The sequence below is a fragment of the Streptosporangium fragile genome (assembly GCF_039534445.1).
In the GTDB taxonomy this organism is placed as follows: Bacteria; Actinomycetota; Actinomycetes; order Streptosporangiales; family Streptosporangiaceae; genus Streptosporangium; species Streptosporangium fragile.
In genome coordinates this window covers 29,513-87,183 of the sequence record NZ_BAAAVI010000027.1, presented here as the reverse complement: position 1 = coordinate 87,183, position 57,671 = coordinate 29,513, and the positions used below count along the sequence as shown (strand labels likewise).

The 57,671-nt window shown below is 72.8% G+C and carries 48 protein-coding genes and 2 pseudogenes; 23 read left to right on the top strand and 27 right to left on the bottom strand.

Going from position 1 to position 57,671, the window contains the following annotated elements:
- Positions 1-116: 116 nt before the first annotated feature.
- Both ABD841_RS19700 and ABD841_RS19695 read left to right on the top strand, forming a co-directional pair.
- On the top strand, positions 117-779 hold the full coding sequence (locus tag ABD841_RS19700) for a response regulator (RefSeq protein ID WP_344973583.1): 663 nt from the start codon (positions 117-119) through the stop codon (positions 777-779).
- Between the two features lie 42 nt (positions 780-821).
- Complete coding sequence (locus ABD841_RS19695) at positions 822-1,925, top strand: DUF5925 domain-containing protein (protein ID WP_344973580.1); 1,104 nt, start codon at positions 822-824, stop codon at positions 1,923-1,925.
- Positions 1,926-1,979: 54 nt separating this feature from the next.
- On the opposite strand, the gene ABD841_RS19690 is transcribed toward ABD841_RS19695, so the two are convergent.
- Positions 1,980-3,305, bottom strand: a complete 1,326-nt coding sequence (locus ABD841_RS19690; protein ID WP_344973577.1) for an SWIM zinc finger family protein — start codon at positions 3,303-3,305, stop codon at positions 1,980-1,982.
- 1,074 nt (positions 3,306-4,379) lie between these two features.
- On the opposite strand from ABD841_RS19690, the gene ABD841_RS19685 reads away from it, so the two are divergent.
- From ABD841_RS19685 to ABD841_RS19670, 4 genes are all read left to right on the top strand, one after another.
- Entirely contained in the window at positions 4,380-4,745 is a 366-nt protein-coding gene (locus ABD841_RS19685) for a histone-like nucleoid-structuring protein Lsr2 (RefSeq protein WP_344973574.1), read from the top strand.
- Between the two features lie 225 nt (positions 4,746-4,970).
- Entirely contained in the window at positions 4,971-6,239 is a 1,269-nt protein-coding gene (locus tag ABD841_RS19680) for a M20/M25/M40 family metallo-hydrolase (RefSeq protein WP_344973571.1), read from the top strand.
- A gap of 650 nt (positions 6,240-6,889) precedes the next feature.
- Complete coding sequence (locus ABD841_RS19675; RefSeq protein ID WP_344973569.1) at positions 6,890-8,218, top strand: lipopolysaccharide biosynthesis protein; 1,329 nt, start codon at positions 6,890-6,892, stop codon at positions 8,216-8,218.
- Between the two features lie 122 nt (positions 8,219-8,340).
- On the top strand, positions 8,341-9,480 hold the full coding sequence (locus ABD841_RS19670) for a DegT/DnrJ/EryC1/StrS family aminotransferase (RefSeq protein ID WP_344973566.1): 1,140 nt from the start codon (positions 8,341-8,343) through the stop codon (positions 9,478-9,480).
- A 102-nt stretch (positions 9,481-9,582) separates the two neighbouring features.
- Here ABD841_RS19670 and ABD841_RS19665 read toward each other — a convergent pair whose 3' ends face one another.
- From ABD841_RS19665 to ABD841_RS19650, 4 genes are all read right to left on the bottom strand, one after another.
- Positions 9,583-10,530, bottom strand: coding sequence for a sugar kinase (locus ABD841_RS19665; protein ID WP_344973563.1), 948 nt, complete (start codon positions 10,528-10,530; stop codon positions 9,583-9,585).
- Entirely contained in the window at positions 10,527-11,279 is a 753-nt protein-coding gene (locus ABD841_RS19660; protein WP_344973561.1) for an SDR family NAD(P)-dependent oxidoreductase, read from the bottom strand. The genes ABD841_RS19665 and ABD841_RS19660 overlap by 4 nt, the downstream gene beginning before the upstream one ends.
- Complete coding sequence (locus ABD841_RS19655; protein WP_344973557.1) at positions 11,276-12,154, bottom strand: dihydrodipicolinate synthase family protein; 879 nt, start codon at positions 12,152-12,154, stop codon at positions 11,276-11,278. The genes ABD841_RS19660 and ABD841_RS19655 overlap by 4 nt, the downstream gene beginning before the upstream one ends.
- 204 nt (positions 12,155-12,358) lie before the next feature.
- Positions 12,359-13,525 carry a mandelate racemase/muconate lactonizing enzyme family protein gene (locus tag ABD841_RS19650; RefSeq protein WP_344973555.1) on the bottom strand — a complete coding sequence of 389 codons (1,167 nt, stop codon included), beginning with the start codon at positions 13,523-13,525 and terminating at the stop codon, positions 12,359-12,361.
- A 71-nt stretch (positions 13,526-13,596) separates the two neighbouring features.
- On the opposite strand from ABD841_RS19650, the gene ABD841_RS19645 reads away from it, so the two are divergent.
- From ABD841_RS19645 to ABD841_RS19615, 7 genes are all read left to right on the top strand, one after another.
- Complete coding sequence (locus ABD841_RS19645; RefSeq protein ID WP_344973552.1) at positions 13,597-14,400, top strand: IclR family transcriptional regulator; 804 nt, start codon at positions 13,597-13,599, stop codon at positions 14,398-14,400.
- Complete coding sequence (locus ABD841_RS19640; RefSeq protein ID WP_344973549.1) at positions 14,397-15,314, top strand: carbohydrate ABC transporter permease; 918 nt, start codon at positions 14,397-14,399, stop codon at positions 15,312-15,314. The genes ABD841_RS19645 and ABD841_RS19640 overlap by 4 nt, the downstream gene beginning before the upstream one ends.
- Entirely contained in the window at positions 15,311-16,204 is an 894-nt protein-coding gene (locus ABD841_RS19635; protein WP_344973546.1) for a carbohydrate ABC transporter permease, read from the top strand. The genes ABD841_RS19640 and ABD841_RS19635 overlap by 4 nt, the downstream gene beginning before the upstream one ends.
- A 27-nt stretch (positions 16,205-16,231) precedes the next feature.
- The gene (locus ABD841_RS19630; protein ID WP_344973543.1) at positions 16,232-17,515 is read left to right on the top strand and encodes an ABC transporter substrate-binding protein; all 1,284 of its coding nucleotides are present in this window, start codon (positions 16,232-16,234) and stop codon (positions 17,513-17,515) included.
- Between the two features lie 119 nt (positions 17,516-17,634).
- A complete protein-coding gene (locus tag ABD841_RS19625; protein ID WP_344973540.1) occupies positions 17,635-19,992 on the top strand; it encodes a golvesin C-terminal-like domain-containing protein in 2,358 nt (785 codons plus the stop codon).
- A gap of 305 nt (positions 19,993-20,297) precedes the next feature.
- The gene (locus ABD841_RS19620; protein ID WP_344973537.1) at positions 20,298-20,918 is read left to right on the top strand and encodes a bifunctional 4-hydroxy-2-oxoglutarate aldolase/2-dehydro-3-deoxy-phosphogluconate aldolase; all 621 of its coding nucleotides are present in this window, start codon (positions 20,298-20,300) and stop codon (positions 20,916-20,918) included.
- A gap of 208 nt (positions 20,919-21,126) precedes the next feature.
- Positions 21,127-23,049: a BNR-4 repeat-containing protein gene (locus ABD841_RS19615; RefSeq protein WP_344973534.1), complete on the top strand. Its 1,923-nt coding sequence runs from the start codon at positions 21,127-21,129 to the stop codon at positions 23,047-23,049.
- A gap of 70 nt (positions 23,050-23,119) precedes the next feature.
- Here the strand turns inward: ABD841_RS19615 and ABD841_RS40875 are convergent.
- The 6 genes and pseudogenes from ABD841_RS40875 to ABD841_RS19590 all read right to left on the bottom strand — a co-directional run.
- Positions 23,120-23,725: pseudogene (locus ABD841_RS40875) on the bottom strand (RNA polymerase subunit sigma); the annotation flags it as partial.
- 144 nt (positions 23,726-23,869) lie between these two features.
- Positions 23,870-25,009, bottom strand: a pseudogene (locus ABD841_RS40870) (RNA polymerase sigma factor); the annotation flags it as partial.
- A 148-nt stretch (positions 25,010-25,157) separates the two neighbouring features.
- A complete protein-coding gene (locus tag ABD841_RS19605; protein WP_344973528.1) occupies positions 25,158-25,481 on the bottom strand; it encodes a YciI family protein in 324 nt (107 codons plus the stop codon).
- A 187-nt stretch (positions 25,482-25,668) separates the two neighbouring features.
- Positions 25,669-26,559 (bottom strand): ABC transporter permease, encoded by an 891-nt coding sequence (locus ABD841_RS19600; protein ID WP_344973525.1) that lies wholly within the window; start codon positions 26,557-26,559, stop codon positions 25,669-25,671.
- Positions 26,552-27,475: an ABC transporter permease gene (locus tag ABD841_RS19595; RefSeq protein ID WP_344973522.1), complete on the bottom strand. Its 924-nt coding sequence runs from the start codon at positions 27,473-27,475 to the stop codon at positions 26,552-26,554. The genes ABD841_RS19600 and ABD841_RS19595 overlap by 8 nt, the downstream gene beginning before the upstream one ends.
- A 128-nt stretch (positions 27,476-27,603) precedes the next feature.
- Positions 27,604-29,205 carry a peptide ABC transporter substrate-binding protein gene (locus ABD841_RS19590; RefSeq protein ID WP_344973645.1) on the bottom strand — a complete coding sequence of 534 codons (1,602 nt, stop codon included), beginning with the start codon at positions 29,203-29,205 and terminating at the stop codon, positions 27,604-27,606.
- A gap of 132 nt (positions 29,206-29,337) precedes the next feature.
- Here ABD841_RS19590 and ABD841_RS19585 point away from each other — a divergent pair, with 132 nt between their 5' ends.
- Positions 29,338-30,315, top strand: coding sequence for a helix-turn-helix transcriptional regulator (locus ABD841_RS19585; protein WP_344973519.1), 978 nt, complete (start codon positions 29,338-29,340; stop codon positions 30,313-30,315).
- Between the two features lie 172 nt (positions 30,316-30,487).
- Here ABD841_RS19585 and ABD841_RS19580 read toward each other — a convergent pair whose 3' ends face one another.
- The 7 genes from ABD841_RS19580 to ABD841_RS19550 all read right to left on the bottom strand — a co-directional run bounded on the left by ABD841_RS19580 (position 30,488) and on the right by ABD841_RS19550 (position 36,458).
- Positions 30,488-30,928, bottom strand: coding sequence for an ATP-binding protein (locus ABD841_RS19580; protein ID WP_344973516.1), 441 nt, complete (start codon positions 30,926-30,928; stop codon positions 30,488-30,490).
- A gap of 163 nt (positions 30,929-31,091) precedes the next feature.
- Entirely contained in the window at positions 31,092-31,904 is an 813-nt protein-coding gene (locus ABD841_RS19575; protein WP_344973513.1) for a DUF1206 domain-containing protein, read from the bottom strand.
- A gap of 37 nt (positions 31,905-31,941) precedes the next feature.
- Complete coding sequence (locus tag ABD841_RS19570; RefSeq protein ID WP_344973510.1) at positions 31,942-32,874, bottom strand: Ppx/GppA family phosphatase; 933 nt, start codon at positions 32,872-32,874, stop codon at positions 31,942-31,944.
- Between the two features lie 30 nt (positions 32,875-32,904).
- Positions 32,905-33,540 carry a class I SAM-dependent methyltransferase gene (locus tag ABD841_RS19565; RefSeq protein ID WP_344973507.1) on the bottom strand — a complete coding sequence of 212 codons (636 nt, stop codon included), beginning with the start codon at positions 33,538-33,540 and terminating at the stop codon, positions 32,905-32,907.
- 188 nt (positions 33,541-33,728) lie between these two features.
- On the bottom strand, positions 33,729-34,100 hold the full coding sequence (locus ABD841_RS19560) for a winged helix-turn-helix transcriptional regulator (protein WP_344973504.1): 372 nt from the start codon (positions 34,098-34,100) through the stop codon (positions 33,729-33,731).
- Between the two features lie 334 nt (positions 34,101-34,434).
- Entirely contained in the window at positions 34,435-35,094 is a 660-nt protein-coding gene (locus ABD841_RS19555) for a response regulator (RefSeq protein ID WP_344973501.1), read from the bottom strand.
- Positions 35,091-36,458 (bottom strand): sensor histidine kinase, encoded by a 1,368-nt coding sequence (locus ABD841_RS19550; protein ID WP_344973498.1) that lies wholly within the window; start codon positions 36,456-36,458, stop codon positions 35,091-35,093. The genes ABD841_RS19555 and ABD841_RS19550 overlap by 4 nt, the downstream gene beginning before the upstream one ends.
- Positions 36,459-36,630: 172 nt before the next feature.
- Here ABD841_RS19550 and ABD841_RS19545 point away from each other — a divergent pair, with 172 nt between their 5' ends.
- The 3 genes from ABD841_RS19545 to ABD841_RS19535 all read left to right on the top strand — a co-directional run bounded on the left by ABD841_RS19545 (position 36,631) and on the right by ABD841_RS19535 (position 41,541).
- Positions 36,631-39,714: an efflux RND transporter permease subunit gene (locus ABD841_RS19545; protein WP_344973495.1), complete on the top strand. Its 3,084-nt coding sequence runs from the start codon at positions 36,631-36,633 to the stop codon at positions 39,712-39,714.
- Positions 39,715-39,846: 132 nt separating this feature from the next.
- Complete coding sequence (locus ABD841_RS19540) at positions 39,847-40,659, top strand: SDR family NAD(P)-dependent oxidoreductase (RefSeq protein ID WP_344973492.1); 813 nt, start codon at positions 39,847-39,849, stop codon at positions 40,657-40,659.
- A 399-nt stretch (positions 40,660-41,058) separates the two neighbouring features.
- On the top strand, positions 41,059-41,541 hold the full coding sequence (locus tag ABD841_RS19535) for a Pycsar system effector family protein (protein WP_344973489.1): 483 nt from the start codon (positions 41,059-41,061) through the stop codon (positions 41,539-41,541).
- A gap of 86 nt (positions 41,542-41,627) precedes the next feature.
- Here the strand turns inward: ABD841_RS19535 and ABD841_RS19530 are convergent, their stop codons facing one another.
- The 5 genes from ABD841_RS19530 to ABD841_RS19510 form a co-directional block, all read right to left on the bottom strand.
- The gene (locus tag ABD841_RS19530) at positions 41,628-42,497 is read right to left on the bottom strand and encodes a bile acid:sodium symporter (protein WP_344973486.1); all 870 of its coding nucleotides are present in this window, start codon (positions 42,495-42,497) and stop codon (positions 41,628-41,630) included.
- A gap of 25 nt (positions 42,498-42,522) precedes the next feature.
- Positions 42,523-43,854: a Dyp-type peroxidase gene (locus ABD841_RS19525; protein ID WP_344973483.1), complete on the bottom strand. Its 1,332-nt coding sequence runs from the start codon at positions 43,852-43,854 to the stop codon at positions 42,523-42,525.
- Positions 43,855-43,898: 44 nt separating this feature from the next.
- Positions 43,899-44,927 (bottom strand): hypothetical protein, encoded by a 1,029-nt coding sequence (locus ABD841_RS19520; protein ID WP_344973480.1) that lies wholly within the window; start codon positions 44,925-44,927, stop codon positions 43,899-43,901.
- Between the two features lie 44 nt (positions 44,928-44,971).
- A complete protein-coding gene (locus ABD841_RS19515) occupies positions 44,972-45,505 on the bottom strand; it encodes a hypothetical protein (protein ID WP_344973477.1) in 534 nt (177 codons plus the stop codon).
- A gap of 210 nt (positions 45,506-45,715) precedes the next feature.
- Positions 45,716-46,309, bottom strand: coding sequence for a TetR/AcrR family transcriptional regulator (locus tag ABD841_RS19510; protein ID WP_344973474.1), 594 nt, complete (start codon positions 46,307-46,309; stop codon positions 45,716-45,718).
- Positions 46,310-46,376: 67 nt separating this feature from the next.
- Between ABD841_RS19510 and ureA the strand changes: the two genes are divergently transcribed.
- From ureA to ABD841_RS19490, 4 genes are all read left to right on the top strand, one after another.
- Positions 46,377-47,198 carry an urease subunit gamma gene (gene ureA / locus ABD841_RS19505; RefSeq protein WP_344973471.1) on the top strand — a complete coding sequence of 274 codons (822 nt, stop codon included), beginning with the start codon at positions 46,377-46,379 and terminating at the stop codon, positions 47,196-47,198.
- Positions 47,195-48,844: an urease subunit alpha gene (locus ABD841_RS19500; RefSeq protein ID WP_344973468.1), complete on the top strand. Its 1,650-nt coding sequence runs from the start codon at positions 47,195-47,197 to the stop codon at positions 48,842-48,844. The genes ureA and ABD841_RS19500 overlap by 4 nt, the downstream gene beginning before the upstream one ends.
- Positions 48,845-48,924: 80 nt before the next feature.
- Complete coding sequence (locus ABD841_RS19495) at positions 48,925-49,911, top strand: agmatine deiminase family protein (protein ID WP_344973642.1); 987 nt, start codon at positions 48,925-48,927, stop codon at positions 49,909-49,911.
- A gap of 325 nt (positions 49,912-50,236) precedes the next feature.
- Entirely contained in the window at positions 50,237-52,075 is a 1,839-nt protein-coding gene (locus ABD841_RS19490) for a tetratricopeptide repeat protein (protein ID WP_344973465.1), read from the top strand.
- A gap of 426 nt (positions 52,076-52,501) precedes the next feature.
- Here the strand turns inward: ABD841_RS19490 and ABD841_RS19485 are convergent, their stop codons facing one another.
- On the bottom strand, positions 52,502-53,560 hold the full coding sequence (locus ABD841_RS19485; RefSeq protein WP_344973462.1) for a phosphotransferase enzyme family protein: 1,059 nt from the start codon (positions 53,558-53,560) through the stop codon (positions 52,502-52,504).
- Positions 53,561-53,678: 118 nt separating this feature from the next.
- Positions 53,679-54,548: a class I SAM-dependent DNA methyltransferase gene (locus ABD841_RS19480; RefSeq protein ID WP_344973459.1), complete on the bottom strand. Its 870-nt coding sequence runs from the start codon at positions 54,546-54,548 to the stop codon at positions 53,679-53,681.
- Between the two features lie 260 nt (positions 54,549-54,808).
- Between ABD841_RS19480 and ABD841_RS19475 the strand changes: the two genes are divergently transcribed.
- Positions 54,809-55,213, top strand: a complete 405-nt coding sequence (locus ABD841_RS19475) for a GlcG/HbpS family heme-binding protein (protein ID WP_344973456.1) — start codon at positions 54,809-54,811, stop codon at positions 55,211-55,213.
- Positions 55,214-55,333: 120 nt separating this feature from the next.
- Here ABD841_RS19475 and rbsK read toward each other — a convergent pair whose 3' ends face one another.
- Together rbsK and ABD841_RS19465 are read right to left on the bottom strand one after the other, a co-directional pair.
- Positions 55,334-56,230 (bottom strand): ribokinase, encoded by an 897-nt coding sequence (rbsK, locus tag ABD841_RS19470; protein WP_344973453.1) that lies wholly within the window; start codon positions 56,228-56,230, stop codon positions 55,334-55,336.
- A gap of 251 nt (positions 56,231-56,481) precedes the next feature.
- Entirely contained in the window at positions 56,482-56,865 is a 384-nt protein-coding gene (locus ABD841_RS19465; protein ID WP_344973450.1) for a spore germination protein GerW family protein, read from the bottom strand.
- A 532-nt stretch (positions 56,866-57,397) separates the two neighbouring features.
- Here ABD841_RS19465 and ABD841_RS19460 point away from each other — a divergent pair.
- Positions 57,398-57,671 (top strand): FG-GAP repeat domain-containing protein (locus ABD841_RS19460; protein ID WP_344973447.1); only part of this gene is annotated, 274 nt, incomplete at its 3' end.

Sequence of the window (57,671 nt, the reverse complement as noted above, 5' to 3'; positions counted from 1 at the left end):
GGCATGCGCGAACGCGCCGCCGCGTACGGCGGGACCCTGGACGCCGGCCCCCTCCCCGGTGGCGGCTGGCGGGTCTCCGCCGCCCTCGGCCTGGGCGCCGTCGGAAGCGATGCCCCGTGACGATCCGCGTCCTGCTCGTCGACGACGAGCCGCTGCTGCGCATGGCGTTCACCATGGTCCTCGACGCCCAGCCGGACATGGAGGCGGTCGGCGAGGCCGGGGACGGCGCCGAGGCCGTGCGGCTCGCCCGGCGGCTCCGCCCCGACGTCGTCCTGATGGACGTACGCATGCCCGGTACCGACGGGATCGAGGCGACCGGCCGGATCATCCGGGAGTGCCGGCAGACCCGAGTCCTCATCCTCACCACCTTCGACCTCGACGAGTACGCCTTCGCCGGACTGAGGGCCGGGGCGTCCGGTTTCCTCCTCAAGAACGCCCTGCCCGAGGAACTGCTCGCGGCGATCCGCAACGTCGCCGCGGGCGACGCGGCGGTCTCCCCGCGGATCACCCGCCGCCTGCTGGAGAACTTCGCCCACCAGCTCCCCACCGGCGGCGTCCCGGCACCCGACGAGCGGCTGCGGCGGCTCACCCCCCGCGAGCGGGAGGTGCTCGTCGAAGTGGCCCGCGGCCTGTCCAACGCCGAGATCGCCGCCCGCCTGCATCTGGCGGAGGCCACCGTGAAGACGCACCTGAGCAGGATCCTGCTGAAGCTGGAGCTGCGCGACCGGGTGCAGGCCGTGGTCTTCGCCTACGAGAACCGGCTCGTACGCCCGGCGTAAAACCCGTCGACCGGCGGGAGGGGGTAGAGGATCATTACCGGCATGTCAGTACTCAAGGAGGTCCACTTCACTCCTGAGCCGCGCCCGGCCGAGCTGCCGATGAAGGTCTGGCTCGACGACGGGGACTCGGCGGCCGACGTGATCGACGCGCTGGCCCTGTCCCCGTTCGCCACCGGGTCCCAGCCCTGGTCCCGCACCGCGAACCTGGAACGGGTCCGCCCCGAAGCCTCGCTGATGCCCGCCTCCGGGCAGGTCACCCGCGTCGCGACGGAGGACGGCCGCGAGGCGCGGCTGGTGTGCGGCGAAGGCTGGACGCTGCGCGTGATCCGCTACCGCAACCGCTCGGCCACGGTCAGCGTGACCGCGGTCGACGAGGAGCTGGCCCGCTCGGTGATCGAGGAGGTCACCGAGGGCGCCGAGGAGCCGGCTCCGGAGAACGACCACGTCGAGATGGGCTTCTGGTGGCTGACCTCCCACGGCAGCCGCCGCTCGGAGAAGCCGATCACGGCCTCCCCCTGGCGGGAGGTCAGCGGCAACTATCCGACGGCCCTCGACGCGCCGCTGACCCGCCTGATGTCCGTCACCCCCGCCGACGTGCACGGCAGGCTGATCCTGCTGCACGGTCCGCCGGGCACCGGCAAGACGACACTGCTGCGGACGCTGGCCCACGAATGGCGGTCGTGGTGCCAGGCCGACTGCGTGCTCGACCCGGAACGGTTGTTCAACTCGCCCGGTTACCTCATGGAGGTCGCGGTCGGCTCGGACGGCGACGACGACAAGAAGTGGCGCCTGCTGGTACTGGAGGACTGCGACGAACTGATCAGGTCCGGGGCCAAGGAGGCGACGGGGCAGGGCCTGTCCCGGCTGCTCAACCTGACCGACGGCCTGCTCGGCCAGGGCCGCGACGTGCTGGTCGCCATCACCACCAACGAGGACCTGGCCCGGCTCCACCCCGCGGTGGTCCGTCCCGGCCGCTGCCTCGCCCAGATCGAGGTCGGCCGCCTCCCCTACGACGAGGCCGTCCGCTGGCTCGGCACCTCCGAGGGTGTCTCCCCCGCCGGCGCCACCCTCGCCGAGCTGTTCGCCCTCCGCGAGGGCGTCGTCAACCACACCTCCGTCACCGAGAGCACCGGCCTCTACCTCTGACGCCCCGGCCGGTGTCACCGGCGCCGGTGAGGACACGGACCTCGTCCCGCGCGGTCATCGGCCGCTCTCCCGGGCGAGGATCCGTGCGGCGAGCACGTGCTTGCAGGGGCCTCGCGAGCCGCGGTGGTCGTACCACCACGGGCAGGTGCACGAGCCCTCGGCCAGTCCGACGTGGCGGACGCCGCCGTCCGTGGTCACCTCCGCGGAGTCGGGGCCGGTCAGCCGGACGGCGCCCGCGCCGACCAGCGCGCGGGCGGAGGTGAGTCTGGGGTTCAGCGCCGCCACGTGGTCGCGGTCGTAGGGCAGTTCGCGGTGGAAGTGCGCGGCCTCCGCGAGGTCGTAGCCGACCCGGCCGGCCGTGCCGAGCTGGGTGAGCGCGGCCCGGACCCGCTCCGGGGAGAGCCCGGAGCGCTCGGCGAGCACGCCGAGCTCCAGGGTGGGCTCGAAGTCGAGCAGCACGCCGACCAGGTCGGCGTCGTCGGCCACCCGGTCGGTGGACAGGTCGGCGAGGACGGCCCCCTCGCCGGAGAATCCGCGCCAGGTCTGCGGGGACAGGGCGAGGGTGTAGCGCATGCCGGGCAGTTCCAGCTCCCAGGCGCTGGACCCGGCGCCGTCCGCCGGGCCGTAGACGCGCAGCGCCTTGGCGAAGCGGAGCAGCGGCATCATCGTCGCCAGCCGCCCGACCCCGGCGAGGTGGACCCCGCCGGACGCGGCCCGCTCCGACAGCCGCAGCTCCCGGCCGGCGGGGACGGCCCACACCTCGGCCGCCGCCCTTCTGGGCAGGCCGCGCAGGAACCTGACGGCCTGCGGCCCCGCCAGCTCGGCCCGCAGGTCGAACCCGGCGGCGATCACCTGGACCTCGGCGAAGCCGCGCAGCCACCGGCCGGGCAGCGGCACCTTCTTCTCCACCACCGCGCCGTCGAGCGTGGTCACGGTGAGCTCGTCGGGGCCGACCCCGACGTGCAGCGGGTCGCGCCCGCCGACCCTGGCCAGCGCCTCGCGCAGCGGGTTGTTGACGTCGACGTTGGTGGTGCCCCGGTCGAAGACCTCGCCGTCGAGGGCGGGGCCCAGCACGTCCAGCCGGGCGTAGACACCGCCGCAGGCGGAGAACGACTCGAACCGGAGCCGGTCACCGCCGCAGGTCACGACGGGGTCGCGGGTGAACCCGGGCTGCGGCCGGTGGTAGCGCGCCAGCGCGACGTCGGCCACGGCCAGCAGCCCCGCCGCCGCGGGGGCCGCCTGGGTGAGCAGGCCGCTGAAGAACCTGGGGTGGTCCAGGAAACCCGTGGACGTCCGGCCGCCGGACGTGGACAGCCCGAGACGGCCGTCGGAGAGGGTGGAGGGACCCGCGTAGGAATACGCCTGCACTGCGCTTGTCATGCGTGGCACGGTAGAGATCGTCACCGACAGAATCCCCGGGGGCACGCCCGGCCGGTCGCCGGCGGCCGGCGGTGCCGCCGGGAACGGGCCGGCCACCCCCGGAACCGTGTATTCCGCCTGCGGCCCCCAAGGCTCACGCCGACAATTACAAGAACACCGATTGGTCCGCCGGGCGGTGGAACGGGCCAATCCGCGGCGGCGCCGCAAACGGCCGCCGGGCCATACCGTTCTCACAATGCAAGACGATCGGAATCACGGGGACGGCAAGGCGAGTCCTGCCTTACCCGAGGGCGCCGGCGAGACACCCCGATGTGATCGGTGTCCCCGTTCCCGGACTCCGCGCAAGACTCCCGATCCGCCGTGCCGACAAAGCCGCGGGCCGGACGCGCGCATTCCGGACCGTGGCCGCGCTATTTGTCGCCCGGAATCCGGAGCCCGTTCCGCTGCGGGCGCCCGGCGGGCGTGAATTGCCTCGCGCGGATCCGCGGCGCACGCCGGGGGGGCGGCGCCGCCCCGCGGTGTACCGGATCACCGACCGCTCCCCGGGGCCGCCGCCCGCCCGCCGGCCGTCATCATCCGACACCGTTATGAACTGCGGAAAGACGGTGAGCGCCCGGCGGGAGGACCCCGGGCCTGGAACGAGCACCGGCGACCGCGCCCGGCGGGCGAACGGCAGTGGGGCGATGGACCCGAGTGGCGGAAGTCGATTTCCCGCACGGAGGTGGCGGTGGAATCCCCCGGCAGGTCACGAAACCCCAAAGCGTCCCCGTACCATCGCCCCGAAAACCCGCCGCGGGTGTCATGGCCGTCTTGACGCGCAACACGTCCGGCCCCGTTCAGGAGTGGCGTCGTTTTTAATGCCCCCCGGCGGGAAGCAATTCCCAATGACACGTGACGGCCTCGGCCCGACCTTAAATAATTGTCCCGGGAGGGTCGGCCTCCGGCGGACGCGGGTTTCCCGTGCACAGCGGCGAAAGGAAGGACTAGAGTTTTACTCGCCGGTAGGAGACACGGAAGCCATCGTCGGCCGGTTCGCAGCCGCACACTCTGGCACCACGATTGAGGAGTGACACAATGGCACGTCAGCAAGTCGTCACGTTCACCGACGACATCACCGGGAAGCAGGCCGACGAGACGGTCTCGTTCGGCCTCGACGGCACCAGCTACGAGATCGACCTGAGCGCGAAGAACGCCTCCAAGCTCCGTGAGGCGCTGAAGCCGTTCCAGTCCGCGGCCCGCAAGGCGAGCACCTCCACGTCCCGCAGGGGCAAGTCGAAGGGCTCCGCCGCCAACCGCGAGCGCAGCGCCGAGATCCGGGCGTGGGCCAAGGCCCACGGGATCGAGGTGAGCGAGCGCGGGCGCATCGGAGGGAAGGTCGCCGCGGCCTTCGCCGCGGGCGACCCCAGCATTGCCAAGGCCGAGCCGGCGAAAGCGCGCTAGGCCGCGTCCGGCGAGTGGGGACCAGGCTCCCGGACCCTTGAGGGGTGCCGGCGTCGTAGCCGACCGGGAGCGCGGCGGCATGCCCTGATCGATCCTGCCCCGCCGGACCCTGCCCCCCCTCCGGCGGCAACCGGTGACCAGTGGCCGTTCCCCGCGCCCGAGGTGCCGCCATCGGCCCCGCGGGGTATGCACCGTTGATCCGTTTTTCTCGGGGGAGTGTTTTCCATGGGCGAGGTCGCGCGGATCTGCTCGGACCTGATCAGGTTCGACACCACCAATCCGGGCTCCGGGGAACGGCCGGCGGCCGAGTACGTCGCCGCCCTGCTCTCGGAGGCCGGGATCGAACCGGTGGTGTTCGAGTCGGCCAGGCACCGCACGAGCGTGGTCGCCAGGATCCCGGGAGACTCGCCGCAGGCCCTGCTGGTCCACGGCCACCTCGACGTGGTGCCCGCGCAGGCGGCCGACTGGCGGGTCCACCCGTTCTCCGGCGAGGTCTCCGGCGGCTGCGTCTGGGGCCGGGGCGCGGTGGACATGAAGGGCACGCTCTCCATGACGCTCGCCCTGGTCCGCGACTGGGCCCGGCGGGGGGTGCGGCCCACGCGGGACGTCGTGCTGGCGTTCCTCGCCGACGAGGAGGCCAGCGGCGAGTACGGCGCGCGGTACGCGGTGCGCGAGCACCGGGAACTGTTCGACGGCTGCACCGAGGCGATCGGCGAGTCCGGCGGCTACAGCGTCCAGGCGGGGGACGCGCGGATCTACCCGGTCGCGGTGGGCGAGCGCGGCACCGCGTGGATGCGGCTCACCGCGACGGGCGTCGCGGGCCACGGCTCCCACCCGCCGGTGGACAACGCGGTCGCCGAACTCTGCCACGCCCTGTCCAGACTCGCCGCCCACCGCTGGCCGGTGCGGCTGACGCCCGGGGTGGCGGCGCTGATCGAGAGCCTGGAGGAGATCCTCGGCGAGCGCATCGACCGCGACCGGCTGGAGGAGGAGGCCGGGCGGCTGGGCCGGGCCGGTGCCCTGTTCCGGGCGCAGATCCGTAACTCGGCCAACCCGACGATGCTCCAGGCGGGCTACAAGGTCAACGTGGTCCCGGGCACCGCCACGGGGCACGTCGACGGGCGTTTCCTGCCCGGGTACCGGGAGGAGTTCCTCCAGACCGTCGACCGCCTGCTCGGCCCGAAGGTCACCCGGGAGTTCGTCAACATCGAGGACGCCCCCTCCGCCCCGATGGACGCACCGTTCTTCGAGCGGCTCCGGGCGGCCCTGGTCGCCGAGGATCCGGCCGCCCGGCCGGTGCCGTACGTGATGTCCGGCGGCACCGACGCCAAGTCCTTCGCCGGGCTCGGCATCAACGGTTACGGCTTCGCCCCGCTGCTGCTGACGCCGGATCTCGACTACTTCGGCATGTTCCACGGTGTGGACGAGCGGGTCCCGGTCGAGGGGCTGGAGTTCGGGGTGCGCGTCCTGGACCGGTTGCTGACCGCGGGATGAGCCTCCGAGGTGGCCCGTGGCGGCCCGGAGGGTGAGCGTGCGCCGGGCGGTGTGTGCGGGCCGGGAGAAGCCGTCCTCCGGAATCTCCGGCGCCGCGCTCCCGGCGCCGGGTTCCGGCTCCGGCGTGCTCTTCCGGCCGTCCCTCCGGTCGCACGGGACGACGCCGGGGACACGGATCCGGCGCCCGCCCGGAGACGGCGGGGACCCGCGCACCGGCCGGATCCGTCGCGCATAACGGCGATCGGCACGGCGGTGATCCGCATACCATGAGGACTTCCGCCGACCTCCCGGACCCAGCTCACCCGAAACTGCGGCATCATGATTCACGTGCTGTTTCTCACGCATCCCCCGACGCCCCTCCGGTTCCCCCACCGCACGGGTTCCGGGGGCGCGGCCCCCCGGCGGGCGCCCGCGGGGCGAGCGGGCGGCGACGCCGCGGTGTCCGGCGCGATCCCGGCCGGACCGGCGCGGTGAGTGAGGGCGGCGCGGGGCGGCGGGCCCGGTCCGGGAGCACGCCGCCGGACGCCCGGAACGGGTGGCACGGCCCCGGCACGCACACGGGCATCGACTTCGGGACAGCCGTCGGCAAGGCCGATGCAAGCACTCCGGCCGATGATGACGACACGACACACGACGGAGGCGACCGGGCGATGAGCCAGACAGCGACCGAAGACCGGAAGGCGGGCCTCGTCGAGCGCCTGCGCGGGGACCTGAGGAACCCGTTGTTCCTCCAGGCCTACGCGTTGATGGCCAACACGGGGATCACCGCCGTGCTGGGTCTCGGCTACTGGTACCTCGCCACGCACATGTACAGCCCGGAGGCCTTCGGCGAGGGCCAGGCCATGATCACCGCGATGCGGCTGTTCGCCTCCCTCACCGGCCTGGCGTTCGCGGGCGCGCTGGCCAGGTTCATCCCGGTGGCGGGGCGCCGCACCGGCGAGTTCGTCCTGCGCGGCTACGTGGTGGCCGGGGCGATCGCCGTGGTGGCGGCGCTCGGGTTCCTGTTCACCCTGCCGGTGTGGGGGGACACCTACGCGAGCCTGCGCGGGCTCGGCGCGGGGCTGTTCTTCCTGGTCTCGGTGCTGATCTGGACGGTCTTCACCCTGCAGGACGTGACGCTGGCCGGGCTGCGCAACGCCGTCTGGGTCCCGGTCAACAGCCTGGCGTTCGGCCTGGTCAAGATGGGGATGCTGGCCGGGCTGGCGGCCACGCTGCCGAGCGGCGGCATCTACGGGGGGATCTTCGTCTCGTGGATCGTTCCGACGGCCATGGCGCTGATCCCGATCAACTGGTTCATCTTCGGCGTCGTCATCCCCAGGCACGTCAAGAACACCGAGGAGAGCGCGGCGAACCCGCCCCGGCTGCGCGAGGTGGGGCGTTTCCTGGCCGGCGACTTCCCCGGCGCGTTCTCCGTCCTGCTGATCCTCTACCTGGTCCCGGTCATGGTCGCGTCCTGGCTCGACGACTCGGCGACGTTCGGCTACTTCTCGCTGGCGCACACGCTGGGCTCGATGGTCGGGCTGCTCGCGGCCAACATGGCGGTCTCGCTGACCGTGGAGGGCTCCTTCAACGCCGTCCAGCTCGCGCAGAGCGTGCGCAACGCGCTCCGGCGCACCTTCCTGATCGTCGTGCCGGTCGTCGCGATCGTCGTGGCCGGGGCGCCGCTGATCCTGCGCGTGTTCGGCTCGGAGTTCGCCGAGGCGGGCGCCCCGTTGCTCCGCGTGATGGCGGTGGCCGTGCTGCCCCAGGCGGTGATCGAGATCTGCCTCAGCATGCTGCGCGCGCAGAGCCAGGCCCGCAAGCTGGCGATCATCCAGATCGGCCTGGCGGTGCTCGTCATCACCTCCGTCGTGGTGATCTTCCCCTTCACCGGGGTCATCGGCGTGGGCTACGCGATGCTCGGCAGCCAGCTCCTGATCGCGCTGCTGCTCCTGCCGGGTCTCCGCAGGGTCATCAGCTACGGGAAGACCGCCGGGTAGCCTCACGGCCTCCACGGGCCGCCGCGCGGTGGCCCGGCCACCCTCTCCGCGATGGGTTGTGTCCGGTTTGCGGTCTAGATATCGGACGTGATACACGATCTCCGGTGACTCCTGAGCACATCGTGGCTAACAGGACAGGCCGCTTCTGTCTCCCGCTGCCGTCCAACCGCCTGGGCCTGTATCTGGCCCTGCGTCACTGGTGCCGTCCCGGGCAGCGGCTGCTGATGTCCCCGCTCTCCGCCGACGAGATCCTCTTCCTCGTGCTCGCCGCCGGGCTCCGCCCGGTCATCGCGCCGCTCCGCGTCGAGGACGGGAACATCGACGTCGACGGCCTCGACCTGAGCACGGTCGACGCCGTGCTCACCACCAACCTGTACGGCCTGCCGGACCGGGTCTCCGCGTTCGCCGGCAAGATCCTCATCGAGGACGCCGCGCACGCGATCGAGACGACCGTCGGCGGCAGGCCGGTGGGCACCTTCGGGGTGGCCGGGGTGTTCAGCCTCTCCAAACACGCCGGGGCCGGCTCCGGCGGCGTGATCGCGGTCGAGCACCGGTCGGACCTGCACGCCCTGGAGCGCGACCGCGACCGGCTGCTGGAACCCGGCGCCCTCCGGAAAGAGATCTACAGCGTGCTGACCTCGGCGGCCCGGCACGCCGCGCTGCGCCTGAACCTGGTCAGGCCCGCGCTGCGCGCGATGCGCGCCCTGGGGATGGAGGAGGAGCGCGAGGGCTACCGGATCGCCCCGCGCCCGGACGACCTGATCACGGCGCTGAGCGACGCGCCGCATCTGCCCGCGTTCGACTCCTGGGTCCGGGCGGACCTGCACGACTACCGGGCCAGGCGCGGCCACCTGGCCCGCTGGTACCAGGCGCGGCGGCTGCAGGCGCTGCCCGGACAGCGTCCGCGGCGGATCGCCGGGGTGGCGGCGCTGGCGGAGCTGCCCGCGGTCGCCCCGGGGGTCCGCGACCACCTCGACCAGCCGCTGTTCCGGGTGCCGCTGCTGGTCTCCGGCCGGGACGCGGCCATCGCCGAGCTGGAACGGCACGGGGTCGCCACCGGATACCTCTACGATCCGCCGTACGACCGTTACCTGCCCGGGTTCATCGATCCCTCCCCGCGGCCCGAGGTGGCCCGCTGGTGGGGCCGGCACGTGCTGCCGGTCGACCCCCTGTACGCCCACCGTGCCCTGCCCGTCCTCGAACGTCTCACCCCGGCCCCTCCGGCGCCCCGTTCTCCGGCTCCGCTGACGCCGCAGTCCTAGGCGTCCCCGGCGCCGCGGTCCTCCGCCTCCCCCGGCCTCCGGCGGCCGGGCGGGTGCGCCGGGCCCGGCGCCCGCCCCGCCGTCCCCCCGTTCCCGGCGCCGTCACCCCGTTCCCGGCGCCGTCACCGGCCGGGCGAGCAGGGCGCGGGCCTCGGCCGCCGGGGGCAGGCCGGCCGTGTCTCCGGGGACCTCGACGACACGGGCGGCCAGCAGGGTGCCGAGTGTGGCGGCGCCCTCGGGGGAGCCGCCCGACAGGCGGGCGGCGAGGTAGCCGCCGAGGAAGGCGTCGCCCGCTCCGACGGGGTCGCGCACGGCGCGGGCGGCGCTGGGCAGGTGGCGGGGGCGCCCGTCCGGACCGGCGAACCAGACGCCGTCCGGGCCGCCCTTGAGCACGACCTCCCCGGCGCCGGCCTCCGCCGCCGCGGCGAAGACCCTGCCGGGGTCGGTCTCGCCGAGCAGCGCCGCCGACTCGTCCTGGCCCAGCACCAGCAGTCCGGTGTGCGGCAGCAGCGGGAGCAGGTCCGGGGCGGGCAGCGCGGGACGCAGGTTCGGGTCCAGCACGACGAGGGCGCCGGAGGCGCGGCAGAGAGTGCCGACCAGTTCGGCGGGGCCGTCGCCGAGGGCCGCGGTGATGCCCGAGACGACGATCGCCCGCGGGGCGGCGGCCAGGATGGCGGCGGCGTCGGAGGCGTCCATGGCCGAGGCCGCCGAGCCGTCGCGGTAGTAGTGCACCCGGCGTGCCCCGTCGGCCCGGATCTCCTTGAAGAACACGCCCGTCCGGCGGGCGGGGTCGGTGTTCAGCAGGGAGGTGCCGACGCCGAGCGCCTCGGCCGCCCGGCGGACCCGCTCACCGTGCGGGTCGGCGCCGATCCGGGAGGCGAAGCCCGCGGCCAGCCCGAGCCGGGCCACGGCCGCGCAGACGTTGAGCTCCGCGCCGGCCACGTGCACCTCGAACCGGTCGTCGGCGCTCAGGTCGGCCGCCTGCATCAGCACCATGGCCTCGCCGACGCCCACGACGTCGGGTGCCGCGGCCTGGCGGGAGGGCGTCAAAGGAACCTCGCGCGCAGGTCGGGGCGGAGGTAGGCGGCGGGCGAGGCGATGGACAGGCCGCCGTCGACGGGGAGCACGACCCCGGTGACGAAGGCGGCCCCGGCCAGGAAGAGCACGGCCTCGGCCACGTCGGCCGGGGTGCCGGTGCGGCCGAGCGGGTAGCCCTCGGCGGCGTTCTCCAGGTGCTCACCGCCGATCATGCCGGGGGCCACGGTGTTGACCCGGATGCCCGCCGGGCCGTACTCCAGCGCGATCTGGCGCATGAGCGCGTCCAGTCCGCCCTTGGCCGCGGCGTAGGCGGGCACGCCGGGGGCGGCGAGGAAGGAGTTGACGGAGCCGATCGCGACGACGGCGCCGCCGCGCGGCATCCGGGGCAGGCTCTCCCGGCACAGGTGGAAGGCCACGTCCAGGGTGGCGCCGAGCGCGGTCCGCCACTGCTCGTCGGTGGTGGCCGTCACCGGGGCGACGGGCATCGCGGCCGTCGCCGGTACCAGCACGTCGAGCCCGCCGAGCAGGTCGGCCGCCTCGGCGACCGCCGCCGCGGCCTCCTCCGGGCGAGCGCAGTCGCGCACCAGGAACCGCTCGTAGGCGGGGTCGTCGCAGGGCGCGAGGCCGATGCCGACGACCCGGTCGCCTCGCCCGGCGAACGCGGCGGCCACCGCCAGCCCGATCGGCGAGTTCCCTCCGGCCAGCAGCACGGCCCGGCCTCCCGCCCGGGGAGCGGCGGGCGGCCCGACCGGCGCGCTCACCAGAGGCCCCGGACGACGTCGTCGAGGAAGGAGAGACTGCCCGGGTCGAGGGGGCGGGCCGGGGAGCGGACGGCGGCCGAGGCGATGAGGCCGCGCCGGACGAGGACCTCCTTGTGCACGGCCCAGGCGATGCCCGGCTGCATGCCGAAGCGGATCAGCGGGAGCAGGCGGGTGAACCCGGCGAGGGCGTCGGCGCGGCGGCCGGCGGCCCAGTCGGCGAGCACCGGGGCGAGCAGGTCGGTGAACTCGCAGGCGGGCATGGTGCCGACGGCGCCGCGCTCGTACTCCTCCAGGCAGAACAGCGCGTTCTGCCCGCCGAACACCGCGAAGTCCTCGGCCACGCCGCCCACCACGGCGCCGACCTTGGGCGCGGTGGGCGGTGCCTCCACCTTCACCGAGGTGACGCCGCCGAGCTTGCTGAGCTCGACGATGAGGGAATCGGGCATGGCGACCCCGGTCGCCCCGGGCGCGTCCTGCACCATGACGTCGATTCCGGCCCGCTCGGCGACCTCCCCGTAGAAGTCGACGAGCTGGGCGCCCGCGGGCTTGACCAGGTAGGGCGGGAGCACCATGAGGGCGTCCGCGCCGCCGTCCGCGGCGGCGAGCGCCTGCTCCACCGCGGTGGCCGTGCTCGTCGAGCCGACCCCGGCGACCACGGGGACGGCGTCGCCCACCACGTCCCGCACCTCGGCGAGGATCCGCGCCCGGTCCTGGCCGGTCAGCGCGAAGCCCTCGCTCGCCATGCCGAAGACCGCGACGCCGTCGGCGCCGGAGGCCAGCTGCCATTCGGTCAGCCGCCGCAGGCTCGGCAGGTCGAGCTCGCCCCGGTCGGTGAACGGGGTGGCGAGGATGGGGATCAATCCGGAGAGAACCAACTCATGCCTCCTGACAGGAAGACGGACGGGGGGAGGAGCGCGGGTGACGGGCCGGGAAGGCGGGCGCGGCGGGCGGGTGGGGCCCGCGACCGGCCGCGCGTGACCGCCACGCGCCGGCTCCGGCCGGGGCGGACGACGCGGCGGGCGGGTGGGGCCCACACCCGGCCGCCCGTGACCGCCGCGCGCTGATCCGGGCCATGGCGGTCAGCCCGCCAGGGCGAGCACGGCGTCGGGGGCGACGACGACGCCGATGCCGGGGCCGGTGGGGACGGGGAAGCCCTCCGGGCCGCCCGGGAGCGGCTCGCGCAGGATCGAGTCCGCCACCTCGTAGGTCGTGGGCTGGTACTCGAAGAGGGCCAGGTTGCCCAGGGCGGCGCTGACGTGCACGCCCGCGGCCAGGGCGACGCCGAGGCCGGTGGAGTGGTGCGGGGCGACCTGCACGTGGTGGGCGGCGGCCAGCTCGGCCACCGAGAGCAGCTCGGTGATGCCGGTGCGGGCCACGTCGGGCTGGGCCAGGCCGAGCGCGCGGCGACCGAGCCAGTGGGCGAACTCGTAGCGGTTGCGCAGCGACTCCCCCACCGCGATCGGCAGCTCGGCGCGGCGCGCGAGCTCCCGGTGACCTTCGACGTCCTCGGGGGCGAGCGGCGCCTCCAGGAACAGCGCGCCGCGCTCGGCCAGCCCGTGTGCGAGCCGCACGGCCTGGGGCACGTCGTACACCCAGTGCGCGTCGACCGCGACCTTCAGCCCGGAGGCCGCGACGGCGTCGACGGTGGCCAGGTCCTCCTCGACCCCGTGGCCGAGGTGGAGCTTGACCCGGGTGGCGCCCCGGGCCGCCCATTCGCGGGCCAGCTCGGCCCGCTCCGCGTCGGTGGGCCGGGGCAGGCCGCTGACGTACACCGGGACGGTGTCGTGGAAGGCTCCGCCGATCAGCTCGGCGACGGAGCGGCCGGTGATCCGGCCGGCCAGGTCCCACAGCGCGATGTCGACGGCGGCCAGCGCGTCGGCCTGGTGGCCGACGAGGTGACCGCGCTCGCGCATGAGGCCGGTCAGCTTCTCCCAGAGGGGGCGTATCCGGGTGGGATCCTCCCCGAGGAGGACCGGGGCCAGCAGCCGGTCGACGATCGCGGCGGGCACCTCGGGCGCGACGGGCGCCAGCGCCTCGCCCCAGCCGACCGTGCCGTCGTCGCAGGTGATGCGGACGAGCAGGGTCTCGAAACGGGCGGAGTAGAGGCTGCGCCAGGGCGGGCGGAGGAAGTAGCCGCCGTCCCGGTCCGGCGTGCCCGGCCCCGTCTCCTGGCGGGCTCCCAGGTACGCCTCCCGGTGGCTGACCTTCACCGGGAGGGCGGTTACCTCGGTGATTTTCGGTTTCACTGGGGGTTGACGTCCTTGCAACATGTGCGTAACCATCCCACATACCGCAAATCAATTGCAATGGAGACAGGGTGGCTTCCGATCAGAGCAACAACCAGAGCGTGGAGCGGGCGATCTCCGTTCTACGCGCGTTCCTGACCGGCCGGCCCGAGCTGCGCGTGTCCGACGTCGCCAAGGCCACCGGGCTGGGCACGTCCACGGCCTCGCGGCTGCTGGCCACGCTGGAGACGCTGGAGTTCGTCGAGCGCGACCCGATCAGCGGCCTCTACCGGCTGGGCACCGCTCCGATCACGCTCGGCGGGGTCGCGCTCAACCAGAACCCGGTGCACCGGGAGGCCCGGCAGGTCGCCCAGGAGCTGGCCGCCTCCCTCGGCCTGGGGGTGAACGTGGCGGTCCGGCAGGGCGACTCGCTGTTCTACCTGCTGAACTTCGAGGGCCGGCTGGCGCCGCGCCCGTTCGTGCTGACCGGGCAGCGCAAGCCGCTGTACGCCACGGGCATCGGCAAGTGCCTGCTGCTGGCCCTGAGCGGCGAGGAGCGGCGGGCGCTGCTGCCGGAGGAGACCATGCAGCCCTTCACCGCGCACACCATCACCACGCACGCGCGCCTGGACGAGGAACTGGCCGCCGTCCTGAGCCGCGGCTACGCCAAGGAGATCGAGGAGCTGGCCTTCGGCCGGGCGTGCGTCGCGGCGCCGATCCGTGACCGGTCGGGCGCGGTGGTCGCCGCGATCTCCATCTCCGGCCCGCTCTCGGCCATCGACCTGGCGGCCCGGGAGTCCGAGCTGGCCAGCACGGTCATCGAGACCGCCGACTCCGTCAGCATCGGGCTCGGCTACGTCGGCCCGGTGAGCGCGTTCGCGGTGAGCGCGTCGTGAGCGCCGGACGCGCCATGGCCGGAGAACGCACCGCGGGCAGCGGGCGCGGGCTCTCCAACGGGCAGTTCGCCTGGCTGCTCATGCTTCCCGGGCTCGCCCTGTTCGCCGCGATCATCGTCTACCCGCTGGTGTCCGCACTGGCCACGGGCTTCTTCGAGCAGAGCCTCGTGCGGCCGGGCCGCACGTTCGTGGGCCTGGCCAACTTCGCCGACCTGCTCGGCGGCGACTTCTGGCCGGTGCTGCGCAACACCATGGTCTTCACCCTCGGCGCCACCGTGGTGCCGTTCGTGATCGGCTACGCGCTGGCCCTGGCGCTGAACTCGGGCATCAGGGCGAGCGGCTTCCTGCGGGGCGTCTTCCTGTTCCCCTGGGTGATCCCCGGCGTCGTGGTCTCCTTCCTCTGGCTGTGGATCTTCAACGCGAACTACGGCGTGCTCAACGCGGTGCTCCTGAAGCTCGGGCTGATCGACGCGAGCATCAGCTGGCTGGGCGCCCCGGGCACGGCGATGGTCGCGGTGATCGTGACCAAGACGTGGGCCAGCTTCCCCTGGATGATGGTGATGCTGCTGGCCGGCCTGCAGACCATGCCCAAGGAACTGCACGAGGCCGCCTCCGTCGACGGCGCGGGCGCGATCCGCCGGTTCCGCTCGGTCACCGTGCCACACATGAAGGGCATCGCCGGGATCGTCTTCCTGCTGGAGTTCATCTGGAACTTCCAGCATTTCGACACCATCTACGTGCTCACCGGCGGTGGCCCGGCCGGGGCCACCAAGACCTTCGCGGTCGCCGTCTACGACACCGCCTTCAAGGGCTTCGATCTGGGTCACGCGACCGCGCTCGGCGGCCTGTGGATGCTGCTGCTGCTCGTGCTGGTGGCCGTCTACCTGCGCCGGGAGACGAAGGAGAACGCATGAGCGTCACGCTGCCGAGGTCCGCCTCGATGTCCCGCAAGGCCGCGAGGACGCGGAACCGCCGTCCCGACCGGACCCGCTCGCGGGTGGCCGCGTGGACCGCGGTGACCGTCATCGGACTGTTCGGCCTGCTGCCGGTCTACTGGCTGGTCGTCACCGCGTTCACCCCCGACGACCGGGCCTTCTCCTTCCCGCCGTCGCTGGTGCCCACCGAGATCACCTTCGTCCACTTCACCCGCCTGGCCGAGAACGAGCACCTGTTCCGCTACCTGGTCAACAGCGTGATCGTCTCGGTGGTCACGGCGGCGCTCAGCGTCGTCGTGTCGGCGTACATGGCGTACGCGTTCTCCAAGTTCCGCTACCGGGGGCGCCGCTCGCTGATGCACCTGGTGCTGGCCTCGCAGATGTTCCCGCAGGCCGTGCTGCTGATCACGCTGTACGCGGTGTTCAGCGCGACCGGCCTGCTGGGCGGCTACACCGCCCTGGTGCTCTCGTTCACCACCTTCACGCTGCCGCTGTGCGTCTGGATGCTCAAGGGCATCTTCGACACGGTGCCCGACTCGCTGATGGAGGCCGCCTCCATCGACGGGGCGTCCCGGTGGCGGACCCTGCACACCGTGGTGCTGCCGCTGGCCGGGCCCGGCATGGTCGCCGCCGGGCTGTTCGCCTTCGTCCGCGCCTGGAACGACTTCATCTTCGCCCTCACACTCACCGACCCCGAGCGGCAGACCCTGCCGCCCGGACTGGTGCACACCTATCTCGGGGAGTTCCAAACCGCCTGGCCGGACCTGATGGCCGCCTCCCTCGTCGTCTCGCTCCCGGTGATCGCCGCGTTCATGTTCCTGCAGCGGTACCTGGTCGGCGGACTGACGGCGGGCGCGGTCAAGGGCTGACCTCATCACCCCCAAGGAGCAACACCCATGAACACTCTCAGCCGCCGCGACGCGCTGCGCCTGCTCGGTCTCGCCGCCGGGGCCTCGGCCCTGGCCGCCTGTGCCCCCGACGCCTCGGGAGGCGCCCCGGCCGCCGGCGGGGACGCCGCGGCCAAGACCTTCTCCTTCACCTCCTGGTCGCTGAACGAGGAGGCGCAGAAGGCGGCGGTGCAGTCGATCGTCGACGCCTACGCCGCGGCGAACAAGGTCACGATCAACACCGCGTCGTTCCCGTACAACGAGTACCTCAACCAGATCACGCTCAAGCTGCGCGGCGGCCAGCTCACCGGGGCGATCCAGCTCGACGTCGCCTGGCTGGGCGCGCTCGCGGCGATGGGCCGCCTGACCGACCTGGGCGCCCAGGCGGCCAAGGGCGGCTACACCGAGGCCGCGCTGAAGAGCGGCCAGCTCGGCGGCAAGCAGTACGGCCTGCCGTGGACGACGGGCTCCATCGGGCTGATCGCCAACACCGAGATCCTCGAGAAGGCCGGGATCGAGGAGATGCCGGCCACCGTCGAGGAGTTCGAGGCGGCCCTGCGCAAGGTCAAGGCGCTCGGCGGCGGCGTGGTGCCGTACGCCGCGGCGACCAAGGCCGCCCAGCTGAAGGACATCCTGCCGTGGATGCGGACGTTCGGCAGCCCGCTGCTGGAGGGCGACACGATCACCATCGGCGACGAGGGCTCGGTCGCGGCCGTCGAGTGGTACAAGAAGCTCTACGACGACAAGCTCATCGCCCCCGACGTGGACCGCTTCGACGCGCGGGCGCTGTTCTCCCAGGGCAAGGCCGCCTTCTACGACGACGCGATCATCGCCAGGGGCGTGGTGTCCGCCCAGGCCGCCGACAAGTCGCTGACCGAGAAGATGGCCCCGCTCCCCCGGCCGGTGCTGAAGAGCGGCGACACGCCGCAGGCGCTGCTGTGGGGTCACGTGATCGTCGTGGTGGAGGGCGAGGGCTCCCAGGCGGCGACGGACTTCGCGCTGCACACCACCTCCGACACCGCGACGACGGCCACCTTCTTCGAGAAGGTGAAGATGCCGCCCACCACCACGGCCGGGCTCGCCGACCCCAAGGTCAGCGGGGACACCTTCACCACCGAGTGGACGGAGAAGATCACCAAGACCGCGAGCCCTAACCCGTTCTGGCGCTACGCGGGCTACGGCCAGATCGAGACGGCCATCGCCGAGCAGGTGCAGGCCGTGCTGGTCGGGCAGTCGCCTGCGAAGGACGCGCTGGCCAAGGCCGCCGAGACGGCCAAGCCGCTGCAGAAGTAACCCGGTCGCGGACCGCCCGGCAGGGGACGCTCCCGTCGCGGAACTGCCATTCCGCGACGGACCCCGTGCACGCCGGGCGGCCCTGAACACCCCCCTGCCCGTCACGACAGAGGTGCTTCATGTCCATGCTCGCACGCGCGCTGACCGGCGCGCTCGCCTCACTCCTGATCGTCGGCGCCGCGCCACCCGCCTCGGCCGCGCCACCCGCCGCGATCCCCCACCCCCTCCTGACCGCCCCGGGCGCCGGCGTCGAGGTCGTCTCGACCACCCGTGACGCCGGCTACCGCGAGACCGGGACCTGGACCCAGGCCCAGCGCACCGGCTACCGGGGCGGCACCACCCGCTTCACCCGCGAGGTGGGCGCCACCGCCTCCTGGACCCTCACCGCCCCCGCCGAGGACGAGTACACCATCGGCGTGTGGATCCCCTTCTCCTCCGACGTCAACGACCCGGCCACCACCTACTCCTGGGACGGCGCCGCCCCGGTCAAGGTGAACCAGGCCGCCATCGGCGACGCCTGGCACACCATCGGCACCGTGCGGCTCGCCGCGGGCGCCTCCCTCACCGTCACCGTGACCGCCCGTACCTCGGGCAAGGTGACCCGGGCCGACGCGGTGCGGCTGCGCTCCACCAAGCCGTCCCAGGACGTGCTGGTCAACCAGAGCGGGTACGACCTGGGCGCCTCCAAGCGCTTCACCGCGCCGCGCGCCGAGGACGGCAGCCCGTTCACCGTCACCCGCGAGGGTTCCTCCACCGTGCTGTTCAGCGGCACGGTCACCGGCGGGGCCGGCGACTTCACCGCGTTCAACCCCTCCTCCCCCGGCCCGTACGTGATCACCGTCACCGGTACCGCGGCCGGGACCGGCACCTCGCACCCCTTCGGTATCGGGGCGAACTGGACCTACCGGGTCTCCCTGCAGCGGGCGATCGACTTCATGGTGGAGAGCCGCTGCGCGCACGGCGACGCCACCAAGCTGGTCTTCACCGACCCCGCGGGCAACCGCTGCAACCGGGGCAACACCGGCGTCGCCTGGCGGGACGACCACCAGTTCTCCTTCTCCCTGCAGGGCCTGATCTCCATGTACCTGGCCAACCCGGACGCCTTCACCGGCACGCCCGGCACCGGTCGCTACGACGGGCTGGCGATCCCCACCACCCCGGACGCGCCGGAGATCGCCAAGCTGGTCAACTGGGGCGTGGACCTCTACCTGCAGGGCCAGGTCAACCACGACCTGCTCAAGGAGCAGCTGGCCTGGTTCGTGCACGCCTACCCGCACTTCTCGCGGTGGATCCCGCGGGAGCAGTACGTCAAGGCCCGCGACCACCTCGTGCGGCTCTGGGGTGACCCGGCCCGTGACCGGTGGAACTGGTACGACATCGCGCACACCGCCGACCTGTTCCAGACCTACACGGTCATCGGCACCGGCAAGGGCCAGTTCCCGCCCGGCCACTCGATCGTGCCGAACCTGATGATGTACGAGGTCGCCAAGCGCGACGGGCTTCCCGACCCGGACCGCTACCTGGCCGCGGCCACCGCGCAGGCGAAGTGGATCGTCGACAACCTCGACTGGAACGCCCCCGGCACCACCAAGGGCCAGCGGATGAGCGAGCACGTGACGGTGACGTCGCTCGTCTACCTCCTGCGCAACCACCCGGACGCGGCACCGCCCGGCCTGGCGGAGAAGATCCGGCAGTGGGCCGACGTGCTGATCTCCCGCTCGGCCAACATGTGGGACTTCCGCAAGTACTCCGCCGACCTGTGGATCATCCCCGAGTTCAACGAGCCGGGCAACGTCGCCGGGCTGCCCGCCGCCGCGCTCGCCGCGGCGGGCGTGATCGACGACGCCGCGACCGCCAAGGCGCTGCGCAGGATCGCCGCCTCGCACATCGACAACGTCTTCGGGCGCAACCCCGCCGACGCGCACTTCTCGCACGACGCCGCCACCGCGGAGGGCTTCGAGGGCGTGGAACGCGGCTGGCCCAAGGAGTACCCGCCCGGACGCGGCGCGGGCGAGCTGGAGGAGGTCCGCGGCGTGCTCGACGGCTCCCCCAAGGAGGCGAGCTACCCCTACGACCCGAACGCCGACCTGGGCTACACCGAGGGCTGGGTGGCGTTCAACAGCGCCTGGAACGCGAGCCTCGCCCAGCTGTCCGCCGACCGGACGAAACTGCACGCCCCCGCCGCGATCCAGCCGGGTCAGTCGCTCTCCGTGCGGCTGCGCGCGGCGCTCAACCTCGACGCGGCGGCCGTGGAGACCGGCAGGGTGCGGGTGACGACCTCCGGCGGCGACAGCGAGACGTTCACCGTCACCGAGGCGGGGAAGAGCTCGCGGGACTTCGTCGCGACGCCGCCGACCGCGACCGGTACCGTCAGCGCGGACGACGGGCGCCTGCAGGTCCTCCCCGGCCAGACGATCACCATCCGCTACGGCCTGGACGGCTTCGCCAAGAAGGTCACGGTCCGGGTCGTCCCCTGATCACCGGTGGTCCGGGCCACCCCCTGGCCCGGACCCCGGGAAGCCCACCGCCCGGGGCCCGGACCACCCCCTGATCCGGACCCCGGGCGGGCCCGCCTCGCGGCGGGCGAGCCGGCCATCCACCCTCCCGGGCGGGCCGGTCGGCACCGGAGGCGGGCGGGCTCCCCCGCCCGCCCGCCTCATCCCCGTATCCCCCGCTCTCTTCCCTACCGACGCTCTATGCCCCTGTAGAGGCTTTTAATCCGTCCAATCTCATTTATTGCTATCCATCCCTTAACTGCCTGTACAGAGTGAGGCCTCCCTTCATGACCGAATTCCGCTGGCGTCTCGCCGAGCGCGTCGTCTCCGACCGGGTGATCGGCATCATCCGGGCGCCCGACGCCGACACCGCGGCCGACCTCGGCACCCGCCTGATCGGGGCCGGTCTGCGCTCGATCGAGGTGTCGCTGTCGACGCCGGGGGCGCTCGCCGCGATCCGGCGGCTGGCCGGGGGCGCGGCGCTCGTCGGGGCGGGAACCGTCCTGGACGCGCAGCAGGCGGGGGCCGCGATCGAGGCGGGGGCGCGCTTCCTGGTCTGCCCGTCGATCAGCGCCGAGGTGATCCGGTCGGCCAACCGCCACGGCGTGCCCGTGGTCGCCGGGGCGGCGACGCCCACCGAGGTGCTGGCCGCGCTGGAGGCCGGGGCCGACCTCGTCAAGATCTTCCCCGCCTCGCAGTCGTCCCCCCGCAGCCTGCGTGACCTCCTCCAGGCCCTCCCCCACGCCCCGCTCGTGCCCACCGGCGGGGTGAGCGCCGCGACCGCGCCCGAGTGGATCGCGGCCGGCGCCGCCGCCGTGGGCATCGGCGGCGAACTGACCCGCGGCCCCGCCGACCAGACCGCGGGCCGCGTCGCCGCCCTGCTCGCCGCGCTGCGCGCGCCCTCCTGATCCGCCCCGCCACCCCGGCGAACCGCCCGCCCACCCGGCGAAACCGCACCCGCCCGGACAACCCCCACCCGGCCGGCAGCCCGCATCCACCCGGACGGCTCCCCACCCGGCCGGACGGCTCCCCACCCGCCCGGACGGCTCCCCACCCGGCCGGCGAGCCCCGGCTCCCCTCTCACCGCCACCGGTGAACACCACGGAAAGGCAGCGCATGACACCCCCCGTATCACGTTCCTCGTCCCCCGAGCGCACACCGTCGCCGACCTCCCGCCGCAGGCGCGGAACGCGCGGCGGGGCGGTCCTCGCCGCGCTCGCGCTCGCCGGTCTGGCCGGCGCCGCCGTACCGGCCGCCGCGCAGGCCGCACCGGACCGGCAGGCCGGGCGGCGGACCGCTCCGGCGGTCGAGAAGCTCCCCTTCCCCGTGGACACCTCCAACCAGGCCGGCTGGTGGCGACCGCTGGACCGGTTCCGGGGGGTGACGTACTTCGCCTACAACGCCCCGGTCGCCGACGCCAACCGGCACGAGGTGCACGTCGCGGCGCGCGGGTCGGACGGCGCCTGGACCAGCGGCTGCCTGCGGACCGCCGCCGGGGCGTGCGTCACCTACGGCGACGACGTCGGGCACAACCAGCCGTCCATCGTGGTGGACGGCGAAGGCCACATCCACGCCTTCGTCTCCATGCACAACCACCCCTGGCGCTACTACCGCACGACCCGGGCGGGCGACGTGACCTCCCTGGTGGACGCCGCCGCCGACATGCCGGACGGTGACCTGCGCTTCACCTACCCGGTCACCGTGCGCGGCGGCGACGGCGACGCCTACGTGATGGTCCGCGCCGACCAGGACGCCCTGGGCAAGCGCGACGGCCGGCTGTACCGGTTCGACACCGCCACGCACGCCTGGAGCAGGGTCGCGACGGTCGCGGCGGCCACCGGTCACTCCTTCTATCCCGACGACCTGAAGGTGGACACGCTCGGCCGGGTGCACATCCTGTGGGAGTGGGGCCCGTGGCCGGCCAGCGCCCTGCGCCACCTCGGCTCCTACCTGGTCTACAACCCCGCCGACGGGTCCTTCCGCGACGTGAGCGGCGCCGCCCGCACGGTGCCCGTCACGCCCGGCGTGGGCGAGCCGGTGGTGTACCAGCCCTACGCCGAGGGCGAGACCATCACCTCGGAGAGCCCGGCGGTGCAGACCGCCAAGATCGCCCTGGCCGGCGACACGCTGCACGGCATCGCCTACCGCTACCGCCCGGCGTCCAACGGGGGCAACTTCTCCGGGTTCGACGTGCGCTACGCCACCTGGAACGGCTCGGCGTGGGTCCGCGAGACCGTCGCCGACCGTACCGAGGCGGGTACCGTCGTCGAGACCTCGGCGGCCATCGACGCCACCCACTCCGTCGGGAGGACCCGCGTCTACTTCGTCGCCCAGGCCGCCGGATGCGGTGACACCCGCAGCCAGGTGGTGGTCGCCGAGCGGGCGGTGTCCGGCGGCGGGTGGCGCTTCACGACCGTGGGCGACGTCCAGCCGGGCCTGCAGCGGCTGCGCGCGCTGCCGCACCCCAGCGGGACCGACGTGCTCTACATGACCGCGCCGCTGGCCGACGGCGCCCGCGGCGGGCTCTGGCACGCGCTGGCGCCCCGCGTCGGGGCCCCGGTCCCCGGCAAGACGTTCCCGCAGATCGTCCAGGACCTGATGGGCAGTGACGTGGGCGGCACCAACCTCGCGTTCGGCGCCCAGGTCACGGTCTCCTCCGCGCTGCGCGCCGACACCGGCGGCGAGAAGGCCGTCGACGGCCTGTGCGCCGACACCAGCCGGTGGATCTCCGCCCAGGGCGACACGGCACCGACGATCACCGTCGACCTGGGGTCCCCGGCCGCGATCGACCGGGTCCGGGTGCACAGCGGCTACACCCGCGCGCCCGTCCCGGGCACCGACGTGCTGCGCGACTTCACCGTCGAGGCCCGCGTCGGCGGCCAGTGGCAGGAGATCGGCCGCGTCACGGGCAACACCTCCGGCACGGTGACCCTGGACGCCGGTGACGTCCAGGCCGACCAGGTCCGGCTGCTCATCACCGACCCCTCCAACAACACCCTCGACGTCGCCCGGGTCTACGAGATCGAGGTCCTCGGCTGACCGGTCCGGCCGCCGGAGGCCGGGTCCGCCGGCGGCCGTCCCTCCTCGCGGGCCTTCCCCTGCCCGGCGGTCAGGTACGGTGCCTGAGCTGCCGGAGGGTGTAGCCGTTGCCCGCCGGGTCCAGGGTTTTGGTGGCCTGCTTGAAGAGGTACTCGGCCCGCTCGTAGGACAGGCGGCGGCGGCCCGTCTGCGGGCACAGGTCTGCCCGCGCCGGCCTCCGGGCCGGCGCGGGCCGGCGGTCGGCGAGGAACAGCGGGCCCCGGGTGCGGCCGGCCACCAGGCGGGGAAGGAGCCGGGCGGTCCCGGAGCGCCAGTTCACCCAGGTGCCGCCGGTGCGGGCCCGGCGGTCGTCCAGGTCCAGGTCCTCCACGTTCAGCGACAGGACGGTCGTGACCGCGGCCGCCGACTCGTGCAGGAGCCGCCACAGGGCCCGTTCCCGCAGCGGCAGGCCGGGGCGGTCGCAGAGCGCCTCGAGCTGTGCCGGGTCGATGGCCTCCGTCCGGGGACGGGTCTCGGCACGCCGGTCGAGACCCGCCGCGAGGTCGTCCAGGGACGCCCAGGCGCAGAACGATCGGACGGCCGACCGGTGCCGGTTCCACGTCGTGGCCGCCGCCTCGCCCCAGGCCGTCGCGAACACCCGCGCCACCTGGCCGGCCGTCAGGGAGGCCAGTGGCGTCTGATCGCCCAGGGCCAGGCACAGACGCCGCAGGGTCTGCCCGTACGAGCGGATCGACGCGGCGTCCAGGTCGTCGCGTCCCAGGAAATCCCGGGCGGCCTGCGCGAGAGTGACGCCCGGCGCGCCGCTGACGGCGATCTCGTCCGCGCGGCGGCGCAGGAAGGCACGCTCGGCGGCGTTCCCGGTGAGAGACGCGGCGCGCTCGAACTCCAGCCGTGCCTCCCCGTACCGTCCCAGCCGGGCCAGCAGGTCACCCCGGACGCCCGGCAGAAGGTGGTAGTCCCGTAGCGCGGGGTCCCCGGTCAGGGAGTCGACCAGGGCGAGCCCCGCCTGCGGCCCACGTGCCATCCCGAGCGCCACGGCCCGGTTGAGCTGCACGATCGGCGTCGGCAGCAGCCGGGCCAGCGCCTCGTACAGGGCCGCGATCTGCGCCCAGTCGGTGTCCTCGGGGGTCCGTGCCTGCGCGTGGCACGCGGCGATCGCCGCCTGCAGCACGTACGGGCCGGGCGTGCCGCCGATCTCCCGGGCGCGCAGCATCGCGGTGAAGCCGCGGCGGATGAGCAGCGGGTCCCAGCGTCCCCGGTTCTGCTCGTGCAGCTGGACGAGCTCGCCCCCGGGCCCGGTCCGCGCGGCGGAGCGGGACGCCTGGATCTCCATCAGCGCGACCAGCCCGTGCACCTCGGCCTCATGTGGCGCCAGCTCGGCCAGCAGCCGGCCCAGCCGCAACGCCTCAAGGCAGAGCCCCGGCCGCATCAGATCGTCCCCGGACGTCGCCGAATACCCCTCGTTGAAGATCAGGTAGATGACCTCGAGCACCGACGACAGGCGCTCGGCCAGCTCCGGGCCGTCCGGCAGCTCGAAGGGGACCTGCTCCTCGGCCAGCGTCCGCTTCGCCCCGGCGATGCGCCGGGCGATCCTCGGCTCGCCGACGAGGAACGCCCGTGCGATCTCCCCTGCCGTCAGGCCGCCGAGGAGCCGGAGCGTCAGCGCGACCCGCGCCTCGGCCGGCAGTACCGGGTGGCAGGAGATGAACATCAGCCGCAGGACGTCGTCCTGCCCGGAGTCCCACTCGGGGTCCCGCTGCCGTTCCCGTTCGTGGGCGAGCTGCTCGTGCTTGCGCTCAAGACGCTGGGAGCGCCGGATGTGGTCGACGGCGCGGCGCTTGGCGATGGCCGTCAGCCAGGCGCCGGGGTTGTCCGGGACGCCCGTCCCGGGCCACTGTTCGAGCGCGGCGACGAGCGCGTCGTGGGCCAGTTCCTCGGCGAGGCCGACGTCGTGCACCATCCGCGTGAGCGCGGCGATGATCCTGGCCGCTTCGAGTTTCCAGACCGCATCGATGGTGCGATGGGCGTCCGTCACAGCACGATGACAGCACCGCCCCGGCTCGCTCGCAAGCCGGGGCGGCACCGTCAGCGGTCCGGCCGTCAGCGGTTCAGGGGCCGAAGACCTGCTGGATCACGCTCTCACCGTCACCGACGATCCTGCGGAAGCGGCGGGTCAGCTCGATCGCCTCCTCCCTGGAACGGACCTCGACCAGCGCGAAGCCCGCCACGGCCTCCTTGGCCTCGGTGAACGGCCCGTCGGTCACCGTGATCTCCTCGCCGGAGGACGTCACACGGATACCGCCCGGCTCAAGGCCACCGGTGGCCAGCAGGATGCCCGCCGCGGTCAACTCCTCGACGAACGCGGCCATCTCGGCGTACAGCTTCTCGTCGGGGGCCGTGTCGGACGCCTTGGTCGTCATCAGGTAGCGCATGGGGCTCTCTCTTTCTCTTCCGTTGTTCTGCCTACGCGTCGAACAACCCCATGTGACAGGGAATGACGGCGTTCCCTGTCACATCGCCGGATCGCTCGCTCCCGGGCCGGAGGAGCCGGGTGAGCAGTCGTGGTGGTGGCGGTCGACCGGTCAGCCGGCCGGCGGCCCGGGAGGACAGCGGGACGGTTCAGCGGAGCCCGGGGTCGAGGGCGTCGCGGACGACGTCGCCGAGGAGGAGGAAGCTCAGCACCGTCGCGGTGAGGAACAGCGACGGGAAGACCAGCAGGTGGGGGTGCTCGGCGAAGAACACCTGGGCGACGTTGAGCTGCAGGCCCCAGGAGACCTCGGGGTACTGCAGGCCGACGCCCAGGTAGTCGAGGGTGGCCTCGCCGGCGATGACGTTGCCGACGTTGAGCATGGCCACCACGAAGACCGGGGCGACGGCGTTGGGCAGGATGTGCCTGACCATGACGCGCAGGTCGCCCGCGCCGAGCATGCGGGCCGCGGCCACGTAGTCCATGTCGCGGACGGCGATCACCTGGGCGCGCATCAGGCGGGTCATGGTGGTCCAGCCCAGCACGACGAGCACCAGGGTCATCGCCCAGACGCCGTGGCCGGGGAAGGCGACCAGGATCACGGTCGCGCCCAGGACGAACGGGATACCGAAGAACACGTCGGTGAGCCGGGAGACGACCGCGTCCGGCAGCCCCCCGTAGTAGCCGGCGAGCAGGCCCAGCACGACCGAGACGAGCAGCGCGAAGACCGTCACCGCGATGCCGATCAGGACGGAGGCGCGGGCGCCGTGCACGATCTGCGACCAGTACTCGCAGCCCTGCAGGTCGTAGCCGAACACGGCCGCGCCGCCCGGCCCCTTCTTCGACCTGCGCAGGTCGCAGCCCTCGTTGGGCCCGAAGCGGGTGAAGGCCCCGGGGAGGGCGGCCATCGCCACGGCGAGGACGAGGATCACCGCCGAGAGCCAGAAGACCGGCCGGCGGCGCAGCTCCAGCCACGCGTCGCGCCACAGGGACCCCGCCCGGGTCCGGCCCGGCCGCGCCACCGCGGCCCGCTCCTCAGCCACGGCGGATCCTCGGGTCGAGCACGCCGTACAGGAGGTCGACGAGCAGGTTCACCAGAATGAAGATCATCACGAGCACGGTGACGACGCCCACGACGACGGGCCCCTCCCGGAGCTGGATGGACTGGAAGACCTGCTGCCCGATGCCCGGCAGGTTGAAGATGCCCTCGGTGACGACGGCCCCGGCCATCAGGTTGCCGAAGTCCACACCGAGGAAGGTCACGACCGGGATCAGCGAGTTGCGCAGTGCGTGCCCGCCGATCACCCGGCGCCGCCGCAGCCCCTTGGCGCGCGCCGTGCGGGCGTAGTCGGCGCGCATGTTCTCGACGAGGCTGGTACGGGTCAGCCTGGCCACGTACGCGAGGCCGAACGAGCCGAGCACCATTCCGGGCAGCAGGTAGCTCGTCGGCCACCCCTCGTCCACGCCCGCCGTGGGGAACAGCCCGAGGTTGAGGCCGAGCACGATCTGCGCGGTGTATCCGACGACGAAGACCGGCACGGCGATGACGAACGTCGTCCCGGCCAGCACCGCCGTGTCGGCGATCCCGCCCCGGCGCAGTCCCGCGATCACGCCGAGACCGACGCCCACCGTGAGTTCGAAGACCCACGCGGTCACCGCGAGCTGGGCGGTCACCCCCCACCGCCCCCGGAGGAGCTCGCCGACCGGCTGCCCGGTGAAGGTCTCCCCCAGGTCGCCCCGGACGGCGTCGAGCATGTAGAGGCCGTACTGGACGATCAACGGGTCGTCGAGGTGATAGCGCTCCCTGAGCGTCCGGAGCACCTGCTCGGGCAGGGGCTTGTCCCCGGCCAGGGCGAGGATCGGGTCGCCCGGCAGGGCGAAGACCATCGCGTAGACCAGGAAGGTGGTGGCGAAGAAGACCGGTACGGCCTGGAGGAGCCGGTGGACTGCGTACCTCACGGCCGCGTCCCGGAGACGGCCCTCCGGCGGTCGCGGGACGGCCACCGGAACCGGCGGAAGAACCACCGCGCCACGCGGGAGGACCCCGGAGCGGCGGGCCCAGGGGATCGCCGTTTCCCGCGGGCCACCTACTTCACCGTGATCGTGTCGAGGTTCGGGCTGTAGGCGTCGATCCGGACCCCGTCGATCCTGGCGGAGTATCCGGCCTGGTCCTGCCAGTTCCAGAGCGGCGTCATCGGCATCTCGGCCAGCGCCAGGTCCTCGGCCCTCCGGTAGAGCGGGATGCCGGCCTCCAGACCGGGGGCGGCGTTGGCCCGGGCGATCAGGTCGTCGAACTCCCTGCTCTCCCAGCCCATCCGGTTGCCCGCGCCCCACATCGGCTGCAGGTAGTTCTGCGGGCTCGGATAGTCCATGACCCAGTTGTTGCGGTACGGGCCGTCCTGCCGGTGCTCCCGCAGCGTGGCGAGGTAGTCGGCCGCCGGGATCTTACGGAACCGGATGTCGGTGATGCCGAGGGTGTCCTTGAGCTGGTTGGCCACCGCGGTCATCCACTGCTCGTAGCTGGGGTCGGCGTTGGAGAAGTAGAGGTTGAGCGTGCCGCTGAACCCGCCCGCCCTGTCGAACAGCTCCCTGGCCCTGGCCTTGTCGAAGACGCACGCCTCCCCGCAGGCGTTCTCGCGGTAACCCGGCACCAGCGGCGCCACCAGTGAGCCCATCGGTTTGAAGGCGCCGTTGAAGACGGCGTCGACGATGGCCTGCCGGTCGATGGCCATGGAGATGGCCTTGCGCAGGTCGGGATGGGCGAAGCGCCGGTCGTAGACGGGAAAGCCCAGGTAGTCCATGGTCCCGCTGGGGGTGGTGACGAACCGGTCGGCGAGCAGCCGCCTGGCCTCGGCCGTGCTCGCCGGCGGAATCGTCCGGAGCAGGTCGACCTTGCCGGCCCGCAGGTCCACGTACGCGGTGTCACGGCTCCCGTAGATCTTGAAGGTGATCGCGTCGGACTTGGCCGGCCGGGGGCCCGCGTAGCCGTCGAACCTCTTCACCCTGATCTGCCGGTTGCGCACCCACTCGCCGTCCAGGGCGAAGGGCCCGTTGCCGATCGGCTTGACGTCGTAGGCGGCCGGGTCGGTGAAGGCGGCCTTGGGCATGGGGGCGAACCCGGTGTAGGCCAGCGTGACGGGGAACTGGCCGAACGGCTCGGTCAGCGTGACCCGAAGGGTGTTCCGGTCGACGACCTTGAGACCGCTCAGCTTGTCCGTGGCGGGCTCGGGGGCCTCGTCCGCCCCCTCGGGCGCCTCGGGGTTCAGCGCGTCGTAGCCCTCGATGTTCTCGAAGGAGGAGTTGTTGGTCCACGCGTTGGGGCCGTAGGCCGCGGCGTTCCAGGCGTCGGCGAAGCTCTCGGCGGTCACCGGCTCGCCGTTGTGGAACTTCTGCCCGGGCCTGATCCTGATCGTCCAGACCTTCTGGTCCTCGCTGGTGACCGACTCGGCGGCCCGCATCTGCGGCCGCCCCCGGGGGTCGATCACCACGGGCAGGTCGAACAGCGCCTGCAGGACGGTGATCGAATAGCTGCTGGAGGTGTTCCCGGGGGTCAGGTGGTCGGGTTCGGTCAGCGCGACCGAGAACTCCTTCGCGCCCTGCCCCTGCTGCCCGCCCCGGCCCGGCGGTCCCGAGCCGCCGCACGCGCCGACCGCGAGCGTCGACGCCAGGAGGACGGCGGGTCCTCGCATCCTTGTCACGACCGTCACCGTTCCTCCCGGGGATGTTGCGGAGAGAGTAAAGCCGGTTACAAGTCGAGGCATCGGAGAGTTTACGTATTTCCTTAACCCGGGGTTTACCGCATCCCGTTCGGAAAGGGGATCATGGACCAGATCACTCTGAGCCCGCGCCACCTCCACGCGTTCACCGAGGTGGGTTTCCGGGTCGCCGGGCGCAGCGGCGTGCCCGGCGCCATGCGGGCGCTCCGCCAGGTCATCGCGCTGGAGGCCTACGACTTCGTCGCCTACGACCCGGTGACCGGACGCCACCGCAGCCTGATCTCCGCGGGGTACGCGCGGGTCGACGGCGACGCCGCCGAGGAGTACGCCCGTCTCGTCCCCTACCGGCGCGCCATGGAGGCGCGGGTGCCGCTGGCCATGGGCGCCCCGGGCACCGAACGCTACTTCCGCCGCCACCTGGAGCCGTACGGCTGGCACGGCGGGCTGACGACCCCGCTCTTCCTGCCCGAGGGCCGCTACACCGGCCTGCTCCACCTCAACGCCCGCGACCCCGGCGCCTTCTCCGGCCAGGCGGACGCGCTGCTCGGCGCGGTCTCCCCCACACTGGCCCACGTCACCGACCTGAACCGCTGCGTGATCGACCCGGCCGGCCTGCCGCCCGGCTTCCGCGTCGCGGCCTTCGACCGCGCCGGCACCCGCCGGGACGTCGCCGGTGCCCCGGCCTCCGAGGCCGTGGCCGCCGAGCCCGCCATGGCGGAGCTGGCCGGGGAGTTCATCGACTCCGGCGAGCTCAGCCGGCGCGGGCTCTGGCTGGACGGGTCCGGGCGCTGGCGCGAGGTGCGGCTGCTGCGCGCCGGCGTCGGACCGCACGGTGCCCTCCGGGGCGCGATCGTCGCCGAACGCCCCTGCGACCTGCCGTACGACCTGACCGGCCGGGAGATCGACGTGATCACCCACGTGGCGCTCGGCGACTCCAACCCGCAGATCGCGGCGACGCTGATGCTGAGCGTCCGCACGGTCACCACACACCTGGAGCACATCTTCGCCAAGCTCGGCTGCGAGAGCCGGACCCGCCTCACCACCAAGGTCCTCGCCGAGGGCCTGTGCCGCCTGCGGGTCTGACGCCCCGGGCCCCGGCGGGAGTTCCCGGGTGCCCCGCCCCGGTCCGCCCGGTCGCGGCCGGGCGCGGCCGGTCGCGGCCGGGCGGCGTTCACGGTGCCTCACCGGACGGGCGGTGTTCCGTCCCCCCGCGCGGCCGGGCGGCGCTCGCCACGTCTCACCGGACGGGCGGCGTTCACCCGACGCCGGCCAGCCTGGACACGCGGACGGCGGCCGGCTCCAGCACCAGCTCGAACCAGATCTTGTTGGAGCCCGCCTCCCGGACCAGGCCCCAGCGGTGGGCCAGCGCCTCCAGCAGGGGCAGGCCGCGCCCGCCCGTGGCGTCCGGCGAGGCACGGCACACGCACGGGACCTCCGCCGAGCCCTCGTCCTGGACGCAGACCCGCACGCTCCGCGCCGAGTAGGCCACCGTGACGGTGAAGGCCCCGCCGTCCCCCGACCGGGAGTGGACCACCGCGTTCGTGGCGATCTCGCTGGTCAGCAGGACGCAGTCGTCGTGGAGGGGGTGGTCACGCCCGAGGGTCATCGAGACCAGGCGACGGGCTCTGACCACCTGGTCCGGGGAACCCGCCAGGCGGAGAACCCATTCGCCGCGGTCGTACTCCGACGAGTCCATACGCCCCCTCCGATGCTGTCGTACCCCTGGGAAGACGCGGAACTCGGAGGAGAAGATGTCACGAGAAAGTAGGAATGCGATCACTTACCGGATAGTCAGATCGGGCTTGCCGGACGAGCTCTGACCTGCGTACCCGCACCTGCCGTCCCGTACGCTCCAGTTGTCACATCCGATGCCAGCGGGCCTCGAAGAAACAGTAGGCCGCGAACAGCAGGAGACCGATCGCGACGACCCCGAGCAGCCACGGCCCGGCCGGTGTGTCGGCCAGCGAGCGCAGCGTCGAGTCGATGCCCTTGGCCCTGTCGGGGTCGTAGGTCATCGCGGCCTGGACGACGAAGACGCCGGCCACCGCGGCGATCACGCCCCGGGCGAGGTAGCCCGCCAGGCCCAGCTTCTCGGCCAGGTCACGCGCCTTCGGGGGCATCTCGCCGGTCCGCAGGTCCTGCAGGAACCTCTTCCGGTAACCCTTGTGGATCCAGTACGCCCCCAGCGCGACCAGGCCCAGCCCGACCAGGCCCACGATGAGCTGGCCGGCCGGCAGATCCATCAGCTTGGCCGTGAGGTCCTTCGAGTGCTCGTCGGTCGAACCGCCCGAGTCCCCGTGCAGCAACAGGCTGAGCAGCGTGGCCACGACCAGCCCGTACACCGCGGTGCGTCCCGCCGACTCGGCGCGGTCCTTCGTCCGGCCCCGGCCGATCACGGCCTCCGAGAGCTGCCACAGGGCCAGCGCGGCGAAACCGACGACCATGAGCCAGAGCAGCACGGTGCCGAAGGGCTGCTCGGCGACGATCTCGATCGCCCCGGTCTTGTCGGCCTCCCTGCCCTCGCTGCCGCCTCCGAAGGCGATCTGCAGGGAGAGGAAGCCGATCAGGCCGTAGAGGACGCCGCGGCAGACCATACCGAGCCGGGCGAGCCTGTCCAGTGTCCGACTGTTCGCCGCTCTGCGCGCGGCGCCTTCCAGCTGAGCGCTTGTCATGACAATGCGCTCTTACCTATTCAAGTCCGGGTAAACTTCAGCGCTCGGGCATCGCGTCCAGCCGCCGCAGGATGACGCCCTCGCGCAGCGCCCACGGGCACACCTCCAGCTCGGCGACACCGAACAGGTCCATCGTGGCGTCGGCGACGATCGCCCCGGCCGGGAGCTGCGGCGCCCGCCCCTCCGACACGCCGGGCAGCATGGCCCGCTCCCGCACGTCCATCGCGGCCAGCCGGCCGGTCCAGCCGACCAGGTCGGCATGCCTCAGCACCCGGCGTACGTTCGGTCCATCGTTCGAGGGCGCGGCCCCCGCGATCCTCGCGAGCTGCTTGAACGTCTTGGACGTCGCCACGGCGTGGTCCGCCCGCCCGTACCGGGACACGGTGCCCACCGTACGGGCGATCTCCGCCCGGACGTGCTTGCGCAGGGCCCGTACCTCGTCGGCGGGCGGCGGATCGGCGCTGAAACGGCCGCGGGTGAGGCGGCCGGCCCCCAGCGGCAGCGAGACCGCCACGTCGGGCTGCTCGTCGATGCCCGAGGCGATCTCCAGCGACCCGCCGCCTATGTCGAGCACCAGGAGCCGCCCGGACGACCACCCGAACCACCGCCGCACGGCCAGGAACGTCAGCCTCGCCTCGTCCTGCCCGGAGAGCACCTCGATGCCGACGCCGGTGTCGGCCTGGAGCCCGGCGAGCACCTCCTCACCGTTCACGGCCTCCCTGATCGCGGAGGTGGCGAAGGCCATCAGGTCCTCGACGCCCTTGTCCTCGGCGATCCGCAGAGCGTCCTCGACGGCCTCGCGCAACCGCGCGGCCCCCCGCGCGGAGAGCCGCTCACCGTCCTCCATGTGCTCGGCGAGCCTCAGCTCCACCTTGTGGGAGTACGCCGGCAACGGCCGAGCTCCCCGATGTGCATCCATCACCAGCAGGTGCACCGTGTTGGAACCGATGTCGAGAACGCCCAATCGCATGGGATGAAATTACTATTTCCTGGACACTCGTCAGTTCGGGGGCCGCAGATGGACGCTGACGGCGTACCCGCCGCCGTCGTAGGGGGCACCGTCCCACGTCGCCAGGCGCCGCAGCGGCGTCAGCCCGGCGGCCTCGCACCAGGCGTCGTAGTCGGCCAGGCCGACCGTGGCGGAGGCGAGCGGGAGATGCGCGGCGTCCAGCCCGAACCCGCTGACCAGCAGCCCGCCGGGGCGCAGCAGCGCCGCCAGGCCCGCGACGGCCCGCGCCTCGGTCCCGGGGGCGAGCAGCGGGATGACGTTGCCCGCGGCGACGACCAGGTCGAAGGGGCCGGCACCCGCAGGACCGAGGGCATCGGGGTCGAGGGCGCTGAGATCGGCCAGGACCCACGGGAGCCACGGCGCGGCCCGCCGGGCGACCCGGAGCATGGACTCGTCGAGATCGACGCCCACGCAGTCGTAGCCCAGCTCGGCCAGCCGGATCGCCACCCGGCCCGTCCCGCACCCGGCGTCCAGCACCCGGGAGCCCGGGGGCACCAGCTCCGCGCACAGCCGCGCCTCGCCGTGGACGTCCGCCCCCGACTCGGCCAACCTGGCGAACCTCTCCGCGTACCGCTCCCCTGCGTCGCCGCCCGTGATGTCCGCCCAGCGGCTCCTCGGTTGCTCCATGCCCCCATGATTCCACCGCCCGCCGGACCCGCTCCCGCCGGTCGGGCCGCCCCCGCCGGGACACCTCGCACCTCCCCGGCCGCCGTCCCGCGCGGGAGTTCCGAAGCGCTCATCCTGCGGGTCCCACGGGGTGATCCTCCGGCGTCCCGCGGCGGACGACGCCGGGGCCTCCGGTTGCCCCCGGCGGATCACGCGGGGCGGGCGCGGGCGATCTCGTCCATGTGCTCCTCCACCCAGCCGCGCAGCCCGGCGAGCGGCTCGGCGACGCCGGCTCCCAGCTCCGTCAGGGAGTACTCCACGTGCAGGGGGACGGCCGGGTAGATGACCCGGTCGACGAAGCCGGCCTCCTCCAGCCGGCGGAGAGTCTGGGTGAGCACCTTGGGGCTGACGCCCTCCAGCCGCCGTTGCAGCTCGCCGAACCGCCGCGGCCCCTCTTCCAGGGCGCCGATCGCCAGCGCGGCCCACTTGTTGGCGAGCAGGTCGAGCACCCCGCGGCAGGGGCACTGCGCGGCGTAGACGTCGTGCCGATCGTGCTGCCCGGTGGCGCATCGCACGGACATGGACGCCCCTCCTCGGTATCGGGTTAATACTTCCTAATGGGAAGTATAAGTACTTGCGGGTCGCTAGGGCGTTTGGGGTACCGTCGCGGCGTCGTCTCGGCCCCCGGTACGCCGCCCGCGACGCCACCGGCCGGCACGACGGCATGGCCCGGGGGTGTCCACGACACGGAGACGCGCCACCCCGGCACCCGGAACAACGGGCGCGTCGCCCTGGAGATCTGGTACGGCGAGCGGGTCACGGGGCCCGCCACCCCGGCACCCGGGACGGCACGTCGCCCCGCCGGACCCGGGGAACGCCGTGCGGCCATCGCCCCGCGCGGATCTCCGGGGCCGGTCAGACCTCCCCCGCCGCGGTGAGCCCGGCCTCCGAGGCGAGGAGCCCCGCCTGGGTGCGGTTGGAGAAACCGAGCTTGACCAGCATGCGGGAGACGTAGCTTTTGACGGTGGCCTCGGAGAGGAAGAGCGTACGGGCGATCTCGGCGTTGGAGAGACCCCTCCCGAGACAGGCGAGCACCTCCATCTCGCGGTCGGTGAGCTCGCCGATCCGGGCCATGGCCTGCTCTCTGGCGGCGTCACGCCCGGCGGAGGCCGACAGCAGCCGCCGGGTGGCCGCCGGGGAGAGCACGGTGTGCCCGTCCGCCGCCACGCGCACCAGCCCGATCAGATCCTCCGGCGGGGTGTCCTTCAGCAGGAACCCGGCGGCGCCCAGGGTCATGGCCCGCAGTACGTAACCGTCGCGGTCGAAGGTGGTGAGCACCACCACCTTCGGCGGCGCCGGGAAGCGGGCGATGTGCTCGATCGCGGCCAGCCCGTCGACGCCGGGCATGTGCAGGTCCATCAGCACCACGTGCGGGCGATGACGGACCACGCACTCCACGGCCTCGGCGCCGTCGTAGGCCTCACCGACGATCACAAGATCGTCGGCCGCCGACAGGATCGTCCGTAGCTGGGCGCAGACCATCCGCTCGTCGTCGACGATGAGGACTCGGATCATCGCGGCGCCCCCACCTCGTCCAGGGCCTCCCCGGGGAAATCCGGCCCTCCGGAGGAGGGCGGCGGGGGACCTGCGGAGAGCCGGGCGGCCGGGAGGTGCCGACCGGCCGGGGCGGTCCCGGTGACCCCGACGGGCGCGGGGGGCTCGGCGGTCCGTACCGGGGGAGCGGCCGGAACGGCGACGGCAGCCGGGGCGGGGAGAACAGCCGGGGCGGCGGGAGGGACCGGGGCGGCGGGAGGGACCGGCAGCGCGGCCTCGACCGTGAAACCGCCGTCGGCCGAGGGACCCGCGTGCAGGGATCCGTGCACCAGCTCGACGCGCTGGCGCAGGCCGTTGAGGCCGGTACCGCCCTCACCCAGCGCGATCCCGGCCGAGCCGTGCGCCGGGCCGTTGCGCACGGCGAGGCGGATCAGGTCGCCGGTGTGATCGACCCGGACGGTGACCGCGGCGCCCGGGGCGTGTTTGTGGACGTTGGTCAGCGCCTCCTGCACGACCCGGTAGGCCGTGCGCGCCACGACGGGCGGCGCCGGGCGGGGATCCCCGGTCACGGCGAGGTCGATCTCGATCCCGGCGGCCCTGGACTCCTCGACCAGGGCCGACAGATCGAGCACGACGGGCTCGGCGGTGCGGGCCGAGCCGAAGGTCTCCTCGGAGCGCAGCACACCGACCAGGTCGCGTAGCTCCTCCAACGCCTGGCAGCCGACCTGGCGCAGTTCCTCGGCCGCCTCGCGGACGACCTCGTCGCGGGCGATCGTCCGCAGCGCGCCCGCCCGCAGCACCATGAGGCTGACCCGGTGGGTGATCACGTCGTGCATCTCACCGGCGAGCCGGGCACGCTCCTCGGACCTGGCCTGCTCCGCCATGAGCTCCCGCTCCCGCTCCGCGCGCTCCGCCCGGTCGGCCAGAGCCTGGATCAGCCGCCGCCGGGAGGCCCGCCATATGCCGAGCAGCGCCGGGGCGAGAACCAGCAGCGAGGTGGTCACCGTGTTGAACACGACCTCGGCCGGCGGGATCCGCAGGGTCCACGGGCGGGCGAAGAGCAGCGACAGGACGATGACCGCGCTCCAGTCGCGGGCGCGGCCCCGGCCGTAGAGCCCCACCGCGTAGGCGGCGAAGGGACCCGCGAACGGGGCGGTGAACGCGCACAGCGCAGCGCACAGCGTCACCACCGCGCCCGGCGCCCGCCGCCGGGCGACCAGGGCCAGGCCGGCGGCGAGCTGCGCGGCGCCGACGGCCCACACGCCCGGTGACAGCACCGGCTGGCGGCCGTCCGGCCCGGTCAGCCCGGTCCACGCGCCGAGGCAGCCGACGACGAGTGCCAACGCCAGGTCGCCCACGACCGCCGGGAATGGCTTCCACTTCACGCGGCGACGCTACCGACTGCCCTCCGGTGTGGCCAGCGCCGGGTCGGAACAGTCAACCAAAGCGGATGGCGGTGCAACTTTCGTTGATCCGGACCGCAACCTTGGCCGCTATCGGGAACCGGTGCCGAGGCTGAAGCGTGGAGGCGACAACCATTCCCTAGGGGGGAACCTGTTGAACGCTCTCACCCGGATAAGTCTGGCCAACAGGGCGCTGGTCGCCCTGCTGGCGCTCGCGGTCCTCATATTCGGCGCGATCGCCACCGTGTCGCTGAAGCAAGAGCTGCTTCCCTCGTTCACCGTGCCCACGGTGAGCGTGACCACCGTCTATCCAGGGGCCGCGCCGCAGATCGTCGAGCGTGGCGTCACCGAGAAGATCGAGGAGGCCGTCGAGGGGGGCGCCGGCCAGCAGAAGATCTCCTCGTTCTCCGGCGACGGCCTCTCGAGCGTCCTGATCGAGTACGAGCACGGCACCGACATCGACCGGGCCGTCCAGGACCTGCAGCAGCGCGTCGGCCGGATCCAGGCACAGCTCCCGGCCCGGGTCACCCCGCAGGTGGCGCCGGGCACCTCGACGGAGTTCCCGGTCATCAGCCTGGCGGTCACCGGTGACGACGAACGCCGGCTGGCCCGGCGGCTGCAGGAGCTGGCCCCGGGCGAGCTGGGCTCGGTCGACGGCGTGAGCCGGGTGCTGGTCGGCGGCGAGCGGCCGGAGACCGTGGAGATCCTTCTCGACCAGGACGAGCTCAAGAAGCGCGGACTCACCGCCGACGCGGTCGCCACCGCGCTCGGCTCCGGCGGTTCCGTCGTGCCCGCGGGCATCCTGACCAGCGGCGGCGAGTCGCTCGCCCTTCAGGTGGGCGAGGGCTTCGACTCGCTCGCGGACGTCCGCGGCCTCTACCTGGCGCCGAAGGTGCGGCTGGACGACGTCGCCGACGTCCGCGTGGTCGAGGAGCGCCCGAGGTCGCTGACCCGGACCGACGGCAGGCCCAGCCTCAGCGTGATGGTCATGGCCAAGCCCGACGGCAACACCGTGGCCATCGCCGAGGAGGTCAGGGAACGGCTGCCCGGGCTCACCCGCGCCCTGGGGTCCGGCACCGCGCTGACCGTGGCGTTCGACCAGTCCGAGTTCATCGAGAAGTCCATCGGCGACCTGACCACCGAGGGCCTGCTCGGGCTGGGCTTCGCCGCCCTGATCATCCTGGTCTTCCTGTTCTCCTTCCGGTCCACCGTCGTGACGGTCATCTCGATCCCGCTCTCGCTGGTGGTCGCGCTCATCGGCCTGTGGGCCAACGGCTTCACGCTCAACATGCTGACGCTCGGCGCGCTGACCATCGCCGTCGGGCGGGTCGTCGACGACTCCATCGTGGTCATCGAGAACATCAAGCGTCACCTCGACTACGGCGAGGACAAACTCCACGCGGTCACGACCGGCACCCGCGAGGTGGCAGGGGCGGTCACCGCATCCACGCTGACGACGGTGGCCGTCTTCCTGCCCATCGCGTTCACCGGCGGGATCACCGGATCCCTGTTCTCGGCGTTCGCGCTGACCGTCACCATCGCGCTGCTGGCCTCGCTGCTCGTGTCGCTGACCGTGATCCCCGTGCTCGCCTACTGGTTCCTCCGTCCGCCCAGGAACGCGGTGTCCCGCGAGGCCGTCGACGCCAAGGAGCGCGACGGTGTGCTCCAGCGCCTGTACGTCCCGGTCATCCGGTTCGCCGTGCGGCGGCGCTGGCTCACCCTGCTGGCCGCCGTCACGATCTTCGCGCTCACCGGAGGCATGGTCGGCCAGCTGAAGACCGACTTCCTCGGCGACACCGGGCAGAACACCTTCCAGGTCCGCCAGGAGCTGGCCCCGGGCGTGAGCCTGGAGGGCGCCGACCGGGCGGCCCGGACCGTGGAGCGGGCGCTCAAGGACGTGCCCGGCCTGAAGTCGTACCAGGTCACCATCGGCCCCGACGACAGTGAGACGGGCGGTGGGCGCCAGGTGGCGACGTTCTCGCTCACCGCGAAGGAAGACACCGACGTCAAGAAGGTGCGCGAGACCGTCCGCGCCCGCGTCACCAAGCTGACCGCGTCCGGTCCGGAACTCGGCAAGGTGAGCGTCCAGGGCGGCCAGGGCGGCCTGGGCGGCGACCTGGCGGTCACCGTCTCGGCGCCCGACGACGCCGCGCTGGCGCGCGCGGCGGATCTGGTCGCCGGCGCCATGCGCCAGGTTCCGGACACCTCGGAGGTGAAGTCCGGCGTCGCGAGCACGGCCCGGCAGATCTCCGTACGGGTCGACCGCAAGGCGGCCGTCGCGCGCGGGCTCGGCGAGGCCCAGATCACCCAGGCGGTGACCCGGGTGACGCGGGGCGAGCAGGTCGCCAAGGTCACCCTGGACGGTGAGGAGCGCGAGATGTCCCTGCGCGTCGACGCCCCGGCGGACGACGTGGCCGCGCTGCGGAACCTGCGGATCCCCACCCCCCTGGGCCGGACCGTGAGGCTGGACGACGTGGCGACGGTCGAGACCGTGACGGCCCCCACCCGGCTGAGCCGGATCGACGGGGAGCGCGCCACCACGGTGAGCGCCAAGTTCACCGGTGAGGACCTGGGGGCGGCGAGTGGCGTGCTGAAGAAGCGCCTCGACGCGCTCACCCTGCCCGCCGGCGCCGCGGCCGAGATCGGCGGGGTCAGCCAGCAGCAGACCAGCTCGTTCAACAGCCTGTTCGTGGCCCTGGGTGCGGCGATCCTGATCGTCTACCTGATCATGGTGGCCACGTTCCGGAGCCTGGCGCACCCGCTCATGCTGCTGGTGTCCATCCCGTTCGCGGCGACCGGCGCCCTCGGCCTGCTGGTCGCCACCGGGACGCCGCTCGGCCTGTCCAGTCTCATCGGCATGCTGATGCTCGTCGGCATCGTGGTCACCAACGCGATCGTGCTGCTCGACCTCGTCCGCCAGTACCGCGAGCGGGGCATGAGCGCCCGTGAGGCGGTCGTCGAGGGCGGCCGGCACCGGGTCCGCCCGGTGATCATGACCGCGCTCGCGACCATCTTCGCGCTGACGCCGATGGCCATCGGCCTGACCGGGGAGGGCAGCTTCCTGTCGAAGCCCCTGGCGGTGGTCGTCATCGGCGGTCTGACCAGTTCGACGCTGCTGACGTTGATCCTGCTGCCCACCCTCTACACGATCGTCGAGGACGTCAAGGACCGCTTCCGGCGCCGTCCCCCGGTGCCGCCGGCCCCCCTCGCCGAGCGGGAGCCCGCCCACGTGGGCTGACGCGCTCGCACTCGTCACCGCCCCGCGGAGCCGTCCGGCCTCGCGGGGCTCTCGCGAGGAAAGGGTCCGATGCTTGACCCCGTGACGCTAATACAGAATATTATTTATCATCAATATGAGTATTGAGGGGGCATGCCCATGAACCGGCGGGCACGGGGGCCGAGCATCGGGCGATCCGACGTGACCGCGGAGTTCACGGGCAGGTCCGCGGTCGTCACGGGGGCCGGCAGCGGCATCGGCGCGGCCGTGACCACGATGCTGGCCCGGCGCGGGGCCCGCGTCCTGGCGGTCGACCTCGACCTCCCGGCGGTGACCGCCCTGGCCGAGGGCTCCGGCGGGTCCGTCATCCCGTGGCGTGCCGACGTCGGCGACCCCGCGCAGGTGGGGGCCTACGCCGCCGAAGCCGTCGACCGCTTCGGCGGGATCGACATGTTCTTCAACAACGCCGGGCTCTCCGGGTGCTTCCGACCGGTCCACGAGATAGGCGTGGACGAGTGGCGGCGCGTCATGGCCGTCAACCTCGACGGCGTGTTCTACGGCCTCAAGTACGTCGTGGGGCACATGCGCCGGCGGAGGACCGGCTCGGTCGTCAACACGGGGTCGATCGCGGCTCTGCGCGGGTTCCCCGACCGTTCCGACTACATCGCCACCAAGCACGCGGTGCTGGGGCTCACCCGGGCGGTGGCCGCCGAGGCGGCCGCCGACGGTGTGCGGGTGAACTGCGTCTGCCCCGGCGCGATCGACACGCCCATCACCGAGCAGGTCCGGCGGCTCACGACGCCGGAGCAGCGGGAGGTCATGTCCGCCGCGTTCGCCGTGGCCCCCGCCGCGCGCGCGGGCCGCCCGGACGACGTGGCCGAGCTGGTCTGCTTCCTGCTCTCCGACCGCGCGGCCTACATGACGGGCGCCTCCCTGTCCGTCGACGGCGGGTGGAGCGCCGTCTGACCCGCCGTCGCCCCACCGTGGGCTCAGCGGCACCGGAGGCAGCCGTCAACGGCGCGGAGTGGCGAGCGGCGCGCACACGCACGGCAGCGGGCAAGCAGCAGAAGGGAGGCAGCAGGCTCTCAGGCGCCCCGTGGGCGGCGCATGCCCGTTCGGAGCCGTTGCACACGGAGCCCGGCATCGGCGGCCCTTTCCCGACCCTGTTCCGGCCGCACCCCTACAGTCGAAGGTAGGCGAACACACGTCCGCCTATGTCCGAAGCGCCGGCTGCCTCGCGTATCCACCGGCTGCCGGCCGGCTCCACCGGCCCACGGCCCCGGCGGAAAGGACCCGCTCACCATGAACCACGAACCGGCTGCGTCCGGCGGCCGCTCCGCAGACGGCGGCGCGCAGCGTGTGTCCATGTCCCCGTTCCTGAGGGATCGGCTCGACGCCGCCACCGCCGCGGCCCGCGCCGAGCTGATCAGCGCCAGCGAGAAGAGAGCCGGCCTGCTGTTGTCGTGGGCGGGCGTCGCCTACGGCGCGATGGTCACGCTCATCCTCACCGGTCCGGCCCGTTTCCCGGGTATCGGGCGCCTCGGCGTCATCGTGGCGCTGATCCTGCTGTCCGCGGCGGTCATGCTGATCCTGATCACCATCCGCCCCCTGTCCCCTCAACGCGGCGGGATGCGTATCCTCAGTTACGCCGACGAGCCCACGCCCCAGGCCCTGATCGAGCGGATGAACGCCGAGACGGCGGACTACGAGCTGTTCCTGGCCACCGACGCCCTGCGGATCGCCCGGGTCGCGCGCGCCAAACATCGCAATCTGCGCTGGGCCGTCGACCTGATCGTCACCGGCATCACGATCATGACGGTCACGGTCTTCCTGGAGCGCCTGCTCTGACACCGCCCGGAGCCGGCGAGCTCTCCCGCCCGGAACGGCCCGCCCCGCGCGCCGCCGTCCGCCACCCCGGGGCGGTGCCGTGCCTCTCAGGCGGTGCCGTCGCCCCGATCGCGGCCGAGCACCGCGGCGATCGGCAGGGCCGCGGCCAGGCCGCTGATCAGCACCGCGGCGAGCGCCCCCAGGACGGCCTGCTCGTCGCCGAAGGCGATCCCGATGGCGGCCAGCGGGGGTCCCACGTTGCGGACCGCCGCGATGCCGCCCATGGTGGTACGGCGCGGGGACGGTCCGGTGGCCAGCAGGGTGCCGGCGGCGAACGCGGCGACGGCCAGAACGAGCCCGGCGAGCAGGGTGCGTGAGCCCAGCAGCGCGACGACGTCGCGCCAGCTGCCCAGGAGCATGCCCGTCAACACCATCAGGAACGTCACGTTCGACACCACGCCGGCGGCCGGATGCCACGAGCGCGCCGCGGACGGCGCGTAGTGGCGTACCACCAGCCCGACGGCGAACGGCACGAGCTGCAAGATGGCCACGGTCCGCACCAGCGCCGCGACATCGAGGGAGATCCCCTCACCGACCTTGGCCGCGGTGAGGATGCCGCTGGCCGTCGGGCCGAAGGTGAGGCTGGCCACGGCGGCCAGCAGCACCTGCATCGCCGTGCCCGCGACCACGTCCCCTTTCTGCACCATGCTCAGCTTCGCCCCGAACGGCCCGCCGGGTGAGGAGGCGACCATGACCAGGCCGACGAAACCCGCGACGGGCAGGGCGAACAGCGCGGCGAGGCCCCAGCCGAGCAGCGGGACGACAACCAGATTGGCCGCCAGCGCCAAAAGGAGCAGCGGCACGTCGGTGAGAACGGCACGCAGCGCCGACAGGGGGGTTGCCAGACCGGCGGCGAACATGGTGACCGCGATGAAGATCACGGTGACCGCGTTGAACAGCACCTGCAGTGCGCCCATGAACCTTCCTCCCCGGCGCCGCGCGTCAGCCTGTGAGGTCACCGAGCCAGCGCAGGGCGCTCAGCGAGGGCAGGAAGCAGTACTCGCCGCCGCGCGTGACGACGAACCGCGGCAGCGAGAGCAGGCGCCGACGTAGCGGCCGCCGGGGGATGGTGAAGTCACCGGGCCCATCACCGGACCCGACGACGGGATCCGCCGCGTTGCCCGCGCCGAAGAAGACGCCGTCGTTCATCCATTCGGACTGGACGAACTCGAACTGCCGCCCCAGGTGCGCGCCGATGAAGGCGAACATCAGCCCGCGGTCGGCCCCGTCGTCTTCCAGGGCGCCGTCGGGCAGCGGCGGGCCGTAGACGGTGCCGCGTCTGATCATCCGGTGCAGCCTCGGCACGCCCGCCACCGCCGCGTCCCGGGGGTTGCCCCGGCGGATGTGGCTGCCGCCGGGGGTGATGAATCCCGCCGGGTCGTCCTGCTGGTAGAGGAAGCTGTTGCGGTACGGGTCGGCGTCGAGGCCGGGATCGTCGTGCGACGGGCTGAGGGCCAGGGGTGCGCCGCTGCGCCAGCGCCCCATGATCTTCGCCGCCAGCAGTTCCTCGTCCTCGGGGCCGGTGGCGTTGTCCCTCAGGTAGCGCCGGAAGGCGCCGACGCGCTGGTGGAGTTTACGGAAGGCCGCGTAGCTGCCGTTGCGTCCCAGCACCTCGGGCTGGAGAGTCTGGACGCCGCCGAGCTCGTCGGGGTAGCCGAGCACGAATTCGCCGGCCTTGAGCGGGGTCTCCAGCGTGTTGGATCCGGCGATGCCGCTGCCCTCGACGGCCGGGTGGCTGATGCCGTCGCGGTAGCCGAAGGGCTCGGTCTCGGTGGGCAGCGCGTGGCAGTCCTGCCGCCAGATCGCCGTCACGCCGGAAAGGCGGTGGTAGGCCGGGCGCGCACGGTCGATGGCCGTCTCCAGTTGGGCACTGTCGGGTGCCAGCGCCACCAGTACCACGTGGACGTCGGGCGTGCCCAAAGGCGCCTCCCAACGCTCCGGGGCGCTGTCGCCGACGTCGCCCAGCGCCTTGGCCCGGGCGGCCATGCCTTGGCGGAACTCCCACGCGAAGGTGTCCAGTGACTTCTGCGGCACCCCCAGCGCCGCGAGACCGGAGCAGGTGAGCGCGACGCTGACCCAGGTCTCCCCCAGCGGGCTGGTCGTGTCGGCGGCCGAGGTGACCACCGCGCTGACGCGCCGCATCAGCTCCCGCCCATGGTCGCGGTCGTCGACGCGGAACAGGATGTAGGTCGCCGCGTACGGGGTCGGCCGTGGGCTGAGGACCCCGCGCTGGATGTCGTCGAGTTCGAGTGTGACATGCGTATGCCCGGTCACGGATACCCGCCTTCCCCGCGGTGCTGCTTCCCTTCCCCGCGGTGCTACTTCGCCGAGACGATGTTTCTCCAGAAGGTGCGCACGCTCTCGTCGACGCCGAACAGCGCGCTGAAGAGCGTGGTGTCGGCGAAGATCACGTCACCGGCCCGGTCCCCGTCCGGGGGCATCCACAGGAACATGTTGAACTCGGTGTTGCCGGCCTCGGTGAACGGGTGCGGCGGCCGGGACAGGTCGATCGGCTGCCGGCCCAGCACGTGGATGACGTCGGGGTCGTCGGTGGTCACGGCGTAGTGCGGCAGGTGCATGTGGAAGTTGAAGCTGGTCACCCCGTCCAGCCACCCCTTGGTGTCCAGGTCCCCGGCGATGGACAGCGGGGCGCTCCTGTTCCCCGCTGTCACCGCGGGGCGCAGGCCGTAGCGGTTCTCCACGGGCACCCCCAGACCCGCCATCAGTGACCGGGTGTACCTGCCGAAGCGCTGCTGACGGGGCACCAGCGCGTCCCCGTGGTGGTGATACTCCATGTCGCGCACCGCCAGGTCGTCCGAGGCGCCGACGTCGTGGTGCGGTCCCAGGGCCAGGCAGGTTCCCTCGCGGGTGAGGAACTCGCGCACCGCCTCGATCTCCGCGGGGGTGGCGTCCTGTCCGGTGATCATGTGGTCCAGTCCCCACACGAACAGGGTGTCGGTGTCGGCCAGCACCCGTTCGTCCAGCGGGGTGTGGAACCCGGCCTGGTCGACGCGCTGGTACACGGGCACGGGGTGCCCGGTGCTCTCCCGGGCGAACTGCTGGAAGGGCAGCCAGCCCCAGAAGAACAGCTCCAGCCCGCCCGCGATGCCCTGCTGGAACCGCATCGGGTCGGACCATTTCGGGTCCTCGTAGGCCGGCCAGGTCACGCGGCGCACCTCGGTCATCGTGGAGAACCGGTTGTCGAGCTCGGCCGGGTCCCTGCCGGCCTCGGCCGGATAGCTCCAGGCGACGTAGATGCTCACCCGCCGCCGGCCGGGGGTGTACTCGCGCGGCACATGGTTCTGGTTGTACGTGCGCGCGGTCCTGAACTCGTTCGTCTCGCTCATCTCGTCTCCGATCGGCAACGGAGCACGCGGGCGGTGGCCCGATCTCACTGCATCTGGTCGAGCATCTCCGACAGGGCGCTCTTGATCCGCAGAGCCTTCTTGATCTCGTCCGCGGTGACGTACGGATACTCACCGTACTCGATGAAGCTCGGACAGTGATGCTTGCGGACGAACCCGACGAACGCCTCGGGATTGGTTCTCCAGTCCTCGGGAAAGCCTTCGAGGTTCTCGAACGCCGTGCTCACCCCCGCCTTGGTGAACAGCGCGACGGCGTCCTCGGTGTACTTGTCGAAGTCGGTGTCGAAGATCCCTTGATACATGAAGCGTGTGTCGTCGTCGAAGAGCACCCAGCGCAGGTAGTGCAGCTTCAGCGGCGCGAGGAGATACGGATCGCCTTCCAGCGCCTTGGCCAGCGTGTAGCCGTACTCGCGCATGGCATCGGCCCTGCCGGGTTTGACGTCCGCGACGATGGTGAACCCGTAACACGCCGGGGTCCGCGGGTAGACAGGGCCGTACTTCCCCTGTTCGAGGTGGTCGGTCTCCTTGGGGATGACGACCGCCTGTGGCGTGATGTCCATGCCCGTTCCTCCCTCACCCGGCCAGAGGGGGAACAGACGGAAGCTGCCTGACCTCAGAATTGTCCCACACCGCGATGACGGGTCACCAGTACGGCCGGATCGCCGCCTCGGATACCACCGCATCACGGCGGTGTGACCGCCCGGGGCCGGGAACCGCGGTCCCGGGACGGGTACGGCGGCCGGCGGCGCCGCTCCCGCGGCGCCCGCCGATCAGGGCAGCAGCTCCCGGCGGATCGCCCCCATGGCCTGGTCACGCGCCCATCCGGGGCCCCGGCCGGGCAGCCCGAGCAGGACGTCGCTCGCGAGACTGTCCATGATCCGGCACATCCGGGTGGCGAAGCCGACGGGGTCGTCCACCGGCCGGAACACCCCCTCGGCGATCCCGCGGACCACGATCGCGGCCAGCTCGCGAGCCCAGCTCTCGGTGAACCCGGCGATCCTGGCCAGCGTCTCCTCGTCCCGCGGGGGACGGGCGATGACCTGGGCCCAGAGCCGCCAGCGGACGTCCCTCGGGCCGCCGGGCAGGTAGAGCTCGACCAGCCGGGCGACCGCCTCGGCCGGGCCGGCGGCCCCCGCCAGCTCGGCGGTGAGGCGCTCGGCCAGCTCGTCCTCGCTGAGCAGGAGCGTCGAGACGAGGATGCGGTCGCGCTTGCCGAAGTAGTACATGACGTGCCCGCTGCTCATGCCGGCCCGCTCGGCGATGTCCCGTACGCGCAGCCGGTCGGGGCCCACCTCGTCGATCGCCAGCAGCGCCGCGCGCAGCACGTGCGCTCGTACGTCGGGGCGCTCCAGCTTCGCAGTCATGATTCCTACCGTACCGGTTTAGAATGCTGATCTAACTTTGAAATCCGTTCTAAATGGGGAGGCGACCGTGCGGCTGACACCCGCGGAACGCGACCGGCTGCTGCTGTTCACGGCGGCCGAGCTCGCACGCGCCAGAAGGGCGCGGGGGGTGCGCCTGAACGTTCCGGAGGCCACCGCCCTCATCGCCGACACGGTCTGCGAGGCCGCGCGGGACGGGGCCAGGCTCGCCGAGGCGATCGCGGCGGGCCGGAGCGTGCTCGGCCCCGATGACGTGCTGCCCGGGGTGGCCGACGTCGTCACCGAGGTGATGGTCGAGGCGGTCTTCGACGACGGCACCCGGCTCGCGGTCGTCACCGACCCGTTCGGCGGCGGCTCGCTCGAGGACGACGCCCCGGGCGCGGTGATCGAGGCACCGCGTCCCCCGGTGGCCGAGGACGCGATCGAGGTGGAGGTGCTCAACACGGCGACCGTGCCGATCAGCGTCACCTCGCACTTCCACTTCTTCGAGGCCAACCCCCGGCTCCGCTTCGACCGGGCGGCGGGCTACGGGCGCCGCCTGGCCATCCCGGCGGGCTCCACCCTGCGCTTCGACCCCGGTGAGAGCCGCACCGCCAGGCTGGTCCCGATCGGCGGGGCGCGGGTGGCGATCGGGTTCGCCGGACTGGTCGACGGGCCGCTGGACGCCCCGGGGGCCTTCGAGCGCGCCATGGAGAAGGCGCGGGCCTGCGGCTATCTCGGCAGCGAGGCGGCCTCCCCCGCCGCGGGCGACGGACCGCGTACGGGCGGGGACGACGGACCGCGTACGAGCGGGGACGTCGCGGGGGCACTCCCGGCGGGCGGCGCGCGGGAGAACAGGACGGACGGCGGGCACGGGGCAGGTGAGCGGTGAGCGTCTACGGACCGCGCCGGGGGGATCGGGTCAGGCTCGGCGACTCGGGCCTGGTGGTCGTGGTGGAGCACGACTCGCAGAAACCGGGTGACGAGTTCCTGGCCGGGTTCGGCAAGACCGCCAGGGACGGGCTGCACCTGAAGGCCGCCTCGGTCCGGGAGACGTGCGACCTGATCGTCAGCAACGTGCTGATCCTCGACCCGGTCCTGGGGGTGCGGACCGCGTCGATCGGGATCCGCGAGGGGCGCATCCACGCCATCGGGCGGGCGGGCAACCCCGACACGCTGGACGACGTGGACGTGGTGGCCGGCACCGGGACGACGATCGTGTCCGGCGAGGGACTGATCGCCACCGCGGGCGCGATCGACACGCACGTGCACCTGCTGAGCCCGCGCATCATGGAGGCCTCCCTCGCCTCCGGCGTCACCACGATCATCGGCCAGGAGTTCGGGCCGGTCTGGGGCGTCGGGGTGAACTCCCCGTGGGCGCTGCGGCACGCGTTCAACGCCTTCGACGCCTGGCCGGTGAACATCGGGTTCCTGGCGCGCGGCTCGTCGTCGGACCCGGCGCCCCTGGTCGAGGCGCTGGCCGAGGGCGGCGCGAGCGGGTTCAAGGTGCACGAGGACATGGGGGCGCACACCCGTGCCCTGGACACCGCGCTGCGGGTCGCCGAGGACCACGACGTGCAGGTCGCCCTGCACACCGATGGGCTGAACGAGTGCCTGTCGGTGGAGGACACCCTCGCCGTGCTGTCCGGCCGCACGATCCACGCCTTCCACATCGAGGGCTGCGGCGGCGGCCACGTGCCGAACGTGCTCCGGCTGGCCGGCGTGCCCAACGTCATCGGCTCGTCCACCAATCCGACGCTGCCCTTCGGCCGCGACGCCGTCGCGGAACACTACGGGATGATCGTCTCGGCGCACGGGCTCCAGCCCGAGCTGCCCGGTGACGCCGCACTGGCCCGGGACCGGATCCGGGCGGGCACGATGGGCGCCGAGGACGTGCTGCACGACCTGGGGGTCATCGGCATCACCTCCTCCGACGCGCAGGGCATGGGCCGGGCGGGCGAGACGGTCCGGCGCACGTTCGCGATGGCCGGGAAGATGAAGGGCGAGCTGGGCGCGGCACAGGACGGCGACAACGAGCGGGTGCTGCGCTACCTGGCCAAGCTGACGATCAATCCGGCCATCGCGCACGGGCTGGCCCACGAGGTCGGCTCGCTGGAGCCGGGCAAGCTGGCCGACATCGTGCTGTGGCGGCCGGACCACTTCGGCGCCAAACCGCAGCTCGTGCTGAAGGCCGGGTTCCCCGCGTACGGGGTGACCGGCGATCCGAACGCCTCCACCGACACCTGCGAGCCGCTGGTGCTGGGCCCGCAGTTCGGCGCGTACGGCGCGACCCCGGCGGACCTGTCGGTGGCCTTCGTCAGCGGGGCCGCCGCGCAGGCGGGTGACGATCGCATGACGACCCGGCGGCGGCGCGTCGCCGTGCGCGGAACCCGGGGCATCGGCCTCGCCGACATGGTGCGCAACGGGCGGCTCGGGTCCGTCCAGGTGGACGCGCTCGGCCGGGTCACGCTGGACGGCGAGCTCGTGCACTCCTCCCCCGCCGACTCGGTCGCGCTCAACCGCCTCTACTACCTCTGATCCCGTTCCTCCACCGATTCTCCCCTTCCCCTCTTCTCCCTTCTCCCTCTCTCTCCCAAGGAGCGCCGACCGTGTTCTACATGCCGCCGGAGTGGCACCCCCACACCCGCACCTGGATGTCCTGGCCGGTCGCCGGCTACGCGCTGGCGGACCCCGTGGCGTCCTACCGGGCGTGGTCGAGCGTGGCCAACACGATCGTCCGGTACGAACCGGTCACCATGATGGTCGACCCGAGCGGGCGCGAGGAGGCGGCCCGGTGGCTCTCCCCGCGGGTCGAGGTGGTCGAGCAGCCGCTGGACGACTGCTGGATGCGCGACAACGGCCCTACGTTCCTGGTGGACGGGCGGGGCGGGCTGGCCGGGGTCGACTGGACCTTCAACGGGTGGGGCTGGCACGCGTACGCCAAGGACGATCTGGTCGCCGCGGAGGTCCTGCGGCGGGCCGGAGCCGAGAGGTTCCGCTCGGATATGGTCAACGAGGGCGGCGGCATCCACGTGGACGGTGAGGGCACGGTGATCGTCACGGAGACCGTGCAGCTCGGCGAGAAGCGCAACCCCGGGTGGACCCGGGAGCAGGTGGAGTCCGAGCTCCGCGCCCGGCTCGGGGTGCGGAAGGTGATCTGGCTGCCGCGCGGCCTGACCGCCGACTACGGCGCGTACGGGACCAGCGGGCACGTGGATCTGCTGGCCTCCTTCGCCCGCCCGGGGCTGGTGCTCTGCCACGTCCAGCCCGACCCCGCCCATCCGGACCACGAGGTCACCCGGGAGAACCTGGCGATCCTGCGCTCGGCCACCGACGCCAGGGGCCGGGAGCTGGAGGTCGTGGAGCTGCCCGCCCCGCAGACCCGGGAGGCCGGCGGGGAGCTGGCCGACTACTCCTACATCAACCACTACCTGGCCAACGGCCTGGTCCTGCTCTGCTCCTTCGACGACCCGCGCGACGCCGCCACGGCGGAGATCTTCGCCAAGCTCTTCCCCGACCGCGTCGTCGAGTCGGTGGACGCCCGCGGCATCTTCGCGCTGGGCGGCGGGATCCACTGCATCACCCAGCAGGAACCGCAACCGTGACCGGGCCGCCGGGAGGGCGGATCAAAGACGACTGCACGCCAGATGTCCATAGCCATGTCCGGATCTGGCCACGATAATATCTAGATCTTGTCAATGCAGGCAAATATTGCGAATACTTGCCATTTGTTCTTATTCGCGAGAGAGGTCTGCAATGAAGCACGTCATTGTTCACAAGCCCGGCACCGTCGCTCTCAGCGGCACCGCCAGCCCTAAGCACGTCGGCTGAGACGGAATCCCGGAACCGGCGCCCGGCCCGGGCGTCGGCTGGGTGCACATCATAGCTAGATATCATGAAATATCGTCTAACTTGGAATAAAGGAGTCTGGTGAGCCGGGCACCGCACCCGCCGGAAGAGTCGCCGCTTCCACCCCTTCTGCTGCCCCCGGTGGACGCGGACCGGCGCCTGCGCGGACCGTACACCCTGGGCGGCGCGATCGTCTCCGCCCTCGCGCCCGCCGCCCGGCCGGAGCTCGTCGCCCGCTACGACATCGAACTGCGCGCCATGGCACCCGACATGCACGGGGTGATCCCCGCCCGGCGCCAGTCGGTGGCCGCGCACCTGCCCAGCGCGGAGCGGATCCTGGTGCACGCGCCGAAGCGCACGCTACGCCTGTCCAACGGGCTGGCCGAGTTCCTGCGCGAGCACCTGGCCGAGACCGGCCCCCGGACACTCGTCGTCGAGAACCTCCACCGGGCCGACCCCACCGACCACGAACTGCTGGCGGTGCTGCGGCGCCGGATCCCCGCGGAGCTGCTGACCGTGGTGACGGGTGAGCGGGCCGCGGCGGACGAGCCGCTCAGCGAGGAGGAGCACGACGCCCGCGCCGACGAGCTGGAGCGGGAGGGCACAGTCGGCGCGCGGCTCGGGGCGATCCCCTACCACCGCGAGCACGGCGGTGACCCGTCCAAGGCCGTCGCGGCCTTCCGGTTCGCGGTCCAGTGGTGCCTGGACGCGGGCTGCCACGACGCCGTGGTCGATCTCGGCCGGCGCGCCCTGCGGCTGACCGCCCCGCAGGGCGATCCGGAGACCTGGTGGCGGCTGGTGCACAGCACCGCGACCGCGCTGGCCGCGCTGGGCCGGGAGGAGGAAGCCGAGGAGCTCTTCGACCGGGCCAGGCGCGAGAGCGTCTCCCCGGCGGTGCACTCGGCCGCCGCGTACTCGACCGGGATGCTCAAGGTCCGCCACCACGACCCGGCCCGCCGCGACGCGGACGCGGCGCTGGCCTGGGTGAACCAGGCGATCGCGATCTCCACGCTGATCCCCGACCCGCGCGAGCGGGCGTTCAAGCTGGGGTTCGACCTCAACGGCCGGGCGCTGGTGGAGGTGCGCCGGGGTGACCCCGCCAAGGCTCTGGAGCTGGTCCAGCAGGCCGTCGACCTGGCCGAGCGCGACCTGCCGCCCGGCGGGCACCCGATTCACCGGCTGGTGCTGCTGGCCAACCGGGCGCAGCTCACCGTGATGCTGGGCCGCCCGGAGGAGGCGCTGGAAGACCTGGACGCGGTGATCGCGGCCGACCCCGGCTACCCCGACTACTACATCGACCGGGGCAACCTGCTCCACCGGCTGGGCCGCATGGACGAGGCGATCGCCGACTACGAGACGGCCATGCGGGTCGGCCCGCCCTTCCCCGAGCCCTACTACAACCGGGCCGAGATCCGTTTCTCCCGGGGCGACCACCGGGGTGCCCTCGACGACCTGGACCACGCGCTGGAACTGGACCCCGGGTTCGTGGACGGCCTGGCCAACCGGGCGGGACTGCTGGCGGCCTTCGGGGAGTACGGCAGGGCCAGGGCGGACGCGGAGGCAGGGCTCGCCCTGGATCCGGCCAACCCGTACCTGCTGTGCGCGCTGGGCCAGGTGGAGATGGCCGAGGGCCGCCACGACCGGGCGCGGGCCGCCTTCGACCGGGCCCTGGAACTCGCCCCCACGCTGGCCGCCGCCTGGGCCAACCGGGGAATGCTGGCATTCGAGGCCGGCGACCCGGAGGGCGCCGTGGCCGACTTCACCCGGGCGCTGGAACCCGGGGCGGATGCGGCGCTGCTGTTCAACCGCGCGATGGCGCTGCGCGCCGCCGGGCGGGAGGAGGAGGCGGTCGCGGACCTCACCCGGGCGCTGGAGCTCGCCCCGGACGACGAGGACATCCTGCGGGAGCTGAAGGGCTGACGGGCGGCCCGCCGGCCGTCACAACCGGCGGGCCCTCGGCGGAAAACGGGCCGGTCTCCACGGAGACCAATCACTCACCCCGCACGCGTCAATCGACGGCGAATGAGATTGCCGGAAATTCATTACAGGCGGTATCGCATTCCTGTCATGGCGCATCTATTGCGTCGCCGGAGTGATGCGATTTACAAATGTCGCCGTTTATGAATATACGGCTACGGTGCGCGACGTCCTCACCCGCCACGGGAATGGCGCGGCCATGGTCCGGTCGCCCCCGGGCGCGGGCCCGTGACCGGTCGCGCCGGGCGCGCGCCTGTGGCCGGTCACGCTCCGGCGCGGGCGGGAGCGCCGCGCCGCCGGCCGATCCGGCGGACAGCGGCGCCGGGTTCGCGGACGCCGCCGAGGTTCGGGCCGGTGAGCGGAGCCGGATCAGCCGAGCGTCCCGGAAAGGTAGCGCTCGGCGAGGTCGCAGGTGCCCGCGGTGTAGCCGGCGCCGAGCTCGGCGGCGATGTCCGCGCCGGTGTGGGTGCCGATCCAGGCGACCAGGAGCAGGCGGCGGAACATGACGAACGTCCAGATCTCCGCCTCGTCCTCGGCCGGGAGGCTGAGCACGGCGCGGTAGCCGCGCAGCCAGGAGTCGACCAGCTCGGGAACCTCGGGCCGGTGCTCGATGAAGCTGAGGGCGGCGGCGAGGTCGTAGAGGTGCCAGCCGAAGCCGCAGTCGTCGAAGTCGATGACGCTGGGCGGCTCGTCACCCACCACGAGCAGGTTGGCCAGGCGCAGGTCGGCGTGGATCAGCCCGTAGCGGCGCGGGTCGCGGCCGAAGCGGTGGAGCCGCTCACGCAGTTCCTTGTCCAGCCGGCCCAGCAGGGCCAGCACGCCGGGCTCCATGCCCAGGCCCTCCTGCCAGCGGCCCCACCGCGACTCGGCGCCCAGGGCGGCCTCGTAGTCCCAGTGGAAGCGGGTGAACCCCGGGGGCGGGGACCAGCGCCGCGCGTGCCGGTGCATGCGCGCGGTGACGGCGCCCAGCCGCTCGAAACCCGCGGCCAGCCGGTCTTCGGGCGGCTCGGTGCCGGGCAGGAACTCGAACATCACGCAGTCGCGGGGCTCCGCGCCGGGAACGGTCAGCACCCGGGAGCCGCCGGGGGCCGGGATCACCCGGGGGGTGCGGACCCCGGCGTCCTCACGGAGCGCGTCCAGCCAGGCGAGCTCGGACAGGATGGCCGGGGTGGAGTGGTAGCCGAGGCGGTGCACCCGCAGGATGGATCGGGCACCGGTGGCCGGGTCGTCGACCCGGTAGGTGGCGTTCTCCGACACGTTGATCAACGTGATCTCGGCGTCGGGCAGACCGTGGATCCGCACCGCCGTACGGGCCGCCTCGCGCACCCGGGCCAGCACGCCGTCGGCGGACAGATCGTGGGTCCGCACGGCCGCATCGGGCGCACCGGCCGGCGCGTCGCCGCCCGCGGACGGGTCGTGGGCCCGCATCGATCCTCCCGATGAGTCGCGCGAAGCGCCCGATCTTATCCCAGATCCTTCGCGCGGAACCCACCGGATCTCTCGCGCGGAGCCCGCCCAGGACCCGCCGGACGGCTCCCCGGGAGGGTCACCCGAGGTCCGACAGCACCTGTCCCGCCTCACGGTCGTGCCGCGGGCCGGAGTCGGCCTCGCCGGGGCGGGCGTGCTCCGCCGCGTGCCCGGCGGGACGCTCGAGGGCGGGGAACGTGACGCGGATCTTGGACTGCCGGTGCGGGAGCCGCTCCCAGTCGTCCATGAAGACCGCGTGCAGGCCGTGCTTCTCGGCCAGGGCGACCAGGGTCTCGGTGCGGTAGTAGAAGTCCTCCCGGAGAACCTGGTGTTCCTTGCCCTCGGTGCGGTCGAAGGTGAAGTCGAACCAGCCGCCCGGTTTCATGATCCGGGCGATGTGCGCGAAGCACTCCTCGATGACGGGCAGCGGGGAGTGGGAGAAGACGCTGTGCGCGTGCACCACGTCGAACGCCCCGTCGGGCAGGGCGGTGAAGCGCAGGTCCCTGACCGGCATGAGATGCGGGAGCTTCTCGCGCAGGCCGTGGACGACGAGGGTCTCCTGGGCGGCGATGAGGATGTCCGGGGAGATGTCGATGCCGTAGTAGTTGCCGGGGCCGAGGTAGTCGATGAACAGGCGCCCGGCCCGCAGGTTGCCGCAGCCGATCTCCAGCATGCGGTGCTCCGGCTTCAGTCCGTGGCGCACCAGGTAGTCGAACTGCATCTGCCCCATGGCCAGCCAGCGCCGTTGCGACTTGCTGCCCACCGCCGCCCTGGGGTTGCGCGCGGTGTCGGACTTCATGACGGCCCGGTAGTAGGCGACGTGGTCGCGGGTGGTCAGGCGCAGCCAGGTGTCGCGGGCCAGCCGGCGCAGGTGGGGCACGACGCGCGTGGGATGGCGAACCGCGTATCTGAGCTGGTGAACGATGCTTGCGCGGTTGTGGCTGTGCATGGCTCTCCCCCGGTCGGATGGCACCTTGAAGGTTCTGGCGGTGATGGGATCGTACCTCAGGGTAATGGAGTGAATACTCTCGGCGACATCGCCTGCTGTGGCGGCCCCCGAGGTCGCGGGCGGTCAGGTGACGGGTCCCGCCGGTCCTCCACGGGGGCCGGGCAAGCGTCGGACTCTATGTGAGACGTTCCATGTCCCCGCCGGCGCCGGACGCAAACCGGTCCGCGTCCCGGCGGGGTTTCAGAACCGGGAGGAGGCCGGTGAACCTCGAACTCGCGCTGCGCATGTGTGAGGCCGCGATGAGGCAGGCATGCCGCGAGGGGGCGCTGATCTCGGTCGCGGTCGTCGACGAGGGCGGTCATCTGGTCGCCTTCCAGCGGATGGACGGCGCGCAGCTCGCCGGCCCGGCCCTCGCCCCGGGCAAGGCGTACACCGCGGTGGCCCACCGCATGCCGACCGCCGACCTGGCCAAGCTCGCCCTGCCGGGCGGGGAGCTGTACGGCCTGGCCGCCGGCGACCGGTACGTGTGCCTGGGGGGCGGCGTCCCGCTCTGGGAGTCCGGCCCCGGCCGGGGGGTGCTGGGCGCGGTCGGCGTGAGCGGCGGCACCGTCCCTCAGGACGTGGCCTGCGCCGAGGCGGCCGCCGCGCTCTGGGAGGGGGCGTAGGCGGGCCCTGCCCCGTCCCACCACGCGGCGGAGGCCGGCCGGCGGCGATCGTCCGAGTCCGGGACGGGTACGGCGCGGCTTCGCGGTGTGCCCGGACGGGCGACGGGGATCCGCGGAGCGTCAGGCCTCGGGTCCGAGGAGGCTCTGGTCGATCTCCGCGCGGGTGGGCATGGAGGTGCTGGCGCCCGCGCGCTGGACGGACAGGGCCGCCGCGGCGGTGGCGAAGCGCACGGCTTCGTCGGGCCGCCGCCGTTCGACGCGGGCGGCGGCGAGAGCGCCCACGAAGGTGTCGCCCGCGGCCGTGGTGTCCACCGCGGTCACCTTGCGCGCCTCGACGTGCACGACCGGGCCGTCGCCCTCGGCGGTGAGGGCGCCGCGCGAGCCCAGGGTGACGATGACCCAGCCGACCGTGCCCCGCAGCTCCTCCAGCGCGCGCTCGTGGTCGGCCTGGCCGGTGATCGCGGCGGCCTCGTGCTCGTTGGCGACCAGGACGTCCACGGCCTCCAGCAGCTCGGCCGGGAGCGGCTGCACGGGGGCGGGCGTGAGGACCACGGTGGTCCCGGCCGCGCGGGCCGCCCTGGCGGCGGCGGTGACGGCCTCGACGGGAAGTTCGAGCTGGAGCAGCAGGACGTCGGACCGGGAGATGACGTCGAGGTCGGCCGCGGAGGGGGCGGTCACGGCGCCGTTGGCCCCGGGGACCACGATGATCGAGTTGCCGCCGCCGTCCTCCACCACGATGTGGGCGATGCCGGACGGGCCGGGGACGGTGCGGAGGTTCGTCACGTCGACCCCCGCCCCGGCGAGCGTGTGGCGCAGCTCGGCACCGAAGGAGTCGTCGCCCACGGCGCCGAGGAAGGCGACCTCGGCTCCGGCCCGTGCGGCGGCGATGGCCTGGTTGGCGCCCTTGCCGCCGGGCACCGTGTGGAACGCGCGCCCCGTCACGGTCTCGCCGAGCGCGGGAGCGGCCTCGACATAGGCGACCAGGTCCATGTTGACGCTGCCGAACACCGAGATCATCATTCCTCCACCACCGTGGCCGGCGTCCAGCCGGCCGGCTCGTCCAGGCCGATCCCGTCGAAGCCGGTGACGCTGCCGACCGGCCGGTTCTTCAGGGACCATTCCCCGGGATCTCCGGCGCGCCACGCGACGCGCCGACGACCGAGCCTACGGTCGCGCCCGCGGAGCCGGTGTCCCAGCCCCCCGCCACGGCCGCGGCGAGCGAGGGGCGAAGTCACCCCGCGGACGGGCCCGGCGGCCGGGAGCGGCCTTCAGGAGGGGCGGGGGCGGTTCCCGAAACGGGCGCGGACGACGGCCCCGAGGGTGAGCAGCGCGACGATCGCGACGAGCTGGCCGCCGGCGATCACCCGGTTCACATCGACGACGGGCCGCCAGCGGACCTCACCGTCCTTGACCGCGAACACGCCGACCGCGACGGCGGCGGCGCCGAAACCGCCGCCCGCACCGCCGCCGGACTCCTCATCCCCTTGGGTGCTTCCCCCGCCGCCGCCTCCGCCGCCCCCACCGACGATCTTGGCGACGGGGATGACCGTGACGCCGTCGATCGTGATCGGCTCACCGAAGACCCGCCGGACGCCGGCGGCGCCCTTCACCTGCCGGACCAATCCCACGACGTCCATGCCGGCCTTTCTCATCGGCGCCACCCCCACCTTTCCCGGCGTTCCTCCCACCGGACAGCGGAACCCTCGCGTCAGCGCATGCCTCAAGCATCACATCTACCACCGAAGCACTTCCCGGATCAATACATTTAAGAAATTTCCCGATACAGCCATATATCGATGAAATCAGTGAGAAAAGCGCCACATAAGGCCCAGTCCACCGGCGGCCGAAAGGGGAGTATAAAAGGGCAAAAACCTGCCATGTGGAGCGCAAACTCCGCCCCACCGGAAGCCTCTGCCCAATTCGCGGAAGCAAGCGTTCACCATGCCTGATCGCGTTATCGTTCCACGGAGGCGGCCGGAGTCTCCGCCGGCCCGGGCCCGGCACCGGCACGTCGGAATGAACGGCCCGAGCTACAGCATCCGACCCATGCGAGGAAGAATCATGCGCTTTTCTGGTATCAAAACCTCCAACGTCGGCGAAAGCCCGTCCGCATTCTTCGGAAAGGATTCCGCCGCGCGTTCCGGTCGGGGCCTCAAGCGATTCGCGATCCTCACCGTGGCGGCGATGGCCGGGCTCGTCTCGACGGCCGGCGTCTCCCGCGCCGACAGCTTCACCGCCAACGAGTCCTGGACCGACAACCCCTACTACGGCACCCGAGGCACCTACTTCGCCGACGTCACCGGCGACGGCCGCGCCGACGCCATCGTCGTCAACGACGACCGCGTCACCGTCCGCCGCTCCACCGGCACCCGCTTCACCCCGAACGAGCCCTGGACGTCGAATCCCTACTACGGCACCCGAGGCACCTACTTCGCCGACGTCACCGGCGACGGCCGCG

What these genes read in the sequence shown, in the direction of transcription:
- ABD841_RS19695 (WP_344973580.1), top strand. Translation starts at nt 822, where the DNA reads ATGTCAGTACTCAAGGAGGTCCACTTCACTCCTGAGCCGCGCCCGGCC.
- ABD841_RS19690 (WP_344973577.1), bottom strand. Translation starts at nt 3,305, where the DNA reads ATGACAAGCGCAGTGCAGGCGTATTCCTACGCGGGTCCCTCCACCCTC.
- ABD841_RS19685 (WP_344973574.1), top strand. Translation starts at nt 4,380, where the DNA reads ATGGCACGTCAGCAAGTCGTCACGTTCACCGACGACATCACCGGGAAG.
- ABD841_RS19680 (WP_344973571.1), top strand. Translation starts at nt 4,971, where the DNA reads ATGGGCGAGGTCGCGCGGATCTGCTCGGACCTGATCAGGTTCGACACC.
- ABD841_RS19675 (WP_344973569.1), top strand. Translation starts at nt 6,890, where the DNA reads ATGAGCCAGACAGCGACCGAAGACCGGAAGGCGGGCCTCGTCGAGCGC.
- ABD841_RS19635 (WP_344973546.1), top strand. Translation starts at nt 15,311, where the DNA reads ATGAGCGTCACGCTGCCGAGGTCCGCCTCGATGTCCCGCAAGGCCGCG.
- ABD841_RS19630 (WP_344973543.1), top strand. Translation starts at nt 16,232, where the DNA reads ATGAACACTCTCAGCCGCCGCGACGCGCTGCGCCTGCTCGGTCTCGCC.
- ABD841_RS19625 (WP_344973540.1), top strand. Translation starts at nt 17,635, where the DNA reads ATGTCCATGCTCGCACGCGCGCTGACCGGCGCGCTCGCCTCACTCCTG.
- ABD841_RS19620 (WP_344973537.1), top strand. Translation starts at nt 20,298, where the DNA reads ATGACCGAATTCCGCTGGCGTCTCGCCGAGCGCGTCGTCTCCGACCGG.
- ABD841_RS19615 (WP_344973534.1), top strand. Translation starts at nt 21,127, where the DNA reads ATGACACCCCCCGTATCACGTTCCTCGTCCCCCGAGCGCACACCGTCG.
- ABD841_RS19605 (WP_344973528.1), bottom strand. Translation starts at nt 25,481, where the DNA reads ATGCGCTACCTGATGACGACCAAGGCGTCCGACACGGCCCCCGACGAG.
- ABD841_RS19590 (WP_344973645.1), bottom strand. Translation starts at nt 29,205, where the DNA reads ATGCGAGGACCCGCCGTCCTCCTGGCGTCGACGCTCGCGGTCGGCGCG.
- ABD841_RS19585 (WP_344973519.1), top strand. Translation starts at nt 29,338, where the DNA reads ATGGACCAGATCACTCTGAGCCCGCGCCACCTCCACGCGTTCACCGAG.
- ABD841_RS19580 (WP_344973516.1), bottom strand. Translation starts at nt 30,928, where the DNA reads ATGGACTCGTCGGAGTACGACCGCGGCGAATGGGTTCTCCGCCTGGCG.
- ABD841_RS19575 (WP_344973513.1), bottom strand. Translation starts at nt 31,904, where the DNA reads ATGACAAGCGCTCAGCTGGAAGGCGCCGCGCGCAGAGCGGCGAACAGT.
- ABD841_RS19570 (WP_344973510.1), bottom strand. Translation starts at nt 32,874, where the DNA reads ATGCGATTGGGCGTTCTCGACATCGGTTCCAACACGGTGCACCTGCTG.
- ABD841_RS19565 (WP_344973507.1), bottom strand. Translation starts at nt 33,540, where the DNA reads ATGGAGCAACCGAGGAGCCGCTGGGCGGACATCACGGGCGGCGACGCA.
- ABD841_RS19560 (WP_344973504.1), bottom strand. Translation starts at nt 34,100, where the DNA reads ATGTCCGTGCGATGCGCCACCGGGCAGCACGATCGGCACGACGTCTAC.
- ABD841_RS19555 (WP_344973501.1), bottom strand. Translation starts at nt 35,094, where the DNA reads ATGATCCGAGTCCTCATCGTCGACGACGAGCGGATGGTCTGCGCCCAG.
- ABD841_RS19540 (WP_344973492.1), top strand. Translation starts at nt 39,847, where the DNA reads ATGCCCATGAACCGGCGGGCACGGGGGCCGAGCATCGGGCGATCCGAC.
- ABD841_RS19535 (WP_344973489.1), top strand. Translation starts at nt 41,059, where the DNA reads ATGTCCCCGTTCCTGAGGGATCGGCTCGACGCCGCCACCGCCGCGGCC.
- ABD841_RS19530 (WP_344973486.1), bottom strand. Translation starts at nt 42,497, where the DNA reads ATGGGCGCACTGCAGGTGCTGTTCAACGCGGTCACCGTGATCTTCATC.
- ABD841_RS19520 (WP_344973480.1), bottom strand. Translation starts at nt 44,927, where the DNA reads ATGAGCGAGACGAACGAGTTCAGGACCGCGCGCACGTACAACCAGAAC.
- ABD841_RS19515 (WP_344973477.1), bottom strand. Translation starts at nt 45,505, where the DNA reads ATGGACATCACGCCACAGGCGGTCGTCATCCCCAAGGAGACCGACCAC.
- ABD841_RS19510 (WP_344973474.1), bottom strand. Translation starts at nt 46,309, where the DNA reads ATGACTGCGAAGCTGGAGCGCCCCGACGTACGAGCGCACGTGCTGCGC.
- ABD841_RS19495 (WP_344973642.1), top strand. Translation starts at nt 48,925, where the DNA reads ATGCCGCCGGAGTGGCACCCCCACACCCGCACCTGGATGTCCTGGCCG.
- ABD841_RS19485 (WP_344973462.1), bottom strand. Translation starts at nt 53,560, where the DNA reads ATGCGGGCCCACGACCCGTCCGCGGGCGGCGACGCGCCGGCCGGTGCG.
- ABD841_RS19480 (WP_344973459.1), bottom strand. Translation starts at nt 54,548, where the DNA reads ATGCACAGCCACAACCGCGCAAGCATCGTTCACCAGCTCAGATACGCG.
- rbsK (WP_344973453.1), bottom strand. Translation starts at nt 56,230, where the DNA reads ATGATCTCGGTGTTCGGCAGCGTCAACATGGACCTGGTCGCCTATGTC.
- ABD841_RS19465 (WP_344973450.1), bottom strand. Translation starts at nt 56,865, where the DNA reads ATGAGAAAGGCCGGCATGGACGTCGTGGGATTGGTCCGGCAGGTGAAG.